Below are 57,671 nucleotides of genomic sequence, written 5' to 3'. Positions count from 1 at the left end.
CGACCAGAAACAACGTGAAATGATTTGCTAGTGCCGGGCTCACGCGATGCCACATTACGTGCGACTGAGGATAGCCGTGCAGCAACAGCAATGGCGGTCCCTTGCCTCCGCTGCGCGCAAAGATCCGACCAAGGCTTGTCTCGATAGAGTGTGTTTCGAACCCGGGAAACATATCCGTCTGTTCAGGCATCTTCCCTCCGAAGCTCTCTCGCGGCGGTGATTAAAAGGTTGGGCCTCCGCGAGCAAAGTAGCCCGTCACATTCCGTTCAGCGCGGATCACGCCCGTTGGTATGACGTCAAACATATTATACCGTAAGAAAAAGTTGAACAGAACCTCCTCGGGGAAAATCCTATGCGGCATGTTGAACTCACTGACGCAAACGCTCGCAGGCGCTGCCCTGACGTTCCAGCGAAACGACGATGTCCTTAAGCCACCGGCGTATTGATTTGATTCTCGCCGTGTTCGCATCCGCCGTCCGATACACCAAATGAAAATCTGGGGCCTCTGGTAGCGAGCGAGGTCGAAGCAGGACTTTGAGCCGCCCGGACGCCACCAACGGTGCCACCAAGGGCAGGGGAGCCAATACGGCGCCGACGCCCGACTCTGCCATTTGCAAAGCCGCAAGCAGACTATCGCTGGATAGCACGAGATCCGGTAGCTTGATGCTCGCATCAGCCTGTGCGAACCATTGCTCCCATAAACCGGGAACGTTGTTGAGCTCGATTAGCGGCAGTGCCGCAACGTCCCGCTCTGTCCGGATGACGCCGTATCTATCGCACAGCGTTTGGTGGCGAGCGGAGCGATTTTCGACCGAAAAATGCGGTGCGTGCTGAGCCCGCGCTCAATCGGTACCCCGACCTGAATGGCCGCGTCGATGCTTTCAGCATCGAAGTCGACACTGGTGTTGCGTGCTTCAAGCCGCACATCGAGCGATCCATTCATGGCCTTCAGTTTTCCGATGTGAGGCAGTGCAGCAAAAGCTGCGAAGCTCGGAGAGGCGCTGATTCTGATAATCTCGCTGCCACTGCGATTCAGGAGACCTTCGCCCGCGCGGCTCATTTCAGCGAATGCCTTCAGTATGGAGGCTCCATAGCTTTTCCCATCCGTGGTCAAGACCAGCTTGTTTCCGACACGCACAAACAGCTTCACGCGGAAGTGCGTTTCAAGCGAATGGATTTGATGACTGATAGCTGATTGCGTCAGCCGGAGGTTTTCCGCTGCTGCCTTGAAGCTGCCGAATCTGACGGCGGCTTCAAAGGCACGAAGCGTGGACAGGGGCGGCAAGGAAGATCGCGAGCGCTGCATGTGAATTGGACTCATATGATCGCAAGGATTTTCATTTGCTGGGTCGGCTGCAGTTCACCATGCTGACATCAACCACGAACACAAGCAACGCGGTTTCCACGACGTGCGCGCGGCACGCGACGGAAAAAACCGCAAGCCGACAGGGAGGACATTTGACCGCTGAGAGGTCAATCGACCGGGAATCGGTGCCCGGTCATTACCAAGCAACTAGCGAATACGCGGATAGGTCATGGCATCGCCGCCTGTTCGAGGTTGCTTGAAGCGGCGAGCGCAGGCCGAAGCGACCGCGCAAAGCACAGTAGAGGAGAACCACATGAACGTCGTCCAGAAAATCGATCGCCCGACAACCGAAGCAGTGAAGATGTACTCGGATCTGCCGCAGCCGCCGGTGTTCGCGACCCTCCAGGAAGAGCGGCTGCATCGTAAGCAGCGGCTCGCTGGGGCCTTTCGGCTGTTTTCCAAGTTTGGCTTCGATGAGGGGGTCGTCGGACACATCACGGCTCGCGATCCCGAGTTCACGGACACGTTTTGGGTCAATCCGTTCGGAATGCATTTCAGCCTGATCAAGGTGTCCGACCTGATAAGGGTCGATCACAATGGCAAGGTGGTCGAGGGCGGCCGGCCGGTGAATGCCGCGGCCTTCGCCATTCATTCGCGCGTTCATGCCGCGCGGCCCGATTCCGTTGGTGCCGCGCATGCACACTCGACCTATGGGCGGGCGTTCGCCGCGCTGGGGCGGAAACTCGATCCGATCTCACAGGACGTCTGCGCCTTTTACAACGATCATGCGCTTTACGATGACTATGGCGGCGTTGCCGTCGAGCTGGACGAAGGGCAGCGGATCGCCGAAGCGCTCGGGTCCGGCAAGGCCGCAATACTCCAGAACCATGGGCTGCTGACTGTCGGCAAGACTGTGGATGAGGCGGCGTGGTGGTTCATCACCATGGAGCGCTCCTGCCAGGTCCAGCTGCTCGCGGAAGCCGCCGCCGCGCGCAGCGGGCAGCCGCTCAAGATGATCTCGGAAAAGTCCGCCGAGCAGGCTTTCCAGATCATCGGCACTGCGTTTACGGGCTGGTTCCAGTTTCAGTCCCTGTATGCGCGCATCCTGAAAGAGCAACCGGACTTTCTCGACTGATCGCGACAAGCGGAGGAACACGACGATGAACAAGCATGCGAGGCCCGCGGTCGGGACTGCTGCGGCTAACCTTTCGACGGAAGAGCGGAAGGCGCGCGAGGACCTCGCCGCCTTCTATCGCATCTGCCACATGTTCGGCTGGACGGAGCTCATCTACAACCACATCACCGCGCGGGTGCCTGGGCCCGAACGTCACTTCCTGATCAATCAGTTCGGCCTGTTGTACAACGAAATCACCGCGTCCAATCTCGTCAAGATCGATGTCGATGGCCGCGTGGTAGATGGCAGCAACGCCCGCGTCAACGCGCCGGGATTTACAATCCACTCAGCTATCCATATGGCGCGAGAAGACGCGCATTACATCGTGCACACCCACACGACGGAGGGTGTGACGGTGGCGTGCTCGGAGCACGGCCTGTCGCCGCACAATTTCTACGGTGCGCAGCTCTACGGCCAGGTTGCCTACCACGATTTCGAGGGCATCTCGATCGACTTGGCCGAGCGCGAAAGGCTGGTGAAGTCCCTCGGCGACAAGAACTACATGATCCTTCGCCACCACGGGCTCCTTGCCTGTGGTGAAACGGCAGCCGCCGCGTTCTTCCGAATGTATCAGTTGCAGCGCGCCTGCGAGGTGCAGGTCAACACCATGAAGATCGGGCAAGAGCTGCGTCCGTTGGGAGAGGCCGTGCTGAGCAGGACCGTCCAGCAATCTCAGTCCGCGGTCGCGAAGGGCTTCGATAAAGATCATGGCTTCGGTCAAGACACCTACGCGGCCTTGGTGCGCCAACTGGATGCCCAGGGACTGAATTTCCGATCGTAGAGACGGCATTTCGATCCGACGCGCCGCCGCCGCGTCGCCACGGTCGCGTGATTGCGGATGGATAGAGTGCATCTTCTCGACGCCACGGGCCGGAATGCCCGCGGCTGACGCGGACTCGCGGGAGCCTGCAGCGGGCTCCCGTCTCATCAAACCAATAAAACACAAGACAGCAAGGGGGGTTAAATTGAGCGAAGCCATATCGAGCCATGTGCGCGTTTCATCCGAGATACAGGATGTCGAGCAGTCTACGATCTTGAAGATCTCGTACCGGCTGATCCCGTTTCTTGTCGTAGCGTACTTTTTCTGTGTGCTTGACCGGGTGAATGTCAGCTTTGCGGCGCTGACCATGAACGCAGATCTTGGCTTCTCGCCGCTGGTCTATGCCTGGGGCGCCGGAATCTTCTTCATCGGCTACTTCATCCTCGAGATCCCGAGCAATCTTGCGCTGCATCGCTTTGGTGCCAGGCGCTGGATCGCGCGCATCATGATCGTTTGGGGTTTGATTTCCGCCTGTACGGCCTTCGTCACCGGGGCGACGGGCTTCTATGTCATTCGCTTCCTGCTTGGCTTGGCCGAAGCCGGCTTCTTTCCAGGAATCATCCTCTATCTCACTTATTGGTTCCCAGCTGAATACCGCGCACGCGTGATGTCGGCCTTCATCCTCGGAGCACCGCTCTCCGCGGTGCTTGGCAGTCCGCTCTGCGGCCTGTTGCTCGAGCTGGACAACGTCCTCGGATTGAAAGGCTGGCAGTGGCTCTTCATTGCCGAAGGTTTGCCTTCGGTCATCCTCGGTCTGGTTGCGCTGGTCTATCTCCGGGATCGTCCGTCGGACGCAGGATGGCTGGCGCCGAACCAAAAAGCGTGGCTCGAGGCGAAGCTTGCGAGCGAGCGTGCATCTGTAGAAGCGACACACAAACTGTCGTTGGGCGAAGCGCTGCGGTCGCCCAAGGTCGTTGCGCTGGGTTTGGTCTATTTCGGGCTCCTGGCGGGTCTATACGGTGTGCAGTTCTGGCTGCCTCAGATCGTGAAGGGCTTTGGTCTGTCGAACGTGCAGACCGGCTTTGCAAGCGCCTTACCCTTTGCATTCGGTGCACTGGCGATGGTGTTGTGGGGGGCACGTTCCGACCGCAAGCGTGAGCGCATTCGTCACATCGTGGTGGCGCTCCTGGTGTCATCGGCCGGCCTTGCGGCATCCGCTCATGGAGGCAATCTCACGCTCACCATGGTCGCCCTCATCATTGCTTCAATGGCCGGCTTTGCGGCATTCGGATTGTTCTGGACACTGCCTGCGGCGTTCCTGACGGGGTCGGCCGCCGCCGGAGGGCTCGCGCTGATCAATTCGATCGGCAGCCTCGCCGGATTCGGCGGACCTTATTTGATCGGCTGGCTCAAGGAATCGACAGGGAGCACCGTCGCAGGATTGCTCTTCCTCGCTGTGCTGCCGCTGTTGGCCGCCTTGCTTATCCTGGTGCTGAAGCACGATCAGTCGACAGAGTTCGGTTCGGCCAATTCCTGATCCTTGCACACTGGCTCGCTCCGGTGCGGACGCTCACGTGTCGCGCCGGAGCGAACATTAGTGGATGATCTTGCTTCGGCGGTAGGCCGCTCCTTCTTAAATTCGATAAAAGAACTAGTGGCTGGCAACCTGTCCGCGCGCTAAGTCGCGGCTCAAATTTGTAGCCGATCAGGGCCACAATTCGCAAAATAAGCTCTCGAATCGCAATTTGATCGTCGAGATTAGGGGCTCACCGGCTCTTGATCCTGCAGTGCGGAGAGAGCTGCTACAGTCTGCTTGCTTGACAAGTTCGAAAATAGAACTGTAGATTTGTGATTGTCGTGGGTTTCTCCACGGCCCAAAAAGAAAGCCGCGCTTCGGACGACGGCTCGGATGGAGACAGCGAAGGAGGACGGCCTCTTGTTCAGAGCACTCACGACTGCATGCGCGCTAATTGCTGCGCTCGCGACATCCGCAATTGCCGCCGACACGCCCGGGGTCACCGCGACGGAGATCAAGGTTGGCGGGATATTTCCCTTCAGCGGCCCGGCTTCATCGATTGGCCTCGTCGGCCGGAGCGTCCTGGCCTATGTCCAATCCATCAACGACCGGGGAGGCATCAACGGGCGCAAGATCAACTACATCGCCTATGACGACGCCTATAGCCCGCCGAAGGCAGTCGAGCACGCCCGCAAGCTTGTCGAGAGCGACGAGGTCGCCTTCATTTTTAGCCAGCTCGGAACACCCGGCAACACAGCAGCGGCAAAGTACTTAAGGGCGCGGGGGGTGCCGACGATCGCAATCGTTTCCGGGTCGAGCAAATTCACGGATGTCTCTAATTTTCCACTGACGACCACGAGTCTTGTGAGCTTTGACACTGAAGGCAAGATCTATGCAAAGTTCCTGGCCAAGACGCTGCCCAATGCGAAGTATGCAATTCTTTATCAGAATGACGATCTTGGTAAGGACTACGTCAGCGCGTTCAAGGAATTCCTGAAGAGTGATTTCGACAAGAGGGTCGTGACGGCCTCCTATGAGGTAACCGAGCCGACCGTGGACTCCCACGTTGTCAACCTGAAGAACTCCGGCGCATCCGCGCTCCTGGTAGCGGGGACGCCGAAATTCGCAGCGCAGGCGATCCGCAAGTCGCACGAGCTGAACTGGAAGGCGCTGATCGTCCTGAACTATCCGTCCAGCTCCGTCGGCGCGACGCTAAAGCCCGCGGGCCTCGATATCTCGACCGGCGTGGTCGTCGGCTCGATCACGAAAGATGCTACCGATTCGATCTGGGACCAGGATCAAGGCATGAAAGATTATCGTGCCTTCGTCGACAAATACATGCCCGGCATCGATATAGCCGATAACAACTACCTGTTCGGCTACACCCAGGGGAAGCTGCTTGAGCAGCTTATCAGGCAGTGCGGTGATGATCTGTCTCGTGAAAACATCATCAAGCAAGCCAGGAGTTTCAAGGACGTTGCGCTTCCGACGGTGCAGCCGGGTATCAAGGTCAACACGTCAGATAAAATCAACATGAACTTCACCCAGATGCGGTTGCAGCGCTGGACGGGGACGCATTGGGATCTGTTTGGCGAGGTGCTGGACGCGGCATCCGAATAACCGGTGCCGTTTGATCGCATCAACCGCAAGGGAGACGTCGTGAAGGGATTGATGCAGAACCAACCGCTGCTGCTTTCATCGCTCCTCAGGCATGCAGATCGCTTTCACGCCGATACCGAGATCGTCTCCCGGACGGTCAAAGGACCGATTCACCGGTATGGGTACAGTGAGGCGGCTCGGCGCACACGCAAGCTTGCGGATGCTCTTCATCGCCACGGAGTCGTCAATGGCGATCGCGTGGCGACCCTTGCCTGGAACACGTATCGGCATTTTGAGCTGGAACACAGCGTGACTGGTCTCGGTGCAGTGTGGCATGCGATCAATCCGCGGCTCATACCCGCACAGATTTCCTACATCGCCAATCACGCCGAAGACAAAGCGCTGTTCTTCGACAGCAGCTTCTTGCCGCTCGTGGAGAAGCTGGCGCCTGAATTATCGACCGTCCGATTGATGGTGCTGATGGTCGATCGCGCAGAAATGCCTGTATCAGCATCTCTGCCGAACCTGCACTGCTACGAGGATTTCATCGAAACCGGCAACGACGGCTTTGAGTGGCCTGAATTCGACGAGCTTTCAGCCTCATCGCTGTTCTACACATCGGGAACGACGGGCAATCCCAAGGGCGTGCTTTATTCGCATCGCTCGGACGTGCTGCATTGTCTTTCGATCACCGGCGCCTATTCAATGGGCTTCTCAGCACGAGACACCATTCTTCCGATGACCCCGATGTTCCACGCCAATGGTGCTTGGGGGATGACTCATGCAGCGCCAATGGTCGGTGCAAAGCTGGTGTTGCCGGGGCCAAAGATGGATGGTGCCTCGATTGCGGAACTGATCGAGGACGAGGGCGTGACAGTCACAGCCGGCGTCCCCACGCACTATTCAAATCTGTTGCGCCACTATGAAGGCGCCGGCATCAAGCCGAAAACACTTCGACGCATCGTGGTCGCCGGTTCGGCGCCCGCGGCGAGCCTGATCGAGGGTTTCGAGCGGCTTGGCGTCGCCGTCAATCACGTGTGGGGCATGACGGAGACGAGCCCATGTGGCACCAGCCCCCAGCCATCGAGACGAACGGAAGTGCTTCAAGCGGAGCATCAACGCGATCGCAAGACTTCGCAGGGACAGCCCATCTATGGCGTCGATGTCAAAATTGCCGATGATGTGGGTCGAGAGATGCCGCGGGATGGCAAGTCGAGCGGCCGTTTCATGGTGCGTGGTCCTTGGGTGATCTCCGGCTACTTTCGGAACGACAAGGAAGTGCTGCAGGACGGATGGTTCGATACCGGCGATCTCGCCGTCATGGACCGCGACAATGACATTCGTCTCACCGATCGCGCCAAGGACGTTATCAAGTCCGGTGGCGAATGGATCAGTTCGATTGACATCGAGAACGTCGTCTCCGGATGTCCTGGCGTCTCCGAAGCGGCCGTGGTTGGGATTCCTCATCCCAAATGGGAAGAGCGGCCGTTGCTCGTGGTCGTAGTGAAGTCCGGGTTCAGCGTCTCAACGGCGTCGATCAGGGCCTATCTTGAGGGCAAGATCGCGAAGTGGTGGATCCCCGACGATGTCGTGTTTGCCGACGCGCTCAGCTACGGCGCGACCGGAAAAATTCAAAAGATGGAGCTGCGTCAGCGTTTTGCCGGGCACTATGCGACGCTCGAGAAGACGGATGAGAAAATCTGAACGCTTCAGGCGGCGGTAGTCAGAGTTCGAAGTGGGAGCGGCGACCACGCTAGTCCGCAGCATTTACAGTTCTCGTATGGAGGTTGAACCTCGGACTCTCCAAAGCGCTTCGCCAATCGAAGATACAGAACGAGGACGTTGGCAGGAAATCACCTGCACTTTGGCACCAAATGACCTTGCTGGCGGGTTTCGGGCCCCTAAAGCTTCAAACAGGGAAGGAACGCTAAAGCAGGAGGGCAAAGATGCCACCATGGAAGATCTGTCATCCGGCCGAGGTTTGCACGGCCGAAGACAGGAAGAATTTGTCCCAGAGCATCACGATGGCGCAATCCGCGCATTGTCAGACGCAAGAAATACTGTCGGACCCGACGTTCAGGCAATTGGCTTCGGCGCGCGCCAAGCTCCGCTGGAGCTTGTCGATCATCACGTTGATCATGTTTTTTGGCTTCATAGCCCTGATCTCGACCGCACAAAGTGCGCTCGGAGCCAACATCGCCGGAAGCGCCATACCCGTCGGGCTCGGTCTCGCGTTTGCGATGATCGTGCTCGTTGTGATCTTGACGGGGCTATACGTGCAGCAGTCGAACTCCCGGTTCGACCCATTGAATCGTGCTTTGCTTGAGGAATTCGGACAATGATGAGACGCTGGCTGATGGCGATGATGTTCACGGCGGCGCCAACCATTGCAATGGCGCAATCTGTCGCGACGCGCGACCGCGGCACGGACGGAGTGGCGATTGGCATGTTCTTGCTGATCGTTTTGGTGACGCTCTTGATCACCTACCGTTCGGCCGGGAGCACGAAGTCGAAGGCTGGCTTCTATACCGCCGGCCATGCAATAACCCCACTGCAAAACGGCCTTGCGATCGCCGGCGATTTCCTTTCCGCGGCGGCGTTCCTCGGAATTTCCGCCCTCGTGTACGCGAACGGCTTCGATGGCCTGCTCTATGCTATCGGCTTTCTCACGGGCTGGCCCATTGTGTTGTTCATGATGTCCGAGAGAATGCGTAACCTTGGCAGTTATACATTTTCGGATGCCGCTGCATTTCGCCTGGATCAAACGCCAATCCGCCTCGTGGCCGCCACCGGCAGCCTTGTGGTTGTTCTATTCTATCTGATTGCGCAGATGATCGGGGCGGGCAAAGTCATTCAGCTGCTGTTCGGTGTGCACTATCTCGTCGCGGTGGTCGGGGTTGGCGTGCTGATGACTCTGTATGTCGCAGTAGGCGGTATGCAGGCAACGACTTGGGTTCAGATCACCAAAGCAGCATTGCTCCTGACCGGCGGGACGTTGATGGCCCTGACGGTCTTGTGGCACTTCAATTTCAGCTTCGAACAGTTGTTCGCGACGGCCAGCAAGATCCATCCGAAGGGCGCAGCCATATTGGCGCCGGGAGGTCTGTTTGCTGAGCCGATCTCCGCAATCTCTCTCGGTCTTGCGCTCGTATTCGGCACCGCCGGCCTGCCCCACATCTTGATGCGCTTTTTCACCGTCAAGGACGCGGCCGGCGCACGCAAGTCGGTGTTCTACGCTACCACGTGTGTAGCGTATTTTTGCCTTATGATCCCGCTGCTCGGTTTCGGAGCCGTCGCAATCCTGATGTCGGATGGCTCATACTTCAACGTGGGATCATCGGGACAGTTCAACAAGGTTGCCGATCTCATCGGAGGTCCGAATATGGCCTCGATTCACCTGGCCCACGCAATGGGTGGTCCTGTTCTTCTGGGCTTCATCTCGGCGGTAGCCTTCGCCACGATCCTGGCAGTCGTTGCTGGGCTGACGCTTGCGGGTGCATCCGCGATCAGTCACGACATTTACGGCCAGGTGATTGCGCGCGGTCGGGCGTCCGACTTGCTGGAGGTGCGGATTTCGAAGATCGCGGCGCTTGTCATCGGCGTCGTCGCGGTGCTTCTGGCCTACGCATTCGAAAACCAGAACGTGGCCTTCATGGCGGGGCTTGCCTTGTCGGTTGCCGCGAGCTGCAATTTTCCTGTGCTGGCCATGGCCATTTTCTGGCGCGGAACTACAACGCGCGGCGCCGTCGCAGGCGGGCTCGCGGGACTCATCAGCTCCGTGCTGCTCGTGGTTCTCAGCAAAACCGTGTGGGTGGCGGCGTTCCACTTTGCATCAGCGCCATTCCCTTACGATAACCCGGCCTTGTTCTCGATGCCGCTCGCGTTCCTTTGTGTCTGGCTATTCTCAGTGACGGACCGTAGTGAAAGGGCCGCTCGCGAGCGAGGCGCGTTTGACGCCCAGTTCATCAGGTCCGAAACCGGAATTGCCGCAATCGCACAGACCGGAGGTGTGGCCGCGTCGGCCTCATGACGCCGACGCGGAGAGACTCGCGGCCGAGGATGTGGATGCCTGTTGCCAGACCGTTTCATGGGAGTTGCTATGTCAGATGTCGATGAGGTCGATGAGACCCACGATCCGGCTCGCCGAAGCTTTGTCGAATCGGCAAATGATCCGGACACGGAGTTTCCGATCCAGAATCTTCCGCTTGGGATCTTCAGCACTTCGAGAGATCCGGTGCCAAGGATCGGTGTTGCGATCGGTGATCAGATTTTCGATCTGAAACGCGCGCGTAGCCTTGAACTCCTTCCTTCGTCCCTTCCTTCGTTCGTCTTTGAACAGACAACGCTTAATGCACTGTTCGGGCAGGGTAGATCGACGTTGCGAAGGTTGCGCAGGTGCGTTGCAGATCTTCTCGATCGGGAAACGAGCGCGGATATCACAAAGCGACGTGCTGCCGATCTATTCGCGCCCATAGATCAATGCACCATGTACCGTCCCACTGATGTTGGGAACTACACTGATTTCTACGCTGGCATTTACCATGCACGTGCCGCGGGCGCGTTGCTGACGCCGGAGAACCCGCTTCCGCAAAACTACAAATGGATACCAATCGCATATCATGGGCGGGCATCGTCCGTACAAGTCGGTCGAGGCGCGATCAAGAGGCCGCTCGGGCAGCGTCCGCCGTCCGAACCGGGTAGGGCGCCGGAGTTCGGACCTTGTGAGAGATTGGATTTCGAACTTGAGATGGGATTCTACCACTCCGGCGGCAACGGCATCGGACATCCGATCCCGATCGGAGAGGCAGGACGAGAAATTCTCGGATTCTCGCTGCTGAACGACTGGTCCGCGCGGGATATTCAGCGTTGGGAAATGTTCCCGCTCGGACCATTTTTGAGCAAGAGCTTCGCAACATTTGTCTCGCCTTGGGTCGTGACGTCAGATGCCCTGATACCGTTCCGCGTGGCGGCGATGGAACGTCCTGACGGTGATCCTCGTCCCCTTGGCTATTTGCTGGATGAGGCGGATCAGGCTGCTGGCGGAATTGATGTCGACCTCGAAGTTTATCTTTCAACCGAACAGATGCGGAGCGGGGCTGCGCCCGCAGTCCGTATTCTGACATCGAACGCGCGTTATCTTTATTGGACGCCGGCCCAGATGATCGCACATCACACGGTGAACGGGTGTAACCTCGAGGCCGGCGACCTCATAGGCACAGGGACGATCTCCGGACCGAGCCCGCAGGAGCTCAGCAGCATGCTGGAGCTGACAGCCGCCGGCGCGAAGCCGGTCGGCCTGCCAAATTGTGAGCGTCGCAGCTTCCTGCAGGATGGTGACGAGATCACGTTCAAGGGGCGATGCAGTCGAGGAGGGTTCGCGTCCGTCGGATTCGGGAGCTGTACAGGTCGCATTTCCGGGGCGGCGCCAATCGTGACCAAAGAAGCGGTTTAGGACGACTATCGAGGGAGAACGCCATGCCGTGTTCATCGCTAAACATGTACCCGCTTGCGATCTTGTCGGAGCTTGACACAGATGAATTCTACTTCGGTCAACTCATTGTGCTTGCGGCAGGCCTGTCTCTTGTCGTCGCTGGTCGAGCGCTCCTGCTGCTCGTCCTTGGCTACTAGAGTCCGCACGTACAGGCCGACCGGCTCTTAACGTCGCGGGCGAAAATCGCTTGGCGAGTGGCCGGTCCATTTCTTGAATGCCTTCCGGAAGCTTGTAGCATCCGCGAAGCCGACTCGCTCGGCGACCTGGTCGATGGCCATGTGGGTATTTTCGAGCAGTTCGGTCGCAAGCGCGCGTCTCATGCCGTCAAGGATGGATTGGTATGAAAGTCCGTTATCGGCAAGTTTTCGATGCAGCGTACGGACGGAGAGGCCGAGTTCGCTCGCGGTCTCGCTCGCGGCCGGAAAGCGGTTGGGGCTGTTCAGGCAGGCTGCGCGTATCTTGCGAGCAAGTTCCGGTTCGCCCGGACTCTCCGTTAGCACGACATCGCAAACCTGCTGGCAGATCTTGGCGGTTATCGGGTTGGCGTTCGGACAGAGTTGGCCAAGAACGTCGGCGTGGAAATGCCATTCCATGGTCTCGGCACCAAAATCAATCGGGCAGTTGAACATCCGCTCGTAATTTCGCCAATGTACCGGCGGTGGAAATGGAAAGACCATTCGCCTGGTCGGAAACGGCGCCTCAAGGACCCGGCTGAACAGGGACGTCATCGAGCTACGCCAGAATTCTGCGGCGAAGGGCAGGACGTCGCCGAGCGTATCCAAACCGTGACTGCGCAGTATCGCTGTCGTTCCGTCGATGCGGAAACTGATCTGACGAACTGCGGGACCCGCCATCGTGACATGGTCAAGCGAAAACATGAGCGCGTCCCCGAACGTTCTGCTGCTCACCATCGCGTAGCCGTAAATGCCGTAATCGCTGATCCTCTGTCGCGCACCGGCCAGAAGACCGATGTCGGGCCGCTTGGCCAGTTTCTTCGCGTTTCGGTAGATTGCCAGTCGTTGTCGGTGCGAGATACGTGCGTGTACATCCTCCAATTGGTCCACCGTCACGCCAGTTCGGGCAAACAGGTCGTGCACCGATACACCTTCCGCGGCCAATTCCGCCGCAAGGGCTCCGAGTCCAACCAGGATCTGTGTTCGGCTGTCGGGATCGCCCGAGACCGGGGTAACGACCTTAACGAGCCTCATTGTGCTCCGACCTTCGCTGTCCAGGACACCATAGATGGCACAAAATAACTCGCCGGAATAGTAAGCCAAGCGCCATTTGGCAGTTTATGACACCATCATTGGCAGAATTAGACGTTGTTCTGAGGGCTGCGCGGACACAACTTCAATTCAGCGGCTGCGCCGACCGGACGGGATCGGAGGAGCATTGCTTCCGAGCATGTTCCTGAGCCGGCTGGCCCGCACAGAATTGAGATCGTCGAAAAAAGCGAAGGGGAGCAGATGACCACGGTAAGGCATGAAATCGACGGCAAAGTCGGCGTGGTGACGCTGGCGAAGCCGCCTCACAATCTGATCGATGACGCGTTGATCGAGGATCTCATTGCGGCCTATCGGGCTGTCATCGCCGATGGCTGCCGCGCGATCTTGTTGCGGAGTTCGCAGCGCCATTTCTGCGCCGGGGCGGAGATGCAGTCCTGGGGCAAAACAACGCTCATCCACACTGACCAGGCCAAGTTGGAGTCCATGCTGCGGGCGCTTGAGGATGCGCCAGTCCCCACCGTTGCGGCGTTGAATGGTGGCGTATTAGGCGGCGGCCTCGAGCTTGCACTGACGTGCGACATGATCATTGCTGCAGACACGGCGTTTCTTGCCCAGGTGGAGGTCGCTGTCGGTCTGTTGCCTTTGCTCGGCGGAACGCAACGTCTGGCTCAGCGTGCCGGCGTGGCGCGGGCAAAGGAAATTGCGATGCTTGGACGCCGACATACGCCGGAGGCGTTCGAGCGTTGGGGGATCATCAATCTCGTGGTCGCTGAATCCGAGCTGGCTTCAGCGTCGATGACATGGGCGCGGCAACTTGCTGCCGGACCGACGCAAGTCATCAAGGGAATCAAGATGCAAGCGAACCTCGAAGCGCGGGGCGGAATTGCGGCCGCGGATGCGCGCCAGGTCGAGATCAACACGATGATCTGGGAGACCAAGGATCGCCAGCGTGGAGCCGATGCCTTTTTCGCGACGGGGCCCGCAACCGCTGTCTTTCAGGGAGACTAATGATGCCTGCCCCGTTGGAAGGTCTTCGCGTCGTCGACTTCACGCGCGTGCTGGCCGGACCTCATTGCACCAAAGCGCTGCGCGATCTCGGTGCGGACGTTATCAAGATCGAGCCTCCATCCGGCGATCTGGGCCGCGTCGGCTTGCCCTACGTCACCGGCATCGGACTTTACTACGTCCAGCAGAATGCCGGAAAACGCAATCTCAGTTTAGACCTGAACTATGCCGAGGCCCGCGAGATTGTCACCGCAATGTGTCGCGAGGCGGACATTATCGTTGAGAATTTTCGTCCGGGTACGCTGGCGCGTTTCAAGCTCAGCTATGACGATATCCGCGTCTACAATCCCCGCATCATCTATGTTTCACTGAGCGGATACGGGCAATCGACGTCCTGGCGTAACCGGCCCGCCTTTGCCCCGACGGTGCAGGCCGAAACAGGCCTGACGGCGATCGTGCAAGACCACTTCGGCGAAGCCTTGACGGAGGCGCGCGGCGACGCGTGCAGTCACGCTGACGTCTATACAGGATTGCAGGGCGTAATAGCGGTTCTCGCTGCCTTGCAGGATCGCAATCGCACCGGCGAAGGCCAGCACGTGGATGTGTCGATGGCTGCCACCATGCTGTCGGTCAATGAGCGGGCGGGTGCGTTGTTGTCGGGTATCGACACCGATGGTGAACCCATCGCACTGTCGGCGAACGAATCGCACATCTTTGAGATGGCAGACGGGACGCGTCTAACCATTGCTGGCAGCCCAATCTATTCGCCGATGTTTCAGCGATACTGCGCCATGATGCGGCGAAATGATCTTCTGGAGGACCCGCGCTACGCGACCGCACAGTCGAGGCGGCGCAACCTGGCGCCACTGCTCGCGGAGATACGGGCTTGGTTGGGCACGTTCGACAGCCTGGAACAACTACAGGCCCAGGTAAGCGAGGCGGGACTCGCCGTCGGCAGGGTCCGAACCACGGAAGAATTTTCCGCTTCCGATTGGGTGAAAGAGTGGAACGCGGTTGTGAGCGTCGACGATCGCGCCGGCGGATCGGTTCGAATGCCGGGAAATCCGTGGATATTCAGCCGCTCAAAACTGCCCCCGGCCGGAGCACCGGCATTCCAAGGCGAGCACAACGAAGAAATTTTGACCGAGCGCGGTGTCCCGGCGGACCAAATCGCGGAGATGAAAGCGCGCAAGGTCTTGCTTAGTCGTCGCACAGCATTCTCTGCTTTCGAAGACTAACAGGTTCGAGCAGTCAACGATCAGGTCGACGTTTGCCGGCCTTCCTTCGTGCCATTACGCTTCGCTCTTGGTGCTTTCCGTTTCAAGACGAAGCTGTATGTGAAATATGAGCTCGCTGGGCAAGTCCTTGTCCAAAAGAGATGTTCTCGCCCGGGAGCTCATAGATCAGAACGACCATATCGTCGGGCGATATGCCTGTCGCTTCGACGGCGCGACTGTTGATCTCCTTCAGCAGGGCCAGGCGAGTATCGCTCGAGCGACCGCTGATGAAGGTGAGCTCGAGGAGGACAAAGTCCTTGGAGTATTCAAGTCCTAGAAAGCCCGGCGTGTGCACGAAGCGCTGGGGCGGCAGTTCGTAAAACACACGATAATAGTCTTCCGGAGGGATCTTCAGGACGGATTCGAGGGCGGCCTGGACAGCCTTGCCGAGACGATCGAGGCGTTCGCTGTCGTAACGGCCTTGATGAACATGGAACTTGGCAACGGGCACTACATGCCTCCAGATTTTCGCACCAGGTCAATCCTCGAACAGGAGGACGAATATTAATTGCATATACATGTAAATCCGTCAAGCCAGTAGCCACGGACGCTCGCAACGTGACTTGCTCAGGAGACCATCCTGGGTATATACAAGCAAAATGTCAGAGTCACTTTGCTTTTGCACGACCTTGAGGGAGGCCGCTCGGCGTCTCACCTCGGTCTATGACGAGGCGCTTTCAGGGCTCGGAGTCAATGTGGCTCAATTCGGCTTGCTGCGAATATTGGATCGCAGCGGCCCTTTGACGATGACCGAGTTTGCAACGGCTGCCGAGTTGGATCGGTCGACCATCGGACGTAACGTGAGGGTCATCGAGCGTTTAGGTCTGGTTGCTCTGGAAGCGGGCAAGGACCGTCGGGAGAGTGTGGTGTCGTTGACGAGATCTGGTCACAAGGTCCTCGCGAGAGGTGTTCCACTCTGGGAAAAGGCGCAGCGCATCGTTGAGGTCAAGCTGGGCGTGGCGGGGGCCGAAAATCTTCGCAACGCACTCCGTGCATTATGATGCTTTCGCTTAAACCTGTGGCAATGGCTTAAAGCCCGTTTTGCGCCCTATCGGACGCGTGCTCGACCGACTGCCCGCATCAGGTTGCGGGCCGTCAAGTCTTACGTCTGACAGAGGCGGGCCGTACGCGTTCTGAACCATGCCCGTCAAAGGAGAAACTAGATGCCGCTCGTACGTATTGATCTGAACAAGAGTGCGTCGCCCGAAGTGGCGCGCGCAATCGGTGATGCGGTCTACACGGCCATGATCGAGGTCGCGAATGTACCTCCGCATGACAAGTTCCAGATCGTGACCCGTCACGACGACTCCGAGCTCGTATACCCAGCAGAGGGTTATCTCGGTGTCCAGTATTCCCGGAACATTGTGTTCATCCAGGTGACGTGGGTGGCAGGGCGTTCAACGGAGACGAAGAAGGCTTTCTACAAGCGAATTGCAGACGACGTTCACGCGAAAACAGGTTTGGCCAAGAGTGATATTTTCATCAGCCTGGTCGATGCCGCACGCGAGGATTGGTCATTCGGCAATGGCGAGATGCAGTACGCCCCGAAGTAGCCTTAAGAGGGCGGCGCGCAGTACCGCTGCCCCCAAAGTAAGCACCGATCGATCTGTGGCGTGCCGTCTGACAGAGGACAATAGATGAGATTTCGTCAGACCTCATCAACCGGAGAAAAATTCCATGCCAACCTATCAAGTCACAGCGCCAAAGGGACGTCTTGCCGAGACGCAAAGAGCTGCGATTGCGCGCTGCATCACAGAGTCCCACTGCGCGGCGACGGGCGCGCCGAAATACTTCGCCCAGGTCATCTTCAACGAGGTCGAACAGGGTAACTATTATCTGGGTGGCGCGCTGCTGGGTAGGGATCAGGTCTTCGTTCATGGAACGATTCGGGCCGGCCGATCGTCAGAAACCAAAAGCAAGATAATGAGAGAGATCGTGCAGGGCATCGCCGCACTGGGTATCGATCCAAGTTGCATCTGGGTTTACATCGCGGATCTTCCGGCAAGTCAAATGATCGAGTTCGGCCGGGATTTGCCTGAGCCTGGGCAAGAGGCGGCATGGACAGCGTCGCTGCCTAGCAGCGAGCGCGAACGCCTTGAGAGCATTGGAAGGGAGCAGCAATCATAATCGCTCGGCAGGATGTACGAAGCAAAAGAGCCGTTGTCGAACATCGCGCGTTTCCGGGAGAAGGCACTGACCATGAACTTAGTCGTTCTATTCTTTGCCGGCGCCTTTTTGTGCAATTCGATCCCGCATCTAAGCGCGGGATTGCAGGGAGCGGCGTTTCCAACGCCTTTCGCGAAGCCACGAGGGGTCGGTAATTCGTCGCCGTTCCTTAATTTTCTTTGGGGCTCATTCAACCTTTTCGTCGGGATAGCCCTGGTCTCGCTCTGTCCCATCGCCGTAGGACCGAACCTGGACTGTCTGACGATTATCGTCGGATTTCTTGCCCTGGGTACATATCTATCGCGCCATTTCGGAAAGGTGCGAGCCGGGCGATGATCACCTCCCTCGACGGCTGCACCCTGTAGACCATCGCATTCTTTGACGATGAGCCCCCGAGCAACTTTCCGCGCGGAAGGTAGATCCGCCGCTGCCCCAGTGCGGGCGCCGGCTCGCTGGTAAAATCCCGATCGAACTGCGTTGGCCAGCACTCCGGTGCGATGAGCTTTCGACGTTTTCCGAAGAAGGGACTATCTCTCGCGGGTCAAATGCAGGTGAACGACAAAATCGTCGTCTATCACACAAAACGTTCCATCGGTAACGCGGTCGCTTGATGTGACATCACATAGTAGCAGCGTCCGGCCTAGTCTGTCCCAGTTTCCGATCGACGGGGATTGGCGATGAGCGCATCGAACGGAGCTGCCGAGGTGGGCGCACAACTTGGACGGCTGATCCGGCGCGCTGCAGAAGATCTGGTCCATTCACTGTGGGGCGGCGCTGCACATCTGTTGCGCATGCTGACAAGCACTGACGAGCCGGAGCATCCGAAATGCCCGCGCGTCGTCCAAGAGTGGTTCATGCAGCCGCTCGAACATCGCATCCGCATCATCGCGCGAAGCGCGGTGGATGGTATGGCCTCGCACACCAACGGGTGGGACGTTGCCCCCGAGGTCGCGCATCATCATCCCCTGCGTGTCGTGACGAAGGGCCTGGGCGTTTCAGCTCAGGACGAAGCGTTTGTCCTGACCGCTCCTCTAAAATGCACTGAGCGTCAAACTGGTGCATTTCTTAACAAGCGTCCCCCGCACGAATGGCTCTAAACCATCCCGAAGCGGCTGGGGCGGCTCCTCGCGTCCTCAATCTCATGCGAACGATTTCAAGCCCCGATGCCGTCAGGACAGTATCCAGTCGTGAGCCAGCCGGGATCGGCCGAATGATCGATACGATTGCTTTCAAGGCTAACATCAATGCGCCGACCAACTCATGGGATCGTAATGGATGCGCCTTGCCGGAGGAAGTAGCCGAACAGCAGTAGTGAGGCACTTCACGGCATTTCAGAAAAAGAATGCGGAAACGACGGATCAAGACGGGACAACATTCGTTATTCGCAGCTTCTCCGCGACTGATGACAAGCAGTCCAAGCGAGATTCTTCTCGTCGATAACGATGAGTCTCTTGAGCAGCAACTCTCGCGCTTTCTATCGTCTCGGGATTGTCGCGTGCAGGCAGTCCGGTTCTCCGACGATCTACCAGTGCTGGTCGAACGCAGTCACTCGAGTTTAATCCTCCTGGATATCGAGTCTTCGAGAAAGGACGGTTTCGATAACCTGCGAAGAATTAGAGCGATCTCGGACGTTCCAATCCTGGTGACGAGCCGCCGCTTAACTGCGTTCGATCGTGTGATCGCGCTGGAGCTTGGCGCCGATGTCTGCATCGATAAACCATTCGATGTGCACGAGTTCTGGGCACAAGCGCGAGCGATAGAAAGGCGTCAGAAATTAGGGCGCTATCAAGTCTACAGGCCGCGAGAACGTGGCACCTACAAGTTTGATGGCTGGACGCTCAGGCTTCTGGACCGCCGCCTCATCGATCCAACCGGTCGCTCCTCCTCGTTGAGCAGGTCGACCTACGCGTTGCTGCTTGCATTTCTTGACGCCCCAAGAACACCACTGTCCCGCGGGTTCCTGTTAAGGGCCGTACAAGCACGCGAAGATGTTTTCGACCGGAGTATCGATGCTCAGGTCTTGCGGCTTCGGCGCTTGTTTCAGCGAGGTGCGGCAGCGAAGTCTCTCATCAGAACTGCGCGAGGCGTCGGATACCTGTTCGACGCCGTCGTCGAACGACTTCATTAATTGGCGTTGTTCTTCATCCTAGTTGGAACAGCGCAGCCGTCACGTCATCGTGTCACTACCGGGCGTCAATGTTGATTGTCTGATGTTCTTCGGCGGGTGTTCTTTCGATGTAACCGAACGCATCTGTAGCGCCAGTGCGGCGAACGCGCAGATGGTCTCAAGACGACGGGCTGTGTTGTCGGCTCGCTTTCGAGGGGCGAGAGATCGGAATCCGGTTTATTGGCGGTTGCCATATGGAGACAATGATGGACTCAGTCGGAGAGCATGCTTCACCTGTCAGCTCCCGCGAATTGCGGTTGGCACCACGGCAGGTTCTCATCGATGATCGTTCCGATGGGACGAAGATACTGAAATCTCCCATCGAGTTCAGATCGAGCGATCGATCGGTTCTCGACCTGCTGTCGGAATGGGCGAGCAGGGCGCCGGATCGCATCTTTCTCGCGCAGCGAACGCCGGACGGCGGCTGGCAGGAGATGACCTATCGAGAAATGTGGCGCAGAGTTCAAGCGGCCGGCCAGGGCCTCATAAATCTGGGCGCTGCTCGCGGCGATCGACTTGCAATTTTGTCCGGTAACTCGATTGAGCATGCGATCGTCATGTTCGCGGCGATGGCCATCGACGTGGTCGTGGCTCCGATCTCTCCGAGCTACAGCCTGTTGCCAGGCGGGATGGCCCGCATCGAAGACATCGCGAAGGTGTTGCGACCGAACTTCGTGTTCGCGCAGAGCCGGGAGCCATACTTTGCGGCGCGGCGAATTCGCGAATTCGCCGGCGCGACATGGATCACCAGCGAGGGAGCCGGAGCCGAGGCAGTCGAACTGGAGAGACTTTATTCGACGGAACCAGAACCCGCGTTTTTCGAGCGCTTATCGTCGATCGACGTTGATCGGCCGGCGAAGATCCTTTTCACGTCGGGCTCGACCGGTTTGCCGAAGGGCGTCATCAATACCCACAGAATGATGATGTGTACGATCGAGATGACGGCACTGCTGGTGTCGAGCGACGCCGATGACAGTCGCTGGCCGGTGCAGGTCGAATGGCTGCCCTGGCATCACACTATGGGAAGCAACATCATTCTGCACGGCGTGCTCAGGGATGGTGGCACGCTTTACATCGACGATGGCCGGCCGCTTCCACATCTTTTTCATCGCACGATCGCCAATCTCAAGGAGGTGTCGCCCACAAAGATGTTGAGCGTTCCTGGGGGGTACACGCTACTCTGCGAAGCCCTGGCCGCAGATCCTCAGTTGAGGACCTCGTTCTTCCGTCGTCTCGATGCATTGATGTATGGAGGATCGGCGATTGCGCGTCCGACTCTGGATAAGCTTAAGGAACTGGCGATCGCGACCATTGGCCGGCCCGTTCCGATCCTGTCCGGCTACGGTGCGACGGAAACGGCACCGCTGATATCCGCGACGCATTGGACAGGCAGCGAACCCGGCGAGATCGGCCTTCCGGCCCCGGGTATTCAACTGAAGCTGGTCCCACACGGGGATGCCTACGAAGCGAGGGTCAAGGGACCAAACGTCACACCCGGCTATCTCGAGATGCCGGACGCCACACGCGCGGCGTTCGATGAGGAGGGCTTTTATCGAGTAGGCGATCTGGTCTCGTTCGTAGATCCGGCTGACCCGAACATGGGTCTTCGCTTCGCCGGCCGGGTATCCGAAAATTTCAAGCTGTCGAATGGTACGTGGGTCGTTGCGGGCGCCCTTCGCACGGCTCTGCTTGCGGCGACGGAAGGCGTGCTGCAGGACGTCGTGATAGCGGGGGAGAATAGAGACCGCTGTGCGTTACTGGCTTGGCTCAATTCGGCGCGCGCAAAGCAGTACGCTACAGGGTCGAACAAGGCCGAGGATCGTGACCTATGTTGCGACCCCGGTGTGATCGCGTTCATCAGGGAGCGCCTACAAAGACACAACAAAGCCACCGGCAGCAGCGAAAGAATTGTCAGCTTCATCTTGTCGGACGAGCCACCTTCGCTCGGGGCAGGTGAGATCACTGACAAAGCTTATATCAACCAGCGGGCAGTGCTCAACAGACGTCGGGAGCAGGTCGAGATGCTCTACGGGCGGCCGACGGGCGTCGGCGTGATCGTGGTCTAGACGCGTTTTCTTCGCGAACCGGTATCCACTTCGCTCGAAAACTCAGATGGCGTGGGCTTCGCGGATCATCGCCGCCGCACGCTCACCGATGATGACGCAGGGGGCCATCGTATTGCCGGTTGTGACCCTTGGCATGATTGACCCATCGGCGATTCGCAGCCCTTCTATGCCATGGACCTTGAGCGAGCCGTCAACGACCGACATCTCGTCGCGCCCCATCTTGGCCGTGCAGGTGAAGTGCCAGAACGGTATGATGCGATCGCGGACAAAGTTCTCCATTTCCGATCGACGGAGGCGCCCGGGGGACATTTCACGCTTCGTGAGTGAACTGAAGGCCGCGGAATTGCCGAGATCCCGGCTGAGCTCAATGGCTCGCAAGGCCGCCTTCAGGTCCGCCGGGTCGCTGAGAAGATTCGTTTCGATATCGACCGGGTCCATCGGGTCAGGGCCGGTGAGGTGAATCCTTCCTTTGGCGTGCGGCCGCACGATCCCGGGCCTGATTGACCAGTATGAACCGGTCGCATCGGAAGCACCGGTGTCGGGGCTGTGGGATACACCATCGATGACGAAAGCTTGCACGTCCGGCGTATCGAGTGCGGCGTCGCTTCTGCAGAAGAAGGTGCCCCGCACGGCCCCATAGTCGTGCGGCCGCTCCGCGTACTCCCACACGCAACCGTCGACAAGCAGGTGCTCCTGAAGATTTTGGCCGACACCGGGAAGATGCTGCACGACATCAATGCCGAACTTGCGGAGATCCTGCGCATCCCCGATACCGGATTGCATCAGGATCTTGGGCGTGTGTACCGCGCCGAGCGAGAGGATGAGCTCATGCTCAACGTCGAAGCTGCGTGAGGCCCCGTCGTAGATCGCCTCGATGCCGGTTACCCGCGCGCCCTTCATTTTGATGCGCGTCACCAGTGCATGCGTGAGCACGGTCAGATTGGGGCGATCCATATAAGGATAGAGGTAGCTGCGGAAGACCGATAGGCGCTTGCCGTCGCGGATGCGAATATTGCACCGCGCGGCGCCACCCGCCATCTCCATCATCACGCCATTCTGGTCAGAAAAACAGGGAACGCCGAGCGATGATGCTCCCTCGCACAGAGCCGTGGCGAGAGGGTGTGGCGCCGATTGCTCGACAACGACCAGGCCGCCGGCGCCGCGTCGTTTGGGATCTGGCGCTCCGCGCCAGTCCTCGATCCGCCGATAGATCTCGAGTACGCTGCGGTAGGACCAGCGATCATCGCCGCTCTCCCGTGCAAAGTAGTCCCAGTCAGTCCTGTGTCCGCGCGCCCACACCATCACGTTGATGCTTGAACTGCCACCAAGAACTTTACCCATCGACCATACCAGTGCCCGGCCGTTCAGGTGCGGGTTCGGACGGGTCCTGAAAGCCCAGTCTCGGTCCGAGCCGAGATTTTCGCTCCAGCGCGCGGCATCCTGAACTTCTGGCACAGCATCGGTCCCGCCGGCCTCGAGCAGGAGCACGCTAACAGCCGGGTTCTCAGCCAGCCGTCGCGCAACGACCGACCCGGATGAACCGGATCCGCAGACGATGAAATCATAGCGCTGTCGGAGTGCGCTCGTGAGCGTCCTCTGATTGGCCTCGACTCGTGCAGCAAATTCGGCGTTTTGAGGATCGTCATTCGAAGTTTCGGATGTCTTTGTTTGCATGGCCCCGCCGTCGCACATTTCGCCCGCAGGTAAGAACTGCGGTTCAGAGCTCCGGCCGCGAAATTCGAAATCCGCTCCGGAGACGAAACCATCTTTCCGTTGTCGAAAGTCTTATCAATGCATTTTCGTGCGATCACGATCAGCGGTGGCTACATGCGCATGCGCACAGCTGCGAGGATGAAAGACAGCAGTATCAGACTCAGCGGCGGCTTTTCGCCGTGCTTAGATTTTAGCCTATCGGGTCGCGTCCGCGATCCTGCCGCCGAAAAGGTTATCCAGAGTCGTAACCGTTGTTGCTACGTCTGAAACTCATTGCCGTGACCTGAAATATCGTAGCAATTTGCCAGCTCTAGGCTGCACGAATGCAAGACTTAGCCGTACTCAAGACTTGGCCGTACTCTTGGAGGTTCAGTCATGACGAAAATCGCGCATTGCTGCTGCGGCTCGTTGCGTGCAGAGGTGGGCGGCGAGCCGGCGTTTGTGGCCGCGTGTCACTGCCTCGAGTGCCAGCGCCGTACTGGCTCTCCCTTTGGCGTCAGCGCCTTTTTTCCGAAGGATCAGGTGCGCATCGAGGGGCCAAACAAAGTCTACGACCGCAGCAGCGACTCGGGGCGAAAAGTCGAATTTCATTTCTGCCCCGCCTGCGGCTCCACAGTGTTTTGGTACCCTGCATTTATCCCTGAATTCATCGCCATCGCCTTTGGTGCGTTCGCTGACCAGTCGATGCCATGGCCGATGCTATCCGCCTGGGAGGCGGAGGGGCATCCTTGGGTGGCTTTCGATCACGAACTCGATCACCGTCGACGTCAAGACGACTGAGAAGGACCGGTCGACGACTGAGAAGGACCGGTCACGGTCAGCACTCGCACACGCAGTCACGCGTAGACGCCAGGCCAGCCGGACGATTGAATGTTTCGTCTGCAATATGCGGTCCTCGGCATGACATCATGCAGCAATAGCGTCCATCTTACGGTGCCATGTGACCAACATGGAGTGAATGATGCAGTTCGGTATCTTCGATCAGAATGACCACGGGCCGTATCCGCTCGCCGAGCAGTATGAGAACCGCCTCAAGCTGGTCGAATTCTACGACCAGGTTGGATTTCGAACCTATCACATGAGCGAGCACCACGCGACCCCGCTCAGTCTAACACCGTCGCCGAGCGTCTTCCTTGCCGCCGTTGCGCAACGCACCACGCGCCTGCGCTTGGGTGCGCTGGTCTATGTGTTGCCGGCTCATCATCCGCTGCGGCTCGCCGAGGAGATCTGCATGCTGGACCACTTGAGCGGTGGACGTATTGAGGTCGGCATCGGCCGTGGCGCTTCGCCACACGAACTTAGTTATTTCGGAGTCGATCCGGACCATGCGCAGGCAATGTATACCGAGGCCTACAGCGTCATCATGAAGGCTTTGACCCAAGATGAGGTCAGTTTCGACGGCGTGCATTATCGGTTTGCGAATGTGCCGGTCTCTCTGAAGCCGCTGCAGCGCCCGCGTCCGCCTTTGTGGTACGCGGTGTCGGCGCCCGAAGGCGCGGCGTGGCCGGCGGAAAACGCGATCAACATCGTCTGCGGTGGGCCGGTGCAGCGCGTGCGAGAGATAACGGATCGCTACCGCGCCGAATGGGCGACGGCAGGACGGACGCAGGAGACGCTGCCCTTGCTCGGCATCCATCGCTACGTGGTCGCGGCCGACAGCGATGGCGAAGCGATGGCGCTTGGACGCCGCGCCTGGCCAGCGTTCTACCAGAGTTTCATGAAGCTCTGGAAGTTGCACGGCACGCCGTCCCGGATAGCAAAGATGGTATCGGAGGATTTCGATACCATGGTGCAGAATGGCGGCGCGTTCGCGGGCACGCCGGCGACGCTGCGCGACCAAGTGAAGCGCTTGGCTAACGCGTCCGGCACGAACTATTTCATCGGCCAGTTCTCTTTCGGCGATCTCAGGCACGAAGAGGTGCTGCACTCCGCGGAAATCTTCGCGCGCGAAGTGCTGCCGCTCGCAGGCGAGCGCACAGCCCTGCCCAGTTAGGTCAAACGGTTAGTTCAGAGTCATGCGTCGTCGTCGACCTGAGGGGCAACTAAACGCTGTCGTCAAATCGTAACAGTGCCCTAATACGGTCATCCGTCCGACGTGGGGTTTTTGCGAAACTAAAGGTGGTCGTCGTCGGCCGGCCTTTGGCAGTTCTAAAGGTCGAGCAATACCATCATATCTGTTGGTCTGTGTGGTAGACGTTCGATCGTGTCCAATGCTCGCTCCAGTTCTCGTCGCGCTTTTGCTGTCCCGCGGTCTGCTTCTTGCCATGCAACGCGAGTTTGCTGCGTACTTTGGCTGAGCCTTGCTCTGATCATGGGTTGTCTTGTAACTCCAGATGAGCTGGCGGCCTCAGAGCAGCGTGACGGAAAAGCCGGATCTGCGGAGCTGGTCACCTTCGATTTGCCTGTTCAGTCGCTGACGTCTGCGCTTGAGGGCTACGGCGCGATCTCCGGCCGGCAAGTTATCTACGATGGTGACTTGGCTAGGGGGCGGCAGTCTGCCGAAGTTAAGGGCGCGTTCACGCCGGAGGTCGCGCTCAGGATGCTGCTTGCCGGCACGGGCCTCTCTCCGCAATATATGGCTGCCGATGGCTTTGTGCTGAAGTTGGCGGAGAAGGGAAGATCAGGTCCCTCCGTGGGTACGGCGTCGTTCGCGCTCGTTACGGAATATTATGGCCGAATACAGGCCGGCATCAAGCAAGCGTTCTGCGCGAACGGACGCGCGCGATCGGGAGGATATCGCGTCGCCGCCAGCTTGTGGATCAATGCGTCCGGCAGCGTGACGCGCGCGGCACGTCTGGATACAACGGGAAATTCCGATCTTGACGGCGCGCTTGATCAAGCATTTCGCGATGTGAAGATTGGTGCGCCGCCACCCGCTGGCTTTGCCCAACCGGTTGTGATGGTCCTCACGCCCGACGCGGTGCGCGACTGCGGGCAGGACGGAGCGCGGCAAGCCGGAGCCGGACCATGACGCGAGCCGGATGGGACGCGCTTCAGCAGCTTCTCCTGTTGCGATACGACGATCTGAAAAGACGATTGACCCGGTATCTCGGTTCCGCCGAGCTTGCTGGCGACGCCTTGCATGACACGTGGCTGCGGCTCGAGCGCGGTGGGGATTTGGCCCAGGTTCGCGCGCCTGACACCTATCTTCTACGAGCTGCCATTAATATTGCGCGCGACAATTTGCGCGCCGAGAACCGACTGGTGACGACCTCCGACGCGAATGCGCTGCTCGGCATCGCAGACGATGCGCCCGGCGCGGAGCGCGATGCCGAGGGGCGCTCCCACTTAAGGATGCTGATGGAGGTGATGGCCGAACTGCCGCCGCGCCAGAAGGCGATTCTGCTTGCGGCCAGGGTTGAAGGTTTGGGGCGGCGAGAAATTGCCCAACGCTATGGCGTGTCGGTGCGCTACGTACATCGCGAGCTGCAGGCTGCACATGACTACTGCGCCGAGCGCCTCGAAAAACTGATTGCTGGCGAGTTCATTTCGGAGCCTCGACAATCGTCTCTGGGGCAAGAGCCTCCTGCAGCGTCGTCGGCCAGGACGCCAAAGTCGCCGGGGTCCCGAAATGAGCGCGGATGATCGCATGGACAGCGCCGCAATACTGAAGCGCGATGCCCGGCGGTGGGTCACCGAACTCGCCTCGGGGGAAGCGAATATGGGGGATTTCGAGAAGGCCGAACGCTGGCGGCGCCAGAGCCCCGCCCATGAAGCTGCCTTCGCGGAGGCGACCCGATTGTGGAGCGATTTTGCTGCGGCGGGGCGTCGCCTTATCGCGGAGGAAGGTAAGCCGGCTTGGGTGCCGCCGCCGTCCCCGACGAGCCGGCGTGCCATGTTGGCCGGGACTGGTGCGCTTGCAGCTTCTGCGGCGGCTTATGCCGTGATCAATCCGCCACTTGCGCTTTGGCCGTCACTTGATGAGTTCCGGGCAGACTATCGAACCGCGATCGGGGAGCAGCGGCGTGTCATGCTGGCGGACGAAATATCCGTGCGGATGAACACTCGGACCAGCATTGCGATTCCGCAGGCCGTCGACACTGACCAGATAACGCTGATCGCAGGCGAGGCCTTCTTTGCCATGCCGAAGCAGCCGAAGAGATCGTTGACCGTGGTGGCCGCTGACGGCCGTTCGACGACGACGCGAGCGCAATTCGATGTGCGCAACATCGATTCGAGCGTATGCGTCACATGCTTCGACGGCGAGGTTCGCATCGAACAGCAAGGACGGGTCGCGACAATCGGCGCCAACCGGCAGCTTCGCTATGACAAGGCGGGACTTGGAGAAGTCACCGCGGTCGATGCTGCGGACGCCGCTGCCTGGCGAGACGGCATTCTGATCTTTCGCTATACGCCGCTCTCCGACGTCATTGCGGAAATCAACCGCTACCGGCCCGGTCGGGTCATTCTCGTAAATACCGAATTGGCGCAGCGATCCGTCAACGGCCGCTTCAAGATCGAGCGAATCGACGAAATTCTGCTCTGGATCGCACAGGTTTATGGGGTGAAGCCCCGATCCCTGCCTGGCGGGATCATGCTGCTCAGTTGACGGCTTCCAGCGGCCTGTCGCTGATACATAACTGTCATAAAAAATTTCGTGTCGAGGTTGGTTCAGATTCCTTTTTCGACAATCGTCTCTCATCGGAGGCGCCGGCCGTGAAGCTCTTCGAGATCACGAACGGTGCGTATCATGTGTTGGATTTGCCGAGAGCGCCGTTCCATGCCCGTTTCTTCGCGCCGTCCCGATCCCAGGTTTAAAGGGACGCTTTTGGCGTCCGTCAGCGCAGCGGCATTGCTGATGGCTCCGACGCAAGGCGCGCATGCCCGGCCACTGGGCAGCAATGGTGCGTCCTCGTCGGCGGTCAACGCCGCGATCAATTCGGCGATGGCCGGCGCGCAGCAGGCACAGCAGGCGACGCAGCAGTCGATCGCGGCGGCGGCGCGTGCATTCCAGGCGATGCAAGCGGCGCAGACCGCGGCTCGCAACGCGGCCGCCCTGGTACCGAGCGCAGTCCCGAACGGTCTTGCGCCTGGCGGTCTGCAGATCGCCCCGGGCGCCACCCCGAATTCTGCCTTATGGCAGAATGCGAAGATGCCGACCCAGAGCGCAAGCGGCAGTGGCGTCGCAGTCGAAATCCAACAGACCGGCCAGAAGGCCATCCTTAACTGGCAGACTTTCAATGTCGGTCAGAATACGACGGTGCACTTCGATCAAAGTGCGGGCACGCAGGCCGATGGAACCAACACCTGGGTCGCCCTCAACCGCGTCAACGATCCCTCGGGCGTGCCGAGCCAGATCCTGGGTGCGATCCGCGGGGAAGGCTCAGCTTATCTCATCAACCAGAACGGCATCATTTTCGGCGGAACGAGCCAGGTGAACGTGCACACGCTGGTTGCGTCATCGCTCAACTTGACGGATCAGCAGTTCCTCAAGGGGATCGTCAACCCGCAAGGCTATGACATCGCGAACCAGAAGATTTTCGATCCAGTCTTCGTCAATACGTCGGGCGGATCGGCGGGCGAGATCACGGTGGAGGCGGGTGCGCTCATTCAGACCGCAGCGTCCAGGTCGGTCACCAACGGCGGCGGGAATGTGTATCTGTTCGGCAGCAAGGTTACGAACAGCGGCACCATCGTCACGCCGGACGGCCAGACCGTTCTGGCGGCCGGCAGTGCGGTTTACCTCACGCAGAGTATGGATTCCAATGTCCGCGGCGTGGATGTCAATCTTCTGAATGGTGGCAGCGTTACCAACACAGTCCAGGGCTTTATCAGCGCGCCCACCGGCAACATCTCGTTGGTCGGGATGAACGTGAAGCAGGCCGGTGTTCTGTCCGCAACAACTTCGGTAGAGGAGGCCGGCTCGATCAGCCTGATCGCGCATGATGGTGTAGCCCAAATCGGCATCGTCGATGTCGCCGCCACGGCGTACTACGCCGTCCCCACGCGCCTTGGATCCGTCGAGCTTTCCGCCGGCAGCATGACAGCGATCCTGCCCGAGGAAAACGGCCACACGGCGCTCGATGGCCAGCCGCAAGGCAAGTCGGCGATCAAGGTGGAGGGGCTGACGGTCAATGTGTTGGGCGGAGCCCAGCTTGTCGCGCCCAGCGGCAACGTCATGCTGCAAGCGTCCAGCAATCCCCAGGTTCTGTTGATGCAGAACCGTACAATTCCTGGTCTTATGGTCAATTCTGGGTTCGATGCCGGCCGCGTCTATGTCGGTGCTGGTGCAATCATTGACGTCTCGGGCATGCAGGACGTCGCGGTGGCCGCCTCCAACGACGTCATCAAGGTCAACGTGCGCAGCAACGAACTGCGCGACTCTCCGCTCAATCGCAACAGCATCCTCAAAGGCATGGATGTTTGGGTGAACGTTCACGATCTCAACAGGATCGCGGATGATCGGATCTATACCGCCGGCGGCCTGCTGGAAGTATCAGGCTGGCTCGGCCTTGTTCCTCGCTCGATCGATGAGCGTCTGACCACCGGAGGTTCGGTCAATGTGTTCTCGACCGGCGATGCGATCCTGCGGCCGGGTGCCGTGATCAACATCGCCGGTGGTTCGCTTGCGCATCGGGCGGGGTACGTACCCAGCACGCGACTCGTGGGTGCCGACGGGCGCATCTACGACATCAACCAAGCGCCGGCCGATATGGCCTATGTCGGCATCGCCGGAATGTTCACGGTGAATCACGCCCACTGGGGCATCACCGAAATCTACCGCAATCCGCTCGGCGGCAACAGCGTGCGCTACCAGTCCAGCTATACGGAAGGAAAGTCGGCGGGGCGCCTGTCCGTCGTCGCGCCGCAAGCCGAGATCGACGCTGACGTCAACGCGACCGCCGTCAACGGCATCTATCAGCGGACCGCCGGCAACATGGCGCAGAACGGATCGCTGACCATCGGCCAGGACAGCGGACCTGGCCTGTCGAATGTCATCATAGCTCCCACGGTGACTCCGCCCACGGATGTCTTTGCCGACAGCAGCGTGACCAACGGCAGCCGCGATCCCAACACCATGCTTCCGACGGATTGGCGGAACAACCTTTATCTCTCATCTGAGGCGCTCAATGCCGCCGACTACGGCAGCATCACCATCAACGCCAGCGGAATTGCCTTGACGGATGGCGCGGTTCTCAGGGTAGCCGATGGCGGTGCGATCACGATGACGTCGGGGGGCAGCATCTCCCTTGACGGGCGGCTCATCGCCCGCGCCGGCGCGGTCACGCTGACCACGTCGAACATCGGTTCATCGGCGCTGCGCGACGTCATCCTCAAACCTGGTGCCGTGATCGATGTCTCGGGTATTTGGACGAATGACCTTCTGTCCGGCGGCGTCGCAATGCCCACGCTCTACAATGGCGGCAACGTCGCGATCAATGCCTTCGGCGGTATCGATCTCGGCGCCGGCGCGCTCATCGACGCGTCCAGCGGCGGTTGGCTTCAGGCCAATGGCAAGCTCAAGACATCCGGCGATCTGCCGGTAGGAACCGGCGGCAACATCACGCTTGCTACCAATATCAAGACACCTAACGATAGAGGGAGCGGCACTAGTCCGTCATATCTGACGCTGGACGGAACGGTGCGCTCATACGGTCTTGCGGCCGGCGGACAGCTCAGGCTCGTGACGCGCGACATCCAGATCGGAGGGAACAGGCCGGTCGACGACTCATTCCTCTGGCTCGAGCCGTCCTTCTTCTCAACCGGAGGCTTCGGTCAATACGAGCTGATCAGTTATCGCGGTCTCACCATTGCGGCCGAAACTGACATCGAGCTGCACGCGCAGATCCTCATCCCGAGATCGGATATTGTCGCTGCGCCGAGTGGTTCAAGCATTCTCGCACTGGCGGCGGTGGGAAGTCCCGAACTCTATCAGGCAGCCAAGCCGGTCAATCTGGCGCTCAGCGCAGTCGATCCGATCGACGGCGCCCTCGTCATGGGTACTGGTGCAACGATCAATGCCGACCCCGGTGCAAGCATCAGCCTTCATGCCAGCCGTCAACTGACCATCGACGGCGCAATTCGTGCGCCCGCAGGGACGATCAACCTCGACCTTTACGGTCTGGTGCAATCCTCCAACACCCGTGATGCGCCGAGCTACGATCCGTCGACGACGCTCTGGATCGGGGCGAACGCGCGCCTGATCGCGCCGGGCCTGGTGCAAACCTACATGGACGGCACCGGAGAGTCGGCCTATCGGCTCTGGGATGGTGGCAGCGTCAATGTCAATCAGAACGGACCCAATGCGATCTACTACCCATATGCCAATTATTTCGGAGCTCCGCTCTCCACCTATGCCTATGCGGTGGGAAGCGTCGTCGCCGAGGCCGGATCAATCATCGATGTGTCCGGCGGCGCAGGCAGCATCAGTGCGCCGACGCGTAGCGGTTTCTCACGGTCTATCGTCGATTATCCGGTAGCGACAAACGGCGGTGCGCTCAACATCGTGGCATCGCAGGGGCTCTTCCTCGATTCGACCATTCGTGCCCAAGGCGGTGGACCGACGGCTGCCGGCGGAGTTCTCACGATCGACCAGACGATGTGGGCTTCCGATCCGGCGAATCGGCCCAATTTCACGCAGCCGCTGGCTGAACTGGTGCTGACCCAGGGCATGCGGTCACGTCTGCCCAAGGGTATACGAGTGGGAGACGCACTTCCGACGGAACTGCTCGGAAAGCTGAATGTCAGCGCCGACAAGATCATGAGTTCGGGCTTCGATAGCATTTCGCTGGGTGCGGTCGATGCGGTGGTCTTCGACGGCGATATCAATCTGCATACCAATCGCAGCCTCGCGATCAACGCGCGAACCTGGAGCGCTACCCCGGGAGCAGATGTGCAACTGAGCTCGGCCTATGTCGTTATCGGTCGTGCGGAGTCCATGCCGAACGCGGCGAGCTGGATCTCGTGGGGTGCAGCCGCCGAAGGTACGGCCGACCTGACGCTGAATGCCGATTTGATCGACATCCAGGGCAGTCTGTGGAGTGGCGCTTTCTATAGCAATTACAATAACCCGGTACCGGTCGATGTCACTCGTCCCGGGTTTGCCGTCATGAAATTCAACAGCAGCGGTGACATCCGGTTCGTACCCGACCCGACCCAAAACTCGACCGCCACCATCATCACGACTTATGGCGATTTGGTATTCACAGCCGCACAACTCTATCCCGTCACCAGCCCGCCGGGTTTCGACGCGCGGAACACCTCGCAGAGCAGTCTGATCCAGATCATCTGCAGCGGCCCGACCAGCACGATCACCATCGCGCGCAACGGGACAGATACACCGCCGGCGCCCTTGTCAGCCGGCGGCCAGCTGCAACTGATCGCTCCCACCATCAATCAGGGCGGCGTATTGCGCGCGCCTTTGGGACAGATCACCTTCGGTGATCTCTCCAATCCCGGCGGGACGACAGATATCAACCTGCTTCCTGGCAGCATCACGTCGGTTTCGGCGGAAGGCCTGCTGATTCCTTACGGCAGCCCTCAGGGCGAACTCTACTACATCTACGGCTTCGCCGGCGGCACACCTAATCAGATCAACAGGCCGGTTCAGAAGCTGATCTCCTTCTATGGTCAAAACATCAATGTTGGAGGCGCAGCCGGTGGCCGGCCTGCCGCCAAGATCGACGAGTCCGGCGGCGGCGACTTCTATGGCGCGCAGTTCGTGAGTGGTGCCGGTGGGTCGGTGGACACATTGAATGGCGTCAACACCTTCGCCATCCTGCCGAGCCTCGGGGCGGCCTATGCACCACGCTCGCCCCTGATGGACTCGAGCAGCGGCGATCCGAGCAAGTCGGCACCCAACGTCAATCTTTCGGTCGGCGACCAGGTCTATCTGAGCGGGATTGATGGGCTCGCTGCCGGCTATTACACGCTGCTGCCCGGCCACTACGCGCTGTTGCCGGGTGGCTATAAAGTAACGGTAGCGGCAAGCAACCTCGCGCCGTCGCGGATTGCAGGGAATCTCAAGCTCGCCACGGGAGACTATTTGGTCTCTGGCTTCCGGGCCGTTGCCAACACAGCCATCCGGGATTCCTTGCCCTCGGAGTTCATTGTTACGCCAGGGGCGCTGGTGCGCCAGCAATCGCAGTACATAGAGAGGACCCTGTCGCAAGTCTTCCTGGAGCAAGCCCAACGCGCCGACACCGTGGCGCCGCCGCTGCCCATCGACGCCGGGCGCATCGTGCTCAATGCGATCAACGGCATCACCTTCAATGGTCAGACAGATTTCTCCGTGCCGCAGGGCGGGCGTGGCGGTCAGGCCGATATCGTGGGCACCAGGCTCATGCTGCTCGGCCCCGGCGACGTCCTCACGCCGGGTTATACGGGGCTGGATGATGACCTGATCAGCGCCATCGGTGCGCAGAGCGTGCTGATCGGCGGCGTGCGCTTGTTCAGCGGAATAGGTAACACCCAGCTCCGCATCAACCAGGCGGCGACCAATATCGAGATCGGCTCGCATGCCGTGCTGCGCGCGCCGGAGATCATGTTGCGCGCGAACAGTGCAATCACTATCGATCCCGGTGCGGTGATCGATACGACCGCAGCCGGTGCAGCTTTCGACCAGTTCGCCGTGGATTCCGTCACCGGGCTCACGCTGGGGTCGATCGTGCTGACCGGCGGCGCCTTCCTGATGGCTTCCAATGCGCCGAGCACGCTGCCCATCCTTTTGACCGCGGCGGGAACCAGCCGCCTCACGATCGGGGCCGGCGCGAGGGTCGATGCCGGGACCAACATCGCGCTGGCCAACGTTTCCAATTTCTCCGTCGATCCCACCGCCGCGTTTGGTGCGCCGACCATCACGCTCGCCGCGCCCACGATCAATCTCGGGCAAGGCGGAGGCAGTGGCGTCACTCTGACCAACGAGCTCCTGGCGGGATTCATGCGCGGAGATCCCGCTCATCAGGTGGCTCCGGTCAGCAACCTGATTCTGAGTGGCGCGCAGGGGATCAACATCTATGGCTCGGTGACGGTAGGCGGAGCGGGGGCGGGGGGCCAGCCTGTTCTCACCTCGCTGACCTTCGATGCGCCGGTCATCCAGGGCTTCGGCTCCGCAGCCGACGCGGCGACGATCACGGCAGGAAAACTCAAGTTCACCAACAGCGGCGCGGCCAGAACGGCAGCCGGTTCCGGTCAGGGTTCGATCGAGTTCGATGCGACCGAACTGACGCTGGGGAACGGGACGGTGGGTTTCGGTGGCTTCGGTTCGGTGACCTTGTCCGGCGCGGCGCAGGTGATCGGCGACGGCGCCGGGATCTACAATTTCACGAGTCCCGTGACGGTCTTCACACCGGTGATGGCCGCCAGGGCGGGAGCGGATACGACGATCAACACCACGGGCGCGTTGAGCTTCCTCAGGCCCGCCACGGCGGTGACGCCAATCAGCACTTTTCGCTCCCTCGGCGCGCGTCTGACCGGGAACGCGGCAAGCATTGTTCAGGGCACCGAGATTCGGCTGCCCTCGGGAATGATTACACTGAACGGCGCCTCGGGCGTTACGCTGGCATCGGGCTCGGTGACCGACGTGTCCGGCGAGATCACGCCGTTCTTCGACGTCGTGCGCATCGCGCCGGCCGGCACGGTGAACCTGCAATCGCAGAACGGCAATATCGTCATGACGGCAGGTTCATTGATCGATGTGAGCGGCGGCGACCTCGACGCGGTGGATCGCGCCAGGACGCCGGTGATTGACGCATGGTCGTCGGATCGCGGCGGCGATGCTGGCACGCTCAATGTCGTTGCAAGCAACGGTACGGCGCAGCTCGAGGGCGGCTTCGTTGTCAGGGCTGTTGCCGGTTACGGGGGTGCCCAGGTGTCGATGAGCCTCGGCTCCGGCGACGCCGGCATGCTGCTCGCCGCGGTGGAGGGCTTCGGTGGGAGGCAGGCGCTGACGCTGCGGACCGGCGACATCACGGTTTCGAACGTAGCCGCGCACAATGTCGAGCTTTCGGCGATCACCGGCAATGTCACCGTCAATGGGCTGATCGACGCGCGCGGTCCGGGCGGCGGCAGCATCCGCCTGACCGCCGGCAACAATCTCACGCTTGCCGGCAGCGCAGTGCTCGATGCGCGCGCCACTACGGCAACCGGCGACGCGGGCAACGTCTTCCTCGGCATCGACAGTCGCAGCACAGGCACGCTGAGGCTCGCATCTGGCTCCAGGATCGACGTTACCGGCGGCGACCAGGCAATCAATCAAAGCGGCGGCAAGGTGTGGTTGCGCGCCCCGCGCAACGGAGCGAGCAGCGTTGCGATCTCCGCCAATGGTGTGACGTTGATCGGCGCGCGCGAGATCGCTGCCGAAGCGGCGGTGGCGATCGATATCTCCAGCAATCCCTATGTCGATCAGTGGATCGCCGCGGCCGACGCCGACGCCCAGGCTTATGTCGCCAACGCGGCGGCTATCAAGGCAGGGATCGGGACGCTGGCAACTCATGCCGCCTTCCATTTGATGCCCGGGATCGAGTTCTTCAGCACCGGTGACATGGCGCTGATGCAGGCTCCGTCGAGCACCAATACCGGCATCGACCTCCATACTTACCGCTATAACGGCGAGCCCATGGTGCTGACCTTGCGCGCCGCCGGCGACCTCACCATGAACGGCAGCTTGAGCGACGGCTTTGACAGCCCTGTCGCTTCGCCGGACGGCAATATCTTCGCGATTGCTCCACTGCTCGCGCAAGGCGCTCGCTCGGCAACGTTGCGTCTGACGGCGGGGGCCAATCTGGCGAGCGCCGATCCCAACAGCTTGCTGCCGAAGTCAAGTCTTGCGGCGGGCAAAGGCTCGATCGTGTTCGACGACCCACACAATGACGCAGGCGGATATCCGATCGCGAGCGTGCTGCGAACCGGGTCAGGCGATCTCGACCTGGCCGCCGGCCGCGACATCGTCATCACGACTCCGTTCGGCATCTACACCGCGGGATATCAATCAGGTCCGGTGGCCGGATTTACCCCGCCGGTGCGCCAGACGATCCAGTCGGCATTGGCAGGGGCGATGAGCCGGACCTATCTCGGCTATCAGACCTGGGATTATGCCACGCAGTCCGGTACAAGCTGGGATACGATTTATCCTACGGCGCTCTATCCGAGTTATCCCGTCGGCGGCGGAAATTTGCGGGTTGTCGCCCAGGGCGACCTCACGGGTAGCTCGGTCCTTTCTCCCAACGGCCAGAATGGCAGTGCTGCGAGCGAGGTCGACACGTTCTGGCTATGGACGATGGGGCAGCCCAGTCCGTCCGGTCAGGGCCGCATCAACGGCACCTGGTTCATCAATTTCGGCACCTATTTCCAGTCTTACGCGGCCGGCGACGGCGCTCCCAGCGTCGCCGCATTCCGTGGCCTCGGTGCGCTGGGTGGCGGCAACGCCTCGGTGATGGTCGGCGGCAAAATGGTCAACGTCGATGTCAGCGTGCCCACGACCGGCCGCTTGCCTGTCACGGGGACGAGCCTGGCGGACGCTGTCGTCACCGGCGGTGGCAGCGTCAGGGTCGATGTCGGCACGCTTCTGGACAAGTCCAATATCCTGATCGGCAGGGGCGCGGGAGAAATCCACGCACAGGATTTCGGGGTCACTCCTCCGCCGCCCAATCCCATAGTCAGTTCGTCGACCAGTGCCGTGAATGTCCTGGTAGGGGACGCACAAGTCACCGTGACGTCCGATCGTACGCAGAGCGTTCAGATCGGTGATCCCACGCGTGCTGGAATTCAGCAGGGCTACAACCCCAATGCCGGACCTGGTCGTCTCGCACCGATGGGTTTGGCGGGCTGCGATTTATTCGTCTGCAACCTCTATGCCGGCTACTCGGACGCGGCGCCTGTGCCGTACGGCTTCTTCACGACCCAAACTTCGAATTCGGCGATCGAGATGTTCGCGCTCGGCGGCAATCTCACGATCAGCGGCGATTACGTGCCGGCCAATATCACCGCGGTGACGCCAACGGGCTGGATCAAGGGCGGCAGGTATTCAGGTGTCCAAGGCGGCGTCATGGTCGGGCTGCCCAGCGCGACAGGGCAGGTTGACTTTCTCGCGGGCCAAGCGATCTCCAATTTCGGATTCAGCGCAACCGGGGCACTGATCGGCGGGGACGCTACATCGCCAACCTACTATTCCGTCGGCACGATCATGAACGTCTACGACACGTTCAGGGTGCCGGCCAAAACGAACATCTACAATGTCGTTCAACCGGACGATCCGCGCCGCAACCATCTCTATTCGGACACTGATATTGCCGGCGTGATGTTCGCGTTCGGCAAGCAGACCAGCATCCATGCCGGCCGCGACGTCGCCGGTCCGGTGTTCGGCCTGCAGAATAACCATGCGAACGATGTATCGCTCATTGCCGCCGGGCGCGACATTACCGATCTCTACAATGTATCCTATACACGCATGAATGTTCGCATCGGCGGTCCGGGCGCGCTGGAGATCCAGGCAGGCCGTGATCTGAGCGTAAGGTCTTCCGTCGATCCGGGACTGTCCAGCACCGGTATCAGTAGCCTCGGCAATGCCGACAACAACCGGTTGTCGCCGACGGGCGCCTCCATTTCTGTTGCTGTGGGCGTCGGCAAGGATGGACCGGATATTGCTGCTTTCATCGCAGCCTACTTGGAGCCAGCCAATGCCGGCTCCGTCTTGAAAGGCTATTCCGACGAACTCACTGAGCATATGCGCCAGCGCGAAGGCAATCCGGTTCTGTCAAGCGAGCAGGCGCTGGCTGATTTCCGTAGGCTCTCGCCCGCTCAGCAAATGCCGTTCATCGAGCGGGTCTACTTCGCCGAACTGAAGGCCGGCGGGCGGGCGGCCGCAAACGGAAATGGAGCCGGAGGCAGGGGCTACGATCGTGCGTACAAAGCTATCCAAACCCTGTTCCCTGGAAGCACCATCGGCACGCCGACCGCCGCATACAACGGCAATCTGTCGCTCTACGGCCTGTCGCGCATCCGCACCGAGGCGGGCGGCGATATCAACATCATGGCTCCGGGAGGCGGCGTGACGCTCGGTTTCGAGAACCAGACGCCAGACTTGACCGGCCAAAAGGACACCGCACGACCCGGCTTGCTGACGCTGCGCGGCGGCGACGTCAACATCGTCACCGATCGAAGCGTCGTCGTTGCGCAATCGCGCGTATTCACCGAATTGGGCGGCGACATCCTGATGTTCTCGACCAATGGCGATCTCAACGCCGGCAAAGGAAAGAAGACGTCGCTCGTCACTTCGCCACCGCAAGTTACGGTGGATGCCTATGGCAACATCACCAAGGCGCCGGTCACGCCGCAGACGGGGGCGGGCATTGCAACGCTGATCGGGGTTCCGGGCGTGCTGCCGGGTGATGTCGATCTGTTTGCTCCGCACGGCACGATTGATGCCGGCGAGGCTGGTATCCGCGTGTCGGGGAATGTCACGCTGCAGGCGCTGCAGATTCTCAACGCCAGTAACATCCAGGTTCAGGGTATTTCTGTGGGCATCCCGACGGTGCAGGGGCCGCCCGTGGGCGCGCTGATGACCGCATCCAACACTTCCGCCGCCACCCAGCAAACGACGATGCCGACGCAGGCCGGCAACAACGATCGTCCCTCTCTCATCATCGTGGAATTCCTCGGCTATGGCGGCGGCGGGAATGGCGACGATGGAGCGCCCGACAAGCAACAGGACGACAAACGCCAACAACGAAGCGATAGCAGGCAAGGCTATGATGCCACGAGCGGCTTCCGCGTGATCGGCAACGGAGAGCTTACCGAAGAACAGCAGAAGAACCTGACCGATCGCGAGAAGAGCAGGCTGGGCCAGCTCATTGGCCCGTAGAGCTCCGCTGAACGATTCATCGGGTCGTGTGTTCGCGCACCTGAAGCGGATCGATGCCTATGTGGTCTGGTGGATGCGTCGCAAGTTTTAGCGACTGCGTCATCAGACCAAAGGGGCAGGAGATTGGTTTAACCGGCTACGCCGTTCACGCTCCCGCTTGCGGGAAAGGCGTAGGCCGCCTATGGCGGCCGTTCTTAAGAACGCCGAAGCGAAGCTTCGGCTATGGCGTAAGCGCCGGGTGAGGACTCTCTTCCCACGGTCGGACGGCGTGAATCACGGAGAGACCCCGCCCCAGCCTTCCCTCGCAAGCGGGAACGCGAACCCGGCAGCGAGCGCGGATGCAATTCGACCGCATCTCATCGCGCTCTAGAATTGCGAACCATATGAGCGCGACATGTTCAGGATGTTCCGCTTACAGCCGTAACCATTCCTCTCCGGGAAGACATCGCATGGTAACGCCCATGCCTCAATTCTTGCCATGGCGCGCGGGAAGCGAAGGCCGACGCATCCATCCATAGCCCGACGTGGTGGCAGAGGAGGGATCGCAACAACGAGTTCGCGACCGGGACGAAAGGTTTCCGTCATGTCGTACCGTTTTCTGCTGGCCTCATGGGGCAGCTTGGGAAACCTGGGCCCATTGCTCACTGCCGGACGGATGTTGCGTGAGAGTGGACATCATGTCCGTGTCATGGCCGATGCGCCGATGCGTGCGGAAGTCGAGGCCGCGGGTTTCGAGGTCGTCACGTGGCGCCATGCACCGGTCGAGGAGGCCGTTGATGCGACAGATTTTTCGGCTCTGAAAGACTGGGTGCGCAAGGTCCTGTTTACCCCTGCTTCGGCTTACGCCGCGGACGTAACAGACGAGATCCGCCGCATGCCGACGGATGCCGTTCTCAGCCTCGACATTCTATTTGGTGTTGCGGTCGGGGCGGAAGCATCTGGTGTGCCTCTCGCGTTTCTCTCGCCTCGTGTCAGCATTCGGACCCTTCCAGGGACGCCGCCCGCGGTCGGCGGATTGGGTCAAGCGAAGATGCCGGCCGAACGTGCTGACGTTGAGACCGTCAATGCCGCTTGGTCCATGGCGATGAATTCCTCACTTCCGATGCTCAACGACGTCCGCATTGAGCTCGGTCTTCCGGCGCTTGACGATATCATGCAACTATTCGATCGCGCGGATCGGCTTCTGGTAGCGACGAGTCAGGCTTTCGATTTTCAGGCGGGTTCTCTGCCGAACAATTGCTGCTACGTGGGACCGTTGCTTGACGTGCCGAACTGGTCGCAGCCGTGGCAGGCGCCTCGACCCACACAGTCGGATCACCATCGCGCGTTGATTGCTTGTGGCACGCGTGTGCAGGGGCAGCGCGATATGTTTCAGCGTGCGATCGACGCCGCTGCAACGGCTGGGATCGGCGCTGTTGTCACGACGGAGCCAAGTCTGGATGTCGCCGAGCTTCGGGCTCCGAGAAATGTACATGTGCTCCGCGGCGCTTCCCACGACCTCCTCATGAACGAGGTCTCGCTCGTGATATCGCAAGGCGGGCACGGGACAGTTAACCGTTCCCTGATTAACGGTTTGCCGCAACTCATTCTGCCGAAGGCATGGGATCAGTTGGCCAATGCTGCGCGAGTCGAAGCGAGAGGGGCGGGGCTTCAATTGCCTCCGACAGCGTCGGAGGCAGAGATAGCGGAGGCCATCAAGCGGCTGATCGCCGAACCGCAGTTCAAGATTGCGGCCCGTCGTGTAGGCGACGCGATCAAGTCAGAGATCGAAGCGTCTGACCTTGTTGAACAGATGGAATTGATCGCCGCCGCCGGTTGTGAAGCGAGACAGCAACCCCTGGAACAACAGCGTCAAGAGGTCATCTGACGTACGTGAAGAACGGCCCGGCCGATGAATTACCAAATCGTCGCGATCGTGGACACCGCAGAACGCATTGACCGGCGGCACAGCTCCAGCGCTGCGATCGACTGAAGGAGAATTCCTGCTGTGCGCAATCATCCCGACTCGTCCGCACTTCCATTCTTGCTTGATCGTCTCTCTTACTCACCGGCGTTCATTGAGACGATCTTGTCGAGTCTGTTGGCAGCAGCGGGCGGCCTCGGTGTGATTCCGGCGGACGCGAGCCTGGCGATGAGCGTCGACCTTTTCTGCCTGGGCGCGCCGCTCCTTCCGTACCGGCAGGGATCGGATCGCCTTCGCCGCAAGCCGATCGAGTGGTTTGGCTCAATCCTTGTGCGCGTCGACAGTATGCGTTCGCGTCCAGTGCGGCAGCGCCCGCCAATCTGTGTGCTCCGAGGGGCCGGAACGTCGGCAACCGAAATTTCCTCTGTCGCCGTGGTCGGCGAGCCCTTCGACGGCGCGATTGCGCGAGCGAAAATGCCCAACGTGGTCCGTGCCCTCAACACTGCTCCGATCGTCGCACGGACCGTCGGTACAGCGCTGCTCGGCTTTGATCCTTATCCCTGGTGGACCGTCTATCTCGTGCCGATTGCGGCGAGAATGTTCCGCGTTTGGAGGTCGATCTCCAACGAGAGTGTCGGGATGGATTCGAACAAGTGACGCAGGCTGGCGACGTCCTACGCAACCATGTTGCCCGGCGCCGAAACGCAACGCGGCGCTAAGGCTCCATCGCTCGTGAGTCGTGCCATTCCTGGAAGGAGATCGCCGACGTGACTTATCCAACGCAGTTCGATCTGCCCCGTTCGTTGTCAGTCGACTTGCATGGCAACGTTGCGGTGCTTTGCCTATCGCGGCAAGACAAGCGTAATGCGCTGGACGCTGAGACAATTCGTGGCATCGATCGTTTCTTCAGCGATCTGCCGTCCAGCATCCAGGCTGTGGTCATTCACGGCCGCGGAGATCACTTTTGCGCAGGCGCTGATCTGGCTATGATCGCCGATATCTCGGGCTCATCCACTCTTCTCGGTTCGCAAGAGTACCATCGCGCCTTTGATCGGGTCGAGCGCAGTCGCGTGCCGGTTATCGCTGTGCTGCACGGCGCCGTCGTCGGCGGAGGACTGGAGCTCGCAGCGGCCGCGCATATCCGGGTTGCCGAGCGCGGAGCGTTCTATGCCCTGCCAGAAGGTACGCGCGGCATCTTCGTTGGCGGAGCCGGGTCAGTAAGGATACCGCGGTTGATCGGTGTACCGCGGATGATGGACATGATCTTGACCGGACGCACTTACGGCGCGGAGGCGGGTGAGGCCATAGGCTTGTCGCAGTACCTCGTCGAGTCTGGCGAAGGACTGACGAAAGGGTTGGAATTGGCGAAGCGCGCCGCCGCGAACCTGCCGGTGACCAACTTCGCGATCATAAGGGCACTACCGCTCATAGCACGTGCCAACCCGGAAGCGGGATCGCTGCTTGAGAGCCTGATGTTCACCGCCACCGCAGCAGAGGAAGAGGCTAAGCGGAGGCTTCGCGCATTTCTCGATAAGAAGGCACCGAAAGTATCATACTCCGCTTGATGGGTTAGGGGCCGTCGAGGAGCTGCAGAAGGATGGAGAAGCGGCCAAGCTGATGGCAAGGAAACAAATGTCCGAGGCGACTCGAATCGCATGCAGGCACGCTCCGCAAGTGCGATTGCGGTTAGACGGGAATGACATTCGACTGCGACTGGCGTGACCCTTAAGGGCGATGGGACGTGAATCGATCCGATGGATTGAGTGATGGGGATGAGGTTGATGCAGGACTTTGCAGGTCGGGACAATGTCGACTTCAGGCGCGCCGCCTTCGGGGCTACAATTGGCAACATGCTCGAATTCTACGACTTCATCGTCTATGGCTTCTTCGCGATTCAGATCGGCCACAACTTTTTTCCGGCGCAGAGCGAGTATAGCAGCCTGATGCTATCGCTGGCGACCTTTGGCGCGGGATTCGTCACGCGGCCGGTTGGCGGAATCGTGCTCGGCATCTATTCCGATCGGGCCGGCCGCAGGCCGGCAATGCTCTTGAGCTTCGCGCTGATGGGTCTCGCCATTCTCACTCTCGCGCTAACGCCGTCCAAAAACACGATTGGCATGGCGGGTCCGATCATCGTGATTGTCGCTCGTCTGGTGCAGGGCTTTGCCTTGGGCGGTGAGGTTGGTCCGACCACCGCCTATCTCATCGAAATCGCTCCGCCCGGCCGAAGGGCTTTTGCGGTGTCGTGGCAGCCTACCAGCCAGCAGGTCGCCGCCACGTGTGGTGCACTGGTCGGCGTGATTCTCAGCAAGACCATGACGGCCGACGCGCTGGAGGCATATGGTTGGCGGATCGCATTTCTGATAGGCGCCGTCAGCCTGCCGTTCGGCTTCTGGATTCGCCGGGGTCTGCCCGAGACGGTGGACCGGCGCTCGCGCGAGCTTGGTGGTCCGCAGAAGCCGGGTCATCTCGCGCTCGCGCGCGGCCATTTGAGAACCATTGCGCTGGCCCTGATGATTCTCGCAAGCGGCACCATCGCCACGTATGGCGCGCATTACATCACGACCTTCGCGCAGAACACGCTGCACGTAGAGTCGTCGTTGGCTTTCGCCACTGGTCTGGTTGGTATCGGTCTCGGCACCGGAAGCACCCTGCTCGGTGGGCTGCTCGCGGACCGTTTCGGGCGCAAGCCGGTGATGATCTGGCCACAGCTTGCCATGCTCGTGCTGAGCTACCCGGTCTTTATGTGGATAGTTCGGTCGCCTGGTCCGGCCTCGCTGCTCGGCGGCTTCAGCATGCTGACGTTGATCGGCTCGCTACCGTCTGGCGCCATCTATGCCATGCTCACGGAAGCGCTCCCTCAGGAGATCCGGGGCGGGGTATTCGCCACGGTTTATGCTGTCGCGATCGCGTGCTTCGGTGGCACCGCACAACTGATCATCACCTGGCTGATCCACATATCCGGAAATGCACTGGCTCCGGCGTGGTATCTTCTTTGTGCTAACGTCGTCGGGCTTGTCGCGATTGTCTTGATACCCGAAACCGCGCCCGGGAAGAATGGCGAGCCGCACCCCTCGCCGCTGCTCGCGTAGTGGCGCGTCTCGCTGAGGCCGCAACAGCAGCGGGCGGGAAATGACTTCAGGCCGTCGCCATAACCATATGCAGATGTTGCGCCAGCTCCGCACGCCGGAAGGGCTTGCCAATAACGGGAAACTCGCCCTCTGCCCCATGCCGAGACAATGCGTCTGCCGCATTGCCCGAAGTCAGCAGAATCTTGATGCCTCTACAGAGCTGCTTGGCTTCCCGGGCCAGTTCAATGCCGCTGATGCCTCCGGGCATCATGACGTCGCTGAACAGCAGATCGAACCTCGTGTCATCCCGCAATATCTGGATGGCGTCGGCGCCATCTCGCGCGCAGAGGACTTCATAACCCAGCCCTCTCAGTATTGCTGATGTGACGTCCATGACATCGTAATCATCTTCGACCATGAGGATCCGGCCTGACCCTGCCGCTACGTCCTGTGGTTTGACATCAATTCCCACATCCGACGCTTGGGTGGATCTGGGTAGATAGAGACTGACCGTGGTTCCAACCCCGACCGTGCTTTCGATGGCGACATGTCCGCCAGATTGCCGGACGAACCCATAGACCATGCTGAGGCCGAGCCCGGTTCCCTTCCCGACTTCCTTCGTGGTGAAAAACGGTTCGAACACCCGATCCAGCGTCTCTTGGGGCATGCCGCAGCCCGTGTCGGTGACGGAGAGCTTGACGTACGATCCGGGCGTGACACCGGCAACGGCGTCGTCGTCGAGGGTTACGTTTCGTGCCTCGATCTTCAGTTTGCCGCCGTCCGGCATGGCGTCGCGCGCATTCAGCGCCAGGTTGAGGAGCGTTGTCTCCAGCTGGGCCGGGTCAACATGGCACGGCCACAGTTGATCTTCCGCGACGAGGTCGACCTTGCACCCGTCTCCGAGCGCGCGCAGGAGCAGCCCCTGAAAATCCCGAATGAGAGCGCTTATGTGAATGGTCTTCGGGTTCAGCTTCTGCCGTCGGGAAAAGGCGAGGAGCTGCGCGGTCAGGCTTGCGCCCCGATCAGCGGCTTTCCGCGCCGCAATCGCGAGTCTCTGGGTACATCCGTCGTCTGCCGTACGGCTCTCGATAAGTTCGAGATTGCCGGTAATCACCATTAGCAAATTGTTGAAGTCGTGGGCAACGCCCCCTGTGAGCTGGCCGACCGCCTCCATCTTTTGGCTTTGATGAAGTTGTTCTTCCATCAGGCGACGTGCTTCGACGGCGAGCTTGTGTTCGGTGATGTCTCGAAACAAGAGGACAATGCCTTCGCCGGACGGGAAGGTATTGACCGCGTACCAGACGTCCCGGAAAAACGTTTCGACGGACGCGAAGCGCTGTTCTGACATCACCTTATGTGCCTTGGCCGAAAGGTCCTCGTCGATCCAATCCGGAAAGGTCTCACACAGATTCGTTCCGATTATATCGTCTCCTACTGCCAGCTGCGCTTTTGCCCGTTCGTTCAGATAAGTGATGTGCCATTCTGTATCGACAATGAGGACGCAGTCGGTGGTGCTCTCAAATATCGTCGTGATCCGGGTGGCTGCCTGCTCGGCTTTCTCCTTGGCATCGTGCAGCTCATGTTCGCGATTCGCGAGCGCATCGGCCATGGTGTTGAATGCGTCGGCGGCCCGGGTGATCTCCGATCCTTTGTCCGGGATATGCACGCGGCGCGCATAATCGCCAAGGCGCCACTGGTTGGCAGCATCAACCAATTGCTCCAGCGGATGCTGGATAAACCGACGGGCGCCAAACCATGTCAATGCCAGCACCACCGATGTGCCCAGGGCAATCAGAAGGATGCCTAGCCGCGTACGCCGTTGAATCTGACTGAAGGCCAGCGTCTTGTCGAGACCGAAGGTGATAAAGATCTCGCCGGAGTCTGCTTGCAGAGCCGTATAGCCTACGATCCGCTCGACGCCGTCAATGTCGCGCGCGGTTGTTGTGCCCCAATGATCCGAGTGCAAGTAACGGTCACCTGCTATTCTCCGGCCGACGAACTGGTCGTTACCAGGATAGCGTGCGAGGTACGTGCCGTTGCGGTCTCGAATGGCGAGGGCAGCGCCCGGCGGCGTGCCTTTTTGCGCGAGATAGTGAGCCAGCCAATCGAGGCTGAGGGCGGCTATTACGACGCCGCCCATCTGTCCATCGTCGCCGTAGAATGGCAGTGCAAAGTGAAGGATGTTGCGGCCTGTCCCTCGGCCGTGGGCGAACTCTCCGACTGTAAACTTGCCGGTTTTCAGGACGTTGGCGAAGTAGGCGCGACCGGTGGCGGTCGCGGGCTTATATTCGCTATTGGAGTCGCAGAAAGAATCGCCATTCATGTCGACCACGATAAAATCGATGAACTCCGGGTATCGCTGTCTCATCCTGAAGAGGTAGGACTCGCATCCGCGGGCGTCCTTCGCCTTTATCGCGGGAAGCTCTGAAAGCGCGATCAACGTCTGGCGAATTCCTTGGATGATCTGCTGCTGCTCGGCAGCGGCGAGCCTGGCGAGACCAAGTACCAGTTCTTGCACTTCCATTTGGCGCGAGAAACGGAGGTCAAACTCATTGTACAATTGGATTGCGATTCCAGGCAGAAGCGCAAACGCCACCAGGGCAAACAGCCGTAATAATAGTGCCACTGGTTAATTTCCGAGAGTGGATCTGATGTGGCGGGCTCTGAAGCTCTGGAGCGTTGGGACGGCGCAGGGCATCACGTCCACCGCACAGCTTGGCTTCGCGATCGCGGTAATCGGTTCGATCGACCAGCGGACGTCGTGCGTATCGCTTCCTGTCATCACTTGCCCACTTGCCCGTGCTGTTGAATTGGGAGGGCACTACATAGGCTTCGTTACGGCGCGATTTCGGTGTTTCGAATTTTGTCACCGCGGTGACACATTTGTCACGCGAACAACTGGCGCCGCATTGTTTGTTACAATTGCAACGGAACGCCGCTGGGACGGGTCGAATACTTGAAATAGAGAAATAGAGGCCTAATTCAACCACAGGCATTAATGGCGTCGATTATCCAATGATTTCCTCCAACTCCGTAGGCGCGCCCTCCTGCCGTTACTCCAGCGGGGAAGCCCTCGCGCAGGCCGACCGAACCTTCCCGAATCTGTCGGTTGCGCTCCGAAACGACAGCGTTCGTCGCTCGATCTTGTCCCGACGGATCGAAGCTCATTCCATTGCGCATCTTTTGACCCCGCAGACGATAGTCGAGGCCTCGGGTAAGAAAGCGAAGCAGGCCGGTTTTGGTGCCTACTTCAAGCTTATTTGGCAGCTCAAGGGGACAATGCGATACGAGGATGCACACCGATCGTTCGCGTTGCAGCCGGGTGAGATGCTGATCACCTCGATGGCCTGGACCTACCATCTCGAGATGGATGAAGGCTACGAGGGACTTGTACTATTCTTCGATCCAATGTCGAAGCGTTCGTGGCAAGAGACGGTGCATGAGAAGATGGGAACACCCCACGCTTCCAGCGGGCCGCTTGCTGCTGCCGCTGGAGGATCGAAGGCGCTGCTATGGCACGGGCATCGCTCTGCCGCAGACACGTTAACCGTTGAATCTCTGATCGATATCGCGCTTCTTTCGCTTGGCCCTGGAGCCGGATGCTCGCTCGACCGACCACTGCCACCAATCGTTCTTCGCGCGCGTGTGATGGTTGCACAAAACATCTCCGACGAGAGTTATGGTCCGGCTCAACTGGCGCGTGATCTAGGTCTTTCGAGGCGATCTCTGTACAATACATTCGGTCGGATTGGAGTGACGCCAGCGCATTTTATCAAGCAGCAGCGTCTTGAGCGCGCGCGGGCGGAAATTTTGAATGTCCCTGACATGAGCATCACCGAAATTGCGCTCAGGAACGGCTTTTCAGACGGCACTAGTTTCAGTCATGCGTTCAAGGCGAGCTATGACATCTCGCCGCGTGATCTCCGCAACTTGAAGCGCTGACCTAAAGGCCGGTCTCGAGATCGGTTGCGCGTCCCTGCGAAATGCACGCTGTGTCAACAACGTGCACCTCGCAGCAAGCGGAGCGCGCGTGAGAAACCCTAAGACCTCCGGCAAGGTTCAACTCGTCAGTCGCAACCGGCCCATCGCCGCGGACAGAGCGAGTCAAAGCCGTTCGATCGGCAAGCTAACCGGAGCAAACCATGACCGATATAAGCGCCTTCGCAGCCAATCTCGACGCCCTGATCAAGTTGCAGCGTAGTGCCTATTTGCGCGACGGGTTCCCGACGGCGGAAATTCGGCTTGGGCGGCTACAGCGTACGGCGGCTCTGTTGGCCGAGAACAAGGATCGCATCGCTGACGCGCTCTCGCGGGATTTTGGTCATCGAAGCCACGACGAGACCCGAATCGGGCTGCTTGGCGCTCTCGGCGCGCTGCGTTACGCGGCAACAAATCTCGAGAGCTGGCTTCAGCCCGAACAATATACGCCCATGACGCCGGATGCGAGAGCGCGGGTCGAGTACACGCCGCGAGGCGTCGTCGGCGTCATTGGTCCCTGGAACTTTCCAATTGTAACAGTTTTTGGCCCGCTGGCCGCGATCTTGGCAGCCGGAAATCGCGCCATTATCAAACCATCCGAGCTTACGCCGGTAACATCCGCACTTCTGGCGGAACTCGTTGCCGATCGGTTCGCACCGAGCGAAGTCACCGTCGTGCAAGGCGCGGCAGAAGAGGGCGAAATATTCGCTGCGTCCGCCCTGGACCACCTCATCTTCACCGGTTCAGCTTCCGTGGCGAAGCACGTCATGAGAGCCGCGGCCAGCAATCTGACGCCGGTCACTCTCGAACTCGGAGGAAAGTCGCCGGCTATCGTCACTGAGCAGTTCGATCTTGCCGAAGCAGCCAGGCGGATAATGGCCGTCAAGACCAGAAATGCCGGTCAGGTTTGCCTCGCTCCAGATTATGCGCTCGTTCCTCGGGCGCTCGAACGCGAATTCGCTGCGGCGTGCGTGGCGGCTGTCGAGCAGATGTTTCCCCAAGGGGTCGACTCCAACGAATACACGTCGATCATCAGCGACAGGCACTATCGTCGTCTTGAGGCAATGATTGCGGATGCGCGTGCGAACGGCGCCGAAGTCATCGAGGCGCTCCCGGCCCGCAAGGCGAACGACGGAAGACGATTGGCGCCCACGCTGTTGTTGAACGTCAACGATAACATGATGGCAATGCGTGAAGAGATCTTCGGTCCCGTGCTGCCGATCGTAGGATACTATCATCTCGACGAGGCGCTGGCGTTCATCCGGTCACGACCCCATCCCCTTGGGCTCTACTATTTCGGAGCGGATGACCAGCAAGGGCGCAAGGTTCTAGACGGTACCGCGTCTGGCGGCGTCACCATAAATGACGTCATGGTCCATATGTTCGGAGCCGATATGCCTTTTGGCGGCGTAGGCGCCTCCGGAATGGGATGCTATTTCGGAAAGGCCGGCTTTCATACGTTCAGCCATGCGCGGGCGATTTACCGCCAGGGCGAATCCGACAGCGCCGCAGAAATCTTCCGGCCGCCCTATGGAGAGAGACTGCAGCAGATCCTGGCAGCCGCCATCGCTCAGTAACCTGACGATCGACCAGGCCTTGCTTGCGACAAACGCGCGGCGCGTGCCCCCAGCGAAAACACAGCCGGGCACTCGAAGATCATCTTCTCGCATGGTCATTGCGTGAGCCTGCTTATCGCCAATGCGCCTTGCCGGGGAGCTCAACAACAGGACAAAGGGCCCGTAACGATGCTCCGGTTTGAGATACACGAAAGGTCAAGAACGGCGGGAAAGCCGATGGTCGAGGCTTCACAGTCTCCCGCCGGGAGCATCGGCGAAGTCCTGATCATTGACGAAGATCGATCATTGGCACAACAGCTTGTAAGTTTCCTGTCTGCCCGCGACTGGCACGCGCAGGCAGTGTCCCCGTCCGAAGAGGTGCTGGCTCTGGTCGATCATGGTCACTGGAGCCTGATCGTCCTGGACATAGAGCCCTCCGGCGGCAATGGCCTCGATCGCCTCCGCAGGGTGAGGTCAATTTCCGATATTCCAGTTCTTGTGACGGGCCGCAACTTGACACCGACCGACCGCATCCTCGCGTTAGAGCTCGGCGCAGATGGCTACATCCTCAAGCCATTCGATCTGCATGAACTTTGGTCGCATGCGCGAGCCATAGAAAGGCGCCAGAAATTGGCTCGTTTCCAGGCCGGACGACAAGAGCGAGGAGCTTACAGGTTCAGCGGCTGGACGCTAACGCTTTCCGACAGTCGCCTGATTGATCCCGCGGGCCATCCGGTTCGGTTATATCGCTCCACCTACGCTCTGCTGATTGCGTTTCTTGACGCGCCCCGCAGACCGCTATCACGCAGCTACCTGTTGCGCGCCATACAAGCATCCGAGGATGTATTCGATCGGTGTATCGATGTTCGGGTCATGCGGCTTCGGCGAGCTCTTCAGCAAGGCGGCGCACCCAAAGGCTTGATCAAAACGGAGTCGGGCTTCGGATATGTGTTCGATGCGGTTGTCGAGCGCATTCACTGAGCCCTGCAGATCAGGCGTGAGCGCCTTTGGGTTGCCCACAACACAGTTGACCGTCAAAGACGATCGGGACGCTACGGACGTAACGTGCTTTATCCGCGCTGAAATCACGCCGTAACCCCGTCGTCTCCTTCATACCGCGGCTCTACTGCGTGGATGAGAAGAGGACTCCGATGGCAGGCAAAACGATCGGTAAGCAGGCTGTAGTGATTGGCGCGGGCATGAGTGGCTTGGCCGCGGCCGGCGCGCTGGCCGATCACTTCGAACGGGTGATCGTGCTTGAGCGCGACCGCCTGCCAAGTCAGGCGGTGCCGCGAACGGGCACGCCGCAATCCCGGCATCTCCACGTTTTGTTGCCAGGCGGCCAGCGCGCGCTGACTGATCTGTTTCCACACTTCGAGCGAGACCTGACTAATGCCGGTTCGGTGCCGCTTCGAATGGCGCGCGACATACGTATGGAGATCCCGGGTCTCGGTCCGCTCCCGCCACGCGATTTCGGCTGGTTCATCCATTGCGCATCGCGTCCGCTGATCGAGCTGGTCACGCGTCGACAGGTCGAGAGGATAGCCAATGTGACGATACGGCCGGAGTGCCGGGTGCTCGAGATTACCACTGTCCCTGACGGCACGATGGTCACAGGCGTCGCGTATGAAGATGCCGATGGGAGGCGGGAAATCCTCGCCGCCGATCTCGTTGTCGACGCCTCCGGACGCGCTGCGCCAACCTTGGGACTGCTTCGTTCATCCGGCCAGCCGGCGCCGGATGAAATCGCTATCGGCATCGATCTCCACTATACGACGACGAGTTTCGTCATTCCCCAGGATGCACCCACCGATTGGAGAGGCGTGGCCACCTGGCCGCACGCGCCGGAACGCACCCACGGCGGCTATATGATGCCGATCGAAGGTAACCGATGGCTTATGACGCTCGCGGGACAGTGTGGGGAACAGGCGCCAGACGAGCCGGAAGGATTCATGGATTATGCCCGGACGCTCGAAACGCAGACGATCTACAACGCCATCAAGCATGCCGAGCGGAACGGCGAATTCGAGCGCTATGCCTTCCAGGCCAGCGTATGGCGCCGCTTCGATCGGCTGGGCGCATTTCCGCGCCTTCTGCTTCCGATCGGTGATTCGATCTGCCGCTTCAATCCCGTCTACGGCCAGGGCATGAGCGTGGCGGCGCAGGAAGCCCGCCTTCTGAACCAGATCCTGAAGGGACGGGCGGCCGAGCCCGATCCGTTTGCCGAACTCGCGCAACTGTTCTTTTCGGAGACCTTGCCGTTGCTCGACGCGACATGGAACATGTCGGCAGTCCCGGATCTGGCCTATCCAAAGACGCGCGGCGACCGGCCGGCCGATCTCGAGAGCCAGCTCCAATACAACAAAGCCCTGTTTCAGGCCGCAATTCGCCATCCCGCTGTTCATTGCAAACTCGCAGAGGTTCAGCAGTTGCTCGAGCCGCCTCGCGTCCTCCAGAATCCTGCCATCGATCGGCTCGTTCAGATTGAACTGTCCAAAATGGCTGCCGATGCGAAGGAGGGCCATTTTCTGAACTTCGGAGAAAAGCTGGATGAGATCGTCAGTCGTTTCCTCGTTGAGGAAAGTCTCGACGGAATCATCGGCGCACTGGAGTTGAAGCTGATCGCATTGCGCGAGCAGGAGTGCGATGTGACCCGCGCCCTCACCGGCGGACCGACTGGGAAGCTCCCGCTCTGAGCTACCGCGCCGACATTGAACCGGGCCCGGCGCGCATCGCAAGGCCGAAACACGACCCAATCGCCGACACTGAAAGGCAGGCCAATGACTGGAACAATCTCAATCAACGGCGTCTCCGACGACGTGCCGACTTCGTCTATCGATGCGGTGAAGGGCGTTTCGGGAGCGGACATCTCGTTCATACCAGACGCCGGCCTCCCACTGCACTCCCGCATTTGCTTCGAAGGCGATAGTATCACGAAGGGCAGCAACGGCCCGACGTTTATCGAGTTCGCTCTGATGCGTTCGCTGGGGCGCTTCTACGCTCCGATCGGTTACAACGAGGCTGTCGGTGGCGAGACTGCGGCGCAGATGGCGTCAACCACGGAAACCGCACAGGTCAACGCTACGAAGCCCAAGGTCGTTGTTCTGCTCGCCGGCACCAATGACCTCGGCGAGACAAGCGATACCGTACAGACCATTTTCAGGAACATCCGGATTTGTATTGGGGCATATCTAGCGGTCGGCGCTCACGTGGTGAACGTGTGTGTCCTGCCGCGCATCGACCCTGTCTTTAAGGCCCGGGGGGCGCAGCGTGAAGCCGACCGTCTTGCCCTCAACGATATGATCCGCGCGCAGACGGATGTGACTGTCGTTGACGTCGAGTCGCAGTTCGATCCGACTAGGATGACGATCACCAATTCCGCGAAGGATACTGGGCTGCACCCGAACTATCTTGGCGCAATCGTCGTGGGCAATGCGGTCGGCGATGCGCTCAATTCGCTGGTCACGACCGACACGCCAATTGCGCATTCGTTCGATCCGCAAAGCCTCATGCTGGTGGCCGACAATCCGCAATTGAATGGGACGCAGGGTGCGTTGTCGAATGGTGCCACCGGTGTCGTCGCAGACCAGTGGACCTTGGACATGACCGCCGGCTCCGGGCTGAGGGTTGTGGGCTCCAAGAGCACATTGAATGGCCGGAACGCGCAGCGAATTGTTGTATCTGGGACCAACGCGCACGCAGGGCCGGCGTCGGTGACGTTCCGCAACAACGTCAACTTCCCGGGGGCGGCCGCCGGCGATCTCTACGACGTCTGGTGGGACTTTGTCCTGAAAGCTACGAAGAACCTCGGTCTCATCGCCGCTACTGCCGGCACCACAGTCTCGATGCCCATCCCCAGCATCCCCGCCAATACGCTCATCCCCAACAATGAATCGCTTTCGGGTGTGATCCGAATTCCGAGTGTGGCCACGCTGGCGGCGCCCGTCACGGCGATCAACATGCAGATCGTCCTCACATTCCCTGCCGGCGCCGACTGCGCCGCGGATATCGCTCTCGCATCTCCATACCTGGCCAAGGTGCCCGCAGGGCGATAGGGCAATCAAATGCCGCCAGAACGGGAGTGAGGAGGAAGGTCTGCTCGTTCAAATCCAGTCCGGTTAGTCTGGTAGTGCCATCGTTCCAATCGGACCGGTGACGAGGACGCAGGTCACTTCGCGCTCCTGCACACGCAACTCGATCAGCTTCAGCTCCAATGCGCTGATGATTCCGTCGAGACCCTCCTCTCGGAGGAAGCTGTTGACGACTTCGTTCAGCTTTTCTTCGAAGTTCATTGAACCAATCTCCTTGGATTGGAGGTCATTTGGGCTAATTCCATTTGGACGAGCCCTTCGATGTAAGGAGTCTTGAGGATGTCTGGCGGTGCGAGCAATTGCTGAACCTCTGCCAGTCGCCGATGAACGTCGGCATGGAGTATCGCGGCCTTGAACAGGGCTCTGTTGTACTGGAGGTGCTTCTCGAAATCAGGCGGGCGGTCCCCGCGTGTATCGGGATAAGCGAGGTCCGGGACAGCCGACATATTCCACGGCCCCTCGATTATCGGCAGGCTCTTGGAGAAGAACGCTGCCGCCAGTCCGGCAAGCGGATCAGGCTTGGCCGCACGTCCCTTCAGAATCTGGTTCAGAAGGCGAGCTTCCTGCGCCGCAACGCTCATGCCCTGGCCATAGACGGGGTTGAAGCGGCAGATCGAATCGCCGATCGGCAGCAGGCCGCGCGGAAATGTGCCCAGCCGATCGAACCGGCGCCATATGCTGGCCGGAAGAAAGTAGCGCTCGAATCCGGCCGTCCGCTCGGCGTTCTTGATGGCGTTGTAGATCGTCGGCGTATTAAGCTGACGAGCGTAACATAGGAATCCCTCCGGATCGGCCGGCGGTCGTAACCCGTTCTGCCCCGAGAACGTCGCCATCCAGCGCTTGCCCTCGATCGGCATGAGATAGCCCGCGTGGCTGCGGTCCGGCGCCGGGGGCCAGGTGCCAACTCCAATCCAATCGGCGGGTGTGTCCCATTCGGTGGATCGATCCTTGGGAATGGCGAACATCGTCGTCGTGTAACGGAGGTCGATGCCGATGACGATTTCCTCCGGATGCTTCTGGCCGGTTGAGCCAAGCAACGCCAAGGTTGGCGAAGCGCGTCCGGTAGCGTCGACGACAAGGTCAGCGGCGAGGGTCTCGTCCTCTCCATCGGCATCTTCGCATATGACGCCTGTGACCATGGTGCCATCGAAGGCGGCGGTGAGTAAGAACGCCGCGCAGCCCTGACGTATGGTCACATTCGTAAGTCTCTCGACCTGTCGGCGCGTGATCAGCTCGATCAGCGGACGTGTGCCGCAATAGAGGAACCAGCCGAAATCGCGTTGGGGGAGCGCACCGACGCCCGGGATCTCCATGCGGAAATCGCGCAACATTCGAAGCGGCACCGAGCCCGCACCTATCAGGTCTTGCTCGAAATAAGGAAACAGATCGCTCAGCGCCCGTTGGCCGCCTGGCAGCAAGACGTGCAGATGCCTTGATTGCGGCGCGCCGAGCCGCGGCACTGCGTGACTCGGCAGGCGGTCGCGCTCAAGAACGGTCACCTGTTCGAAGTGGCCCGCCAGCGCTCCTGCTGCCGCCAAGCCACCCATGCCAGCGCCGATGACTATGGCGTGCTTACCGATCGTTTGGCCTGGCATCGTAGTCCCTCCTAGTCCGCGCCAGTGGCGTCGCGCTAAGGGGAGACGAACGGGATTTCGGCGTGATGTCAGCAAGGTCGAGGCGCGTTACGGCAGTAATGCCCCTGTGAAAGCGTTCACAGACTGGGCTCATCGCGAATGAGGCGCTGCAGGACTCGGGCTCTTTTGAGCCGCCGCAATGCGCAAGAACGCGAATCTGTTGATGGACCCAAAGACGCAACCAGCCACGCTGAGCGGACGAAGTTCCCCGTCGCTGATTTCCCCTGCCGGGGATTGGTTGCCGCGTTCGGAGTTGAGCGGACGACTTCCGCGGTATGAGCGCCGCGAGCTATTCAACTCGGAATGCTGCATACAGCATAGAAGCGTTACAATCGTTACGCGCTTCGGCCGCGGTGAAATCACGCCGTAACCACTTCGTCGCAATCCGGCATCTCCACGTTTTGTTGCCAAGCGGTCAGCGGCTGCACAGGCACATCAGCGCTCGAAGGAAATGGTTGAGCACCAAGCTACCTCAAGCCAGCGCGTCGAAGGAAACGACGCACTGACCAGGAGCCATCCCGGTGGGCTCCAAGACATCGGTCTCATCAAATCGATGACCGTGAAGACCGATCCGTCGGTCAACGAGACGGATTGTGCAGAAAGTGCACGCCCCGCGCGTTGGCGCCGATCAAGCGCAGGTTGCAGAAGCATCAGGGATACACGCCGCGACGAAAGGAACGAAGTGATAGAGGTGCCGTGTGAATTTCGATCATGACGACGAGGGCGACCATAAAGTCTCGATCTACAGCGTCGTAGTCTGTTTTATTGTCCTGACGTCATTGGCGGTGGGCGTGCTGGTCTTCGAATGGGGCTTGAATGAGCTCTTCTAGATTCGCCGACGCTCTGCGCGCTGGCTCACGTATCAAGTTCCTGTGCCCTGCTTTACGCCGGCAATTTCCTTAGCTACGTTTTGCGGCCGTACCGGCGGTTCGAAAACTGCTGATGCGTAGAAAAAGCAGCAGAGCTAGGCTGGCTTAGGTCGGGCAGCCCCCCAAAGAACATCCGAAATCAGAAGCGTCGGATCGCTTCCGGCGTGGCGGAGTATTGGGGTGAGGAAGTAAGCACCTCTGCCTCTGATTCTAATGCGTCCGCACCAGCCGGCTCAGCGTAGGGGGTTAGATTGCGGATCTTGGGAATTCTCAGCCACGGACCGCGCCAGTTAGTCAAGCGCTTCACGAGCGAGAGCATCACTCCCGCTGTGCTCCGGCGACACGCACCTAGTCACGAGGAGGCGATAGTGACTCTTGAACCATTTACCTACAGGTTCGTCGACACTACGGATGGAGAGAGTGAACTGTTTGGCATCGTCGATGCGGCAAACATGGTCGAGGCCCTGGAGAAAGCCGCTAGTTTGATGAGACAGCCCCATAACGTGTTGCGGGTCGAAATCGAGCGCACCAATGAACTCGGGCACCTAAGCCTGGCCGCCCAGCTTGTCGCCTCGAAAGCAACACCCGCGTCGTCGGTGGAACGCACAAGCACAGACGCGGTAGAGGTAATTCGAATTGTGCCGGCGGAGAAGGTCAGGAAGGCTGAGGGATAATCCGCGTTCGAATCTTACCCGTGGTTTCCCGAGCTACATACGAAGGTTCGATTCCCTTCGCCCGCTCCAGCCTAGAATCCCCGAAAAAACCAGGTATTTCCTTGGTTTTCGGAGGCGACTTAGACCCGTCCTTACATTCATTCCCTACAACGCCGTACAAATCTTTCACTGCGATTCGCCTGGGAGCGTCGGCGACACGGGTGGCGGGCATCGGTCCGTGCTGGCAGTTATTCGAATCCTTCGCGTCAAACAGCTGCTCGTTTGCGCGGGACCGGGGGCTGATCATCGTCTGTCGCCCGTGAAGAAGTCTGATTTCAGCTTGGGACGAGCTGAAATCGGAGGATGAGCCTGACCAGGATTTGGTGCAACAAAAGCTCCAGCCAGCGGATGAGACGGCGGAAGTTGTATCCGGCGGCGGCGAGGACGGCGTTGGCGGCGTCGCCCTTGCGGTACCAGAAGTAGTTGCGCCCCATGCGATGCTCGGATTTGAGATGGCCGATGACCGGCTCGACGGCCGAGCGCCGGCGCAGCTCGCGTTTGATCCTGGGCGTCACGCGCCGCTTCTGGCCTGAGATGAACACCCTGAACTTGTAATCGGGTGGCGCATTGTGACCTCGGTAGCCCTTGTCG

The 57,671-nt window shown here is 59.9% G+C and carries 40 protein-coding genes and 1 pseudogene (1 of these 41 running past the window's edge); 32 read left to right on the top strand and 9 right to left on the bottom strand.

Features of this window, described 5'->3' with window-relative positions; translation table 11 throughout:
* On the bottom strand, positions 1 to 190 hold the 5' portion of the coding sequence (locus tag K288_RS0127240) for an alpha/beta hydrolase (protein ID WP_027582417.1). Its footprint begins 692 nt before the window's first position; 190 of the gene's 882 nt are visible here — the first part of the coding sequence; its start codon is at positions 188 to 190; its stop codon lies beyond the left edge, outside the window.
* 534 nt (positions 191 to 724) lie between these two features.
* Positions 725 to 1,306, bottom strand: coding sequence for a LysR family transcriptional regulator (locus K288_RS46685; protein WP_051334750.1), 582 nt, complete (start codon positions 1,304 to 1,306; stop codon positions 725 to 727).
* A 313-nt stretch (positions 1,307 to 1,619) separates the two neighbouring features.
* On the opposite strand from K288_RS46685, the gene K288_RS0127230 reads away from it, so the two are divergent.
* The 8 genes from K288_RS0127230 to fahA all read left to right on the top strand — a co-directional run bounded on the left by K288_RS0127230 (position 1,620) and on the right by fahA (position 11,807).
* Positions 1,620 to 2,441, top strand: a complete 822-nt coding sequence (locus K288_RS0127230) for a class II aldolase/adducin family protein (RefSeq protein WP_027582416.1) — start codon at positions 1,620 to 1,622, stop codon at positions 2,439 to 2,441.
* Between the two features lie 25 nt (positions 2,442 to 2,466).
* Entirely contained in the window at positions 2,467 to 3,261 is a 795-nt protein-coding gene (locus K288_RS0127225) for a class II aldolase/adducin family protein (protein WP_027582415.1), read from the top strand.
* A 184-nt stretch (positions 3,262 to 3,445) separates the two neighbouring features.
* Positions 3,446 to 4,777, top strand: a complete 1,332-nt coding sequence (locus K288_RS0127220) for an MFS transporter (RefSeq protein ID WP_051334749.1) — start codon at positions 3,446 to 3,448, stop codon at positions 4,775 to 4,777.
* A 399-nt stretch (positions 4,778 to 5,176) separates the two neighbouring features.
* Positions 5,177 to 6,376, top strand: a complete 1,200-nt coding sequence (locus K288_RS0127215) for an ABC transporter substrate-binding protein (RefSeq protein WP_027582413.1) — start codon at positions 5,177 to 5,179, stop codon at positions 6,374 to 6,376.
* A 51-nt stretch (positions 6,377 to 6,427) separates the two neighbouring features.
* A complete protein-coding gene (locus K288_RS0127210) occupies positions 6,428 to 8,059 on the top strand; it encodes a long-chain-fatty-acid--CoA ligase (RefSeq protein WP_084799746.1) in 1,632 nt (543 codons plus the stop codon).
* A gap of 320 nt (positions 8,060 to 8,379) precedes the next feature.
* On the top strand, positions 8,380 to 8,697 hold the full coding sequence (locus tag K288_RS0127205; protein ID WP_027582411.1) for a DUF485 domain-containing protein: 318 nt from the start codon (positions 8,380 to 8,382) through the stop codon (positions 8,695 to 8,697).
* 23 nt (positions 8,698 to 8,720) lie between these two features.
* A complete protein-coding gene (actP, locus tag K288_RS0127200; protein WP_244443270.1) occupies positions 8,721 to 10,385 on the top strand; it encodes a cation/acetate symporter ActP in 1,665 nt (554 codons plus the stop codon).
* A 69-nt stretch (positions 10,386 to 10,454) separates the two neighbouring features.
* Positions 10,455 to 11,807: a fumarylacetoacetase gene (gene fahA, locus K288_RS0127195; protein WP_043160807.1), complete on the top strand. Its 1,353-nt coding sequence runs from the start codon at positions 10,455 to 10,457 to the stop codon at positions 11,805 to 11,807.
* Positions 11,808 to 12,010: 203 nt separating this feature from the next.
* Here fahA and K288_RS0127185 read toward each other — a convergent pair whose 3' ends face one another.
* Positions 12,011 to 12,943, bottom strand: a complete 933-nt coding sequence (locus tag K288_RS0127185; protein WP_244443268.1) for an AraC family transcriptional regulator — start codon at positions 12,941 to 12,943, stop codon at positions 12,011 to 12,013.
* Positions 12,944 to 13,312: 369 nt separating this feature from the next.
* Between K288_RS0127185 and K288_RS0127180 the strand changes: the two genes are divergently transcribed.
* A complete protein-coding gene (locus K288_RS0127180; protein WP_027582407.1) occupies positions 13,313 to 14,080 on the top strand; it encodes an enoyl-CoA hydratase/isomerase family protein in 768 nt (255 codons plus the stop codon).
* A 2-nt stretch (positions 14,081 to 14,082) separates the two neighbouring features.
* Positions 14,083 to 15,315, top strand: coding sequence for a CaiB/BaiF CoA-transferase family protein (locus K288_RS0127175; protein WP_027582406.1), 1,233 nt, complete (start codon positions 14,083 to 14,085; stop codon positions 15,313 to 15,315).
* An 82-nt stretch (positions 15,316 to 15,397) separates the two neighbouring features.
* On the opposite strand, the gene K288_RS50865 is transcribed toward K288_RS0127175, so the two are convergent.
* Positions 15,398 to 15,805 carry a tautomerase family protein gene (locus K288_RS50865; protein ID WP_160169005.1) on the bottom strand — a complete coding sequence of 136 codons (408 nt, stop codon included), beginning with the start codon at positions 15,803 to 15,805 and terminating at the stop codon, positions 15,398 to 15,400.
* Between the two features lie 244 nt (positions 15,806 to 16,049).
* Here K288_RS50865 and K288_RS0127160 point away from each other — a divergent pair, with 244 nt between their 5' ends.
* The 6 genes from K288_RS0127160 (at position 16,050) to K288_RS0127130 (ending at position 21,753) form a co-directional block, all read left to right on the top strand.
* The gene (locus K288_RS0127160) at positions 16,050 to 16,355 is read left to right on the top strand and encodes a MarR family transcriptional regulator (RefSeq protein WP_343208577.1); all 306 of its coding nucleotides are present in this window, start codon (positions 16,050 to 16,052) and stop codon (positions 16,353 to 16,355) included.
* 162 nt (positions 16,356 to 16,517) lie between these two features.
* The gene (locus tag K288_RS0127155; protein WP_027582402.1) at positions 16,518 to 16,907 is read left to right on the top strand and encodes a tautomerase family protein; all 390 of its coding nucleotides are present in this window, start codon (positions 16,518 to 16,520) and stop codon (positions 16,905 to 16,907) included.
* Between the two features lie 124 nt (positions 16,908 to 17,031).
* Positions 17,032 to 17,481 carry a tautomerase family protein gene (locus K288_RS0127150; protein ID WP_027582401.1) on the top strand — a complete coding sequence of 150 codons (450 nt, stop codon included), beginning with the start codon at positions 17,032 to 17,034 and terminating at the stop codon, positions 17,479 to 17,481.
* 716 nt (positions 17,482 to 18,197) lie between these two features.
* Complete coding sequence (locus K288_RS0127140) at positions 18,198 to 18,617, top strand: hypothetical protein (RefSeq protein WP_027582399.1); 420 nt, start codon at positions 18,198 to 18,200, stop codon at positions 18,615 to 18,617.
* Between the two features lie 245 nt (positions 18,618 to 18,862).
* Positions 18,863 to 19,648: a response regulator gene (locus K288_RS0127135; protein ID WP_084799740.1), complete on the top strand. Its 786-nt coding sequence runs from the start codon at positions 18,863 to 18,865 to the stop codon at positions 19,646 to 19,648.
* A 245-nt stretch (positions 19,649 to 19,893) separates the two neighbouring features.
* A complete protein-coding gene (locus K288_RS0127130) occupies positions 19,894 to 21,753 on the top strand; it encodes an AMP-binding protein (protein WP_027582397.1) in 1,860 nt (619 codons plus the stop codon).
* 42 nt (positions 21,754 to 21,795) lie between these two features.
* Here the strand turns inward: K288_RS0127130 and K288_RS0127125 are convergent, their stop codons facing one another.
* The gene (locus K288_RS0127125) at positions 21,796 to 23,427 is read right to left on the bottom strand and encodes a GMC family oxidoreductase N-terminal domain-containing protein (RefSeq protein WP_027582396.1); all 1,632 of its coding nucleotides are present in this window, start codon (positions 23,425 to 23,427) and stop codon (positions 21,796 to 21,798) included.
* A 414-nt stretch (positions 23,428 to 23,841) separates the two neighbouring features.
* Here K288_RS0127125 and K288_RS0127120 point away from each other — a divergent pair, with 414 nt between their 5' ends.
* From K288_RS0127120 to K288_RS0127065, 10 genes are all read left to right on the top strand, one after another.
* Positions 23,842 to 24,246: a GFA family protein gene (locus K288_RS0127120; protein WP_027582395.1), complete on the top strand. Its 405-nt coding sequence runs from the start codon at positions 23,842 to 23,844 to the stop codon at positions 24,244 to 24,246.
* A gap of 181 nt (positions 24,247 to 24,427) precedes the next feature.
* Entirely contained in the window at positions 24,428 to 25,459 is a 1,032-nt protein-coding gene (locus tag K288_RS0127115) for an LLM class flavin-dependent oxidoreductase (protein ID WP_027582394.1), read from the top strand.
* Positions 25,460 to 25,777: 318 nt separating this feature from the next.
* Positions 25,778 to 26,437, top strand: coding sequence for a secretin and TonB N-terminal domain-containing protein (locus tag K288_RS46680; protein WP_152535690.1), 660 nt, complete (start codon positions 25,778 to 25,780; stop codon positions 26,435 to 26,437).
* Positions 26,434 to 27,051 (top strand): sigma-70 family RNA polymerase sigma factor, encoded by a 618-nt coding sequence (locus K288_RS46675; RefSeq protein ID WP_051334746.1) that lies wholly within the window; start codon positions 26,434 to 26,436, stop codon positions 27,049 to 27,051. Before K288_RS46680 ends, K288_RS46675 begins: the two co-directional genes overlap by 4 nt.
* A gap of 4 nt (positions 27,052 to 27,055) precedes the next feature.
* A complete protein-coding gene (locus K288_RS0127100) occupies positions 27,056 to 28,015 on the top strand; it encodes a FecR domain-containing protein (RefSeq protein ID WP_027582393.1) in 960 nt (319 codons plus the stop codon).
* Positions 28,016 to 28,264: 249 nt separating this feature from the next.
* Complete coding sequence (locus tag K288_RS0127090; RefSeq protein WP_027582391.1) at positions 28,265 to 39,265, top strand: filamentous haemagglutinin family protein; 11,001 nt, start codon at positions 28,265 to 28,267, stop codon at positions 39,263 to 39,265.
* A gap of 583 nt (positions 39,266 to 39,848) precedes the next feature.
* Positions 39,849 to 41,132, top strand: a complete 1,284-nt coding sequence (locus tag K288_RS0127085; RefSeq protein WP_027582390.1) for a glycosyltransferase — start codon at positions 39,849 to 39,851, stop codon at positions 41,130 to 41,132.
* Between the two features lie 120 nt (positions 41,133 to 41,252).
* The gene (locus K288_RS0127075) at positions 41,253 to 41,825 is read left to right on the top strand and encodes a hypothetical protein (RefSeq protein WP_027582389.1); all 573 of its coding nucleotides are present in this window, start codon (positions 41,253 to 41,255) and stop codon (positions 41,823 to 41,825) included.
* Between the two features lie 110 nt (positions 41,826 to 41,935).
* Positions 41,936 to 42,733 carry a crotonase/enoyl-CoA hydratase family protein gene (locus tag K288_RS0127070; protein ID WP_027582388.1) on the top strand — a complete coding sequence of 266 codons (798 nt, stop codon included), beginning with the start codon at positions 41,936 to 41,938 and terminating at the stop codon, positions 42,731 to 42,733.
* Positions 42,734 to 42,949: 216 nt separating this feature from the next.
* The gene (locus K288_RS0127065; protein WP_027582387.1) at positions 42,950 to 44,260 is read left to right on the top strand and encodes an MFS transporter; all 1,311 of its coding nucleotides are present in this window, start codon (positions 42,950 to 42,952) and stop codon (positions 44,258 to 44,260) included.
* A 46-nt stretch (positions 44,261 to 44,306) separates the two neighbouring features.
* Here K288_RS0127065 and K288_RS0127060 read toward each other — a convergent pair whose 3' ends face one another.
* Entirely contained in the window at positions 44,307 to 46,865 is a 2,559-nt protein-coding gene (locus K288_RS0127060; protein WP_027582386.1) for an ATP-binding protein, read from the bottom strand.
* Positions 46,866 to 47,254: 389 nt separating this feature from the next.
* Between K288_RS0127060 and K288_RS49720 the strand changes: the two genes are divergently transcribed.
* The 5 genes from K288_RS49720 to K288_RS0127035 all read left to right on the top strand — a co-directional run bounded on the left by K288_RS49720 (position 47,255) and on the right by K288_RS0127035 (position 53,828).
* The gene (locus K288_RS49720; protein WP_027582385.1) at positions 47,255 to 48,181 is read left to right on the top strand and encodes an AraC family transcriptional regulator; all 927 of its coding nucleotides are present in this window, start codon (positions 47,255 to 47,257) and stop codon (positions 48,179 to 48,181) included.
* 200 nt (positions 48,182 to 48,381) lie between these two features.
* Positions 48,382 to 49,794, top strand: a complete 1,413-nt coding sequence (locus K288_RS0127050) for a coniferyl aldehyde dehydrogenase (protein WP_027582384.1) — start codon at positions 48,382 to 48,384, stop codon at positions 49,792 to 49,794.
* Positions 49,795 to 50,010: 216 nt separating this feature from the next.
* On the top strand, positions 50,011 to 50,754 hold the full coding sequence (locus tag K288_RS0127045) for a response regulator (RefSeq protein ID WP_064737359.1): 744 nt from the start codon (positions 50,011 to 50,013) through the stop codon (positions 50,752 to 50,754).
* Between the two features lie 170 nt (positions 50,755 to 50,924).
* Positions 50,925 to 52,469 (top strand): FAD-dependent monooxygenase, encoded by a 1,545-nt coding sequence (locus tag K288_RS46665; protein ID WP_051334743.1) that lies wholly within the window; start codon positions 50,925 to 50,927, stop codon positions 52,467 to 52,469.
* A gap of 84 nt (positions 52,470 to 52,553) precedes the next feature.
* The gene (locus K288_RS0127035) at positions 52,554 to 53,828 is read left to right on the top strand and encodes an SGNH/GDSL hydrolase family protein (protein WP_027582382.1); all 1,275 of its coding nucleotides are present in this window, start codon (positions 52,554 to 52,556) and stop codon (positions 53,826 to 53,828) included.
* Positions 53,829 to 53,891: 63 nt separating this feature from the next.
* Here the strand turns inward: K288_RS0127035 and K288_RS53700 are convergent, their stop codons facing one another.
* Together K288_RS53700 and K288_RS46660 are read right to left on the bottom strand one after the other, a co-directional pair.
* Positions 53,892 to 54,065: a hypothetical protein gene (locus K288_RS53700; protein ID WP_160169003.1), complete on the bottom strand. Its 174-nt coding sequence runs from the start codon at positions 54,063 to 54,065 to the stop codon at positions 53,892 to 53,894.
* Entirely contained in the window at positions 54,062 to 55,459 is a 1,398-nt protein-coding gene (locus K288_RS46660; protein WP_152535688.1) for a squalene monooxygenase, read from the bottom strand. Before K288_RS46660 ends, K288_RS53700 begins: the two co-directional genes overlap by 4 nt.
* A 1,276-nt stretch (positions 55,460 to 56,735) precedes the next feature.
* Between K288_RS46660 and K288_RS0127015 the strand changes: the two genes are divergently transcribed.
* Positions 56,736 to 57,041, top strand: coding sequence for a hypothetical protein (locus tag K288_RS0127015; RefSeq protein ID WP_152535687.1), 306 nt, complete (start codon positions 56,736 to 56,738; stop codon positions 57,039 to 57,041).
* Positions 57,042 to 57,355: 314 nt separating this feature from the next.
* Here K288_RS0127015 and K288_RS0127010 read toward each other — a convergent pair.
* Positions 57,356 to 57,671: pseudogene (locus K288_RS0127010) on the bottom strand (IS5/IS1182 family transposase); the annotation flags it as partial.

Source organism: Bradyrhizobium sp. Ai1a-2 (genome assembly GCF_000426245.1).
Lineage (GTDB): Bacteria > Pseudomonadota > Alphaproteobacteria > Rhizobiales > Xanthobacteraceae > Bradyrhizobium.
Note: the sequence above shows the minus strand (reverse complement) of the source record. Positions and strands in the feature narration are given on the sequence as shown.

Bases quoted from the DNA above. Each gene is read 5' to 3' on its own strand.
- K288_RS46685 (WP_051334750.1), bottom strand. From the start codon at position 1,306: ATGCAGCGCTCGCGATCTTCCTTGCCGCCCCTGTCCACGCTTCGTGCC.
- K288_RS0127230 (WP_027582416.1), top strand. From the start codon at position 1,620: ATGAACGTCGTCCAGAAAATCGATCGCCCGACAACCGAAGCAGTGAAG.
- K288_RS0127225 (WP_027582415.1), top strand. From the start codon at position 2,467: ATGAACAAGCATGCGAGGCCCGCGGTCGGGACTGCTGCGGCTAACCTT.
- K288_RS0127210 (WP_084799746.1), top strand. From the start codon at position 6,428: ATGCAGAACCAACCGCTGCTGCTTTCATCGCTCCTCAGGCATGCAGAT.
- K288_RS0127205 (WP_027582411.1), top strand. From the start codon at position 8,380: ATGGCGCAATCCGCGCATTGTCAGACGCAAGAAATACTGTCGGACCCG.
- actP (WP_244443270.1), top strand. From the start codon at position 8,721: ATGTTCACGGCGGCGCCAACCATTGCAATGGCGCAATCTGTCGCGACG.
- fahA (WP_043160807.1), top strand. From the start codon at position 10,455: ATGTCAGATGTCGATGAGGTCGATGAGACCCACGATCCGGCTCGCCGA.
- K288_RS0127180 (WP_027582407.1), top strand. From the start codon at position 13,313: ATGACCACGGTAAGGCATGAAATCGACGGCAAAGTCGGCGTGGTGACG.
- K288_RS0127175 (WP_027582406.1), top strand. From the start codon at position 14,083: ATGCCTGCCCCGTTGGAAGGTCTTCGCGTCGTCGACTTCACGCGCGTG.
- K288_RS0127155 (WP_027582402.1), top strand. From the start codon at position 16,518: ATGCCGCTCGTACGTATTGATCTGAACAAGAGTGCGTCGCCCGAAGTG.
- K288_RS0127150 (WP_027582401.1), top strand. From the start codon at position 17,032: ATGCCAACCTATCAAGTCACAGCGCCAAAGGGACGTCTTGCCGAGACG.
- K288_RS0127140 (WP_027582399.1), top strand. From the start codon at position 18,198: ATGAGCGCATCGAACGGAGCTGCCGAGGTGGGCGCACAACTTGGACGG.
- K288_RS0127135 (WP_084799740.1), top strand. From the start codon at position 18,863: ATGCGGAAACGACGGATCAAGACGGGACAACATTCGTTATTCGCAGCT.
- K288_RS0127130 (WP_027582397.1), top strand. From the start codon at position 19,894: ATGGACTCAGTCGGAGAGCATGCTTCACCTGTCAGCTCCCGCGAATTG.
- K288_RS0127125 (WP_027582396.1), bottom strand. From the start codon at position 23,427: ATGCAAACAAAGACATCCGAAACTTCGAATGACGATCCTCAAAACGCC.
- K288_RS0127120 (WP_027582395.1), top strand. From the start codon at position 23,842: ATGACGAAAATCGCGCATTGCTGCTGCGGCTCGTTGCGTGCAGAGGTG.
- K288_RS0127115 (WP_027582394.1), top strand. From the start codon at position 24,428: ATGCAGTTCGGTATCTTCGATCAGAATGACCACGGGCCGTATCCGCTC.
- K288_RS46680 (WP_152535690.1), top strand. From the start codon at position 25,778: ATGGGTTGTCTTGTAACTCCAGATGAGCTGGCGGCCTCAGAGCAGCGT.
- K288_RS46675 (WP_051334746.1), top strand. From the start codon at position 26,434: ATGACGCGAGCCGGATGGGACGCGCTTCAGCAGCTTCTCCTGTTGCGA.
- K288_RS0127100 (WP_027582393.1), top strand. From the start codon at position 27,056: ATGGACAGCGCCGCAATACTGAAGCGCGATGCCCGGCGGTGGGTCACC.
- K288_RS0127090 (WP_027582391.1), top strand. From the start codon at position 28,265: ATGGCTCCGACGCAAGGCGCGCATGCCCGGCCACTGGGCAGCAATGGT.
- K288_RS0127085 (WP_027582390.1), top strand. From the start codon at position 39,849: ATGTCGTACCGTTTTCTGCTGGCCTCATGGGGCAGCTTGGGAAACCTG.
- K288_RS0127065 (WP_027582387.1), top strand. From the start codon at position 42,950: ATGCAGGACTTTGCAGGTCGGGACAATGTCGACTTCAGGCGCGCCGCC.
- K288_RS49720 (WP_027582385.1), top strand. From the start codon at position 47,255: ATGATTTCCTCCAACTCCGTAGGCGCGCCCTCCTGCCGTTACTCCAGC.
- K288_RS0127050 (WP_027582384.1), top strand. From the start codon at position 48,382: ATGACCGATATAAGCGCCTTCGCAGCCAATCTCGACGCCCTGATCAAG.
- K288_RS0127045 (WP_064737359.1), top strand. From the start codon at position 50,011: ATGGTCGAGGCTTCACAGTCTCCCGCCGGGAGCATCGGCGAAGTCCTG.
- K288_RS46665 (WP_051334743.1), top strand. From the start codon at position 50,925: ATGGCAGGCAAAACGATCGGTAAGCAGGCTGTAGTGATTGGCGCGGGC.
- K288_RS0127035 (WP_027582382.1), top strand. From the start codon at position 52,554: ATGACTGGAACAATCTCAATCAACGGCGTCTCCGACGACGTGCCGACT.
- K288_RS53700 (WP_160169003.1), bottom strand. From the start codon at position 54,065: ATGAACTTCGAAGAAAAGCTGAACGAAGTCGTCAACAGCTTCCTCCGA.
- K288_RS46660 (WP_152535688.1), bottom strand. From the start codon at position 55,459: ATGCCAGGCCAAACGATCGGTAAGCACGCCATAGTCATCGGCGCTGGC.